Genomic DNA, 54,562 nt, shown 5'->3' with positions numbered 1-54,562 from the left:
CGTGTACGTCAAGGACTGCTCCGGCGACGAGAGCATTCACCCCCCGGAGCGGCTGCCGGGGGACTTCCCCGACGTGACGTCCCTAGTGTTCGCCGGCCCCGTGGAGCGGCCCATGCTGTTGCTCTGTATGCCGGAGACGGTGTCACGCGCATGGGACGTCTGGTCCCGGAAATGGCTGGACGGGCCGGGGATTCCCACGCGGGGGTACGACGTGCACGCCGTCCGTACCGCGATGGACCCGGAGGGTCTGGTGATGGCGTTGCAGGGGGAGGACCGTTGCGATCTGATCCGGCTGCCGCACACGTTCTTCGGCGCCGGGACACGGGGAGAGTGAATGGAACACGATCTGGTGGTTTTCGTCCCGGGGTTTCTGGGCACCCGGCTGTGCCGGGACGGCCGGGACCTCTGGGCGCGATGCGGTGAGCAGCTGATCGGCTCGGCGGCCGCGGCACTCACCGAGGTGTCCCTCCCGCCGGGGCTGGGAGACGCGCCGCCCGAGGGCCCCTTCCGGCTGGACGCCGACGCGCTGCTGCAGGTCCCGGACTCAGTGCCCGGGCTGCTGTCCTGCATGGGCTATCCCGATATCCGTGCCGCCCTCGGCGACCCGCTCGACGCGCAGTTCGTGCCGTTCGGTTACGACTGGCGGCTCTCCCATCGGCTGGTGGCCCGGCAGCTGAACGCGCGGGTGGCGCGCGAGCTCGACCGGTGGCATGCGGAGGTAGACGCGTACTATCCGGACCGGGCCGATGATCCGCGCGTCATTCTGGTCTGCCATGCGACGGGCGGTCTGATCGGGCGGCACTATCTGGAGTGCGAGGACGGCCGGGAAACCGCCCGGACCCTGGTCACCCTCGGCACCCCGCAGCAGGGGCTGGTCCAAGCCGCCCGGCTGCTGGCCGGTCATGCGATTCCCGGCGACGCGGGCCCCGGCGCGGACGTGGCCGCCCGGCTGAACGAGGCGCTGCGCGACTGGGCATTCAACCTGCCGGCGGTCGTCGAGATGCTGCCGTGGTACCCCGCCGTGCGGGTCGAGGGAAAGAGCCGCGAGCGGCGGATCACCGACAACCGCTACCCGATTCCCGGGCTGCCGGGCGACGCCGTCCGCGAGGCGCTGGCCTTCCGAGAGGAGTTCCGCTCGGCGTGCGACGAGAACCGGCGCGTCGGCCCCCTCCCGTACACCGTGCACTGCCTCGGCAGCGTCGACTTCCCGAGCCCCGAGGCGCTCGTGCTCTCCTCCGACGGGTCGCGGATCACCGACAGCCTGTCGGGGCCCGGCGACGGGACGGTGCCACGCCGGTCGGCCATAGCGGACTGGACCGGTACGGACCCCATGCTGTGGACCGGGTTCCGTAACGCGGACCTGGCGAGCGGTCCCGCGCTCCGGGACGTGATGATCGCGATCCGCGCGGGACGCCCGCCCGGCGGCACGCTCGCCGGTGAGGAGGGCATCGCCTTGCACTTGCCCCGGGACCCGGTCGCTGCCGACCGTCCGTTCGTGATCGAGCTGCTGGGACACGACCTGCCGCGGCGCAATCTGCGGACGTTCATGTGGCGTTCGGGCCGTCCCAACAAACAACCCGTCGTCTTCTGGCAGTACGGGCCCGACCGCTACAGGGCGGAACTGGAAGCCACCCCCGGGCGCTGGGTGGTCGAGGCGCTGGTCGACCGGCCGAAGGGGCGTGACCGGAGGGACGTGACGGTCGTGGCGGTATGAGACGGGAGCTGGGATGACCGGAACCGACGCCCCCACGTGGCCGCAGTGCGGAAACCTCGACACCGGGGAACGCTGCCGGGGGCGCAGAGTGGGCTCGTACACGGCCTGCCTCGCGCATCTGGACAACGCCGAACGTGCCGCCCATCTGGCCTCGCTGACCCCCGGCGCCGATCTCGACCACCGGGGCACACCCTTCACCCAGAGTCTGCTCGACGAGCTCCTCGCACCGCTCAGGGATCCGGGGAGCGGGCGGGCGCGGGTGGGGGAGGCATCGTTCGACGAGGTGCGGTTCACCGGAGACGCGGAGCTCGAGGGGATCGACTTCGGCGGCTTCTGCTCCTTCGGGTCGGCCGTGTTCGGCGGGGGTGTGTACGTCCGTGAGGTGCATGCCGGGGGCGATTTCCGCCTCGGTGCTGCGCAGGTTGCGGAAGATGTGTGGCTCGATGACACCGAAGTGGGCGGTGATGCCTGGTTCTACGAGGCGCGGATCAAGGGCACGTTGCGGTTCTGTGTCCGCGAGGTCGGCCGCGGTGCGATGTTCAAGGGCATGACGTGCGGGGATGCCTACTTCTCGGGTGTCCGGGTGTGTGGCGTCGCCTCCTTCGAGGGGGCGGTCATCGACGGGGAAGCCGCCTTCGACGGTGCGGTCTTCGAGGATGGTGCCAACTTCGAGAAGGTCCGGATCGCCGGCCGGGCCTGTTTCGACGGTACGCATTTTCACCGCAGCAGAGCCTGCTTCAACGGGGTGGACATCGGCGGGGACATGCCGTTCACCGAGGCTCACTTCGCGGCGGAAGCCACGTTCGACGGGGCAGCGATCCACGGTGACCTGTCGTTCTCCGGGGCCCGGCTGGAGGCTGGCATGGGTTTCCAGCGGGCGGTGTTCCGGCGTACCGCCCGGATCGGCCCGCTGGTCTGCCCGGGGACGGTGGACTTCTCCGACGCCGTGTTCGAGGCCGCGGTGACACTGGAGGCCGCCGCGCGGGATGTGCGCTGCCAGCGGACACGGTGGGCGTCCACCGCCGCGCTGCGGCTGCGGTACGCCGAGGTGGATCTGAGCGACGCCGTGCTGGAGTTCCCGGTGACCGTCGTCGGGCGACTTCGGCCGTTCGTCTCGCCGGAGGGCGGGGTGATCGCCGAACCGGGTCTCACCGATGCCCGGGTGCGTGTCACCTCGGTCAAGGGCGTGGACGCCGCGTACCTGGTGCTGGCCGACATCGACCTAACCGGCTGTCTCTTCGTGGAAACGGTCCACCTGGACCAGCTGCGGCTCGAAGGTCGCTGCGTCCTGTCGCCACCGCCCGACGGGCTGCGCTGGATACGTCGCCGGACCCTCGCCGAGGAACACCACTGGCGGGCGACCCGGTACGGCGGCCATTGGACGCCCGCGCCACCGGGCGTCGAGACGCATGAACCCGCCGTGCTCGCGCCGGTCTATCGGCAGCTCCGCAAGGCGCTTGAGGACAGCCGGAACGAGCCGGGCGCGGCCGACTTCTACTACGGCGAGATGGAGATGCGCCGCCACGCCGCGGCGTCCCGCGGTGAGCGGACGCTGCTGCGCCTGTACTGGGCACTCTCCGGATACGGCCTGCGCGCCGTGCGTGCCCTGGCCTGGCTGGTCCTGGCGATGACGGCCACCGTGCTCGCGATGATGCTGTGGGGGCTGCCGCAGGCCGACCCGGAGCCGGTCAGTGCGGGGACCACCGACGGCCGCCGAATAACCCTGACGACCAGGAAGCCAGAACCCGTCAACCCGGAAGGGCCGTACACAAGGCGTCTGTCGACCGCGCGGTTCGAGAAGTCCGTGAGGGTGGTGACCAACTCGGTGATCTTCCGGGCCTCCGGACAGGACCTGACCACCACCGGGACGTACGTCGAGATGACTGCCCGCCTCGTCGAGCCGGCCCTGCTCGGGCTTGCCATCCTCGCCGTGCGCAGCCGCGTGAAGCGATGACGTGCCCCGGCCCCCGCCGGGCCGCTGCGCTACGACAAGTCCTCACCTTTGCTGCCCACAGGAGAGGAGCACAACACCATGCTGGTGTGGCTCGGGCTCGGGCCGGCCGCGGAATTCGCCTCTGATCGGTTCGCGCAACCCGAGGCCATCGCGAGGCTGCTGCCCCCTGGCTACTCAGACAAGGCAGGATCGCCGCTGGCGGGGCGGGGAAGCGCACCAGCTGGTGGCAGCTGGTCTCAGTTCTGGTCTCATTCACCCTCGTCCGGGGCCGTCCAAGTCACAGCTGGGCCAGTTTTCCGGTGCAGGTCAGAACACCCCCGCACCACCCCGAACCCCCGGACGAACATTTGGAAAGCGTGTTGGGGGCAACCCCTCACGAGTTCGAATCTCGTATCCTCCGCAGCCGCCTGAACAGGTGAAACAGAGCGTCGGACCACTGCTAGCGGTCCGACGCTCTGGCATGCCCTGGTCTCAGTTTTGGTCTCATTCATTTCCGACATTCAAAACATTTCACCATGTAGCGAACGCGCCCTCTGTCAATAATCAGCGGTCACGTAACGACGTGCGCCCCGGCCCCGGCCCGAGGTGCCCCGAAGCGGCTCTCCTTGTGCCATCAGGCCAGCGGGTAGCCCAGGGCCAGGGCGGCCTTGCGGAACGCCGGCAGACGGTCGGGGGAGACCGCGAGGTGGCGCTCGCCGATTCGGGTACACAGCACGCGCAGGCGGCGGTCGCTGATGACGAGGGCTGCCAGTGCCTCGTCCGCGCACTCGATGAGATGGGCCTGCCCGGTATCGCGCAGTCGGCCGGTGCGGCGGCCGGTGTCGTCGAACAGGGTGGTGACGGTCTGGGGCACGGGGTGCGAGGCGGCCTGGTTCAGGTAGCCACGGAGCTCGTCGAGGGTGTGCCCGCGGTCGAGGGCGTGCAGAAGTGAAGCGGTGGTGAGCGTCCAGACCCGGTCGGTTTTCCGGTCGGAGAAGGCGTCCAGGAGGAGTGCGTCGGCGGAGGGCAGCCCGTCGAGGGCGACGATGTCGAAGTTCGCCAGGACGGTGACCCTGCCCGTCGGGACGGCCAAGGCAGGGACCTGGGCGGGGGCGTAGTCGTCCGTGAGGCCGACGGCGTGGGCGCCCAGGGGATTGAGACGGAGTGCGGACAGGCCGTCGTAGCGGCTGAGCTGGTCGAGATAGTCGCCACCCCAGTTGTCCCGGTAGTCATCGCGGGCGCCCACCGGGGGGACGTACTCGATGTCGATGAGGCCGAGCGTGGCCGCGTACTCGAAGAGCACTGCCAGGGTGTACCGGCCCTGGAGGAGGGACCAGCCATGGTGGCCGTCGTAACCGAGGCTGCCGTATTGCGGATCCTCCAGGTACAACTTCCACAGGGCGCGTTCACTGCGGTGGACGACCGGATCCAAACCGGCCGCGCGCATGTCCGTGAACAGGCCGTCGATGGGCATCCACTCACCCGGGGTGAGGCCGGCCAGCGCCTGGCCGGCAAGCTTGCGGCGCGGTTTGGCGGCGGTCAGGACGTTCGCCGAGCGCTGGCCCTTGATCTCCTCGATGCGGGAGAACTCGTCCAGGAGGCTGTTGTTCAGCCAGCGTTGCCACAGCTGAGGAATGGTCAGGTGCGGCGGCCGGGTCAGCGCGGCCCGTCCGCGCGCGGTCGGCACCAGCCGACCGCCGGTGAGCTGGGCGAGGCCGCCTGCCTGGAGCAGCATCGGCCAGGCGAAGGCGGCGATGGTCTCGTGCGGATAGAAGTCGCCGCCGTCCAGGACGTCGGCGACCGCCGAGACGGTGGCGGCGCTGGGGCGGCGGGTCTTTTCGCTGCACCGCAGCTTCTCCGTCATACACAGGCGCAGCACCGCCAGCAGGTTGGCCTGCGCCTCGTGCTCAGTGTGCCGGACCCGTGGAGTGCCGGTGGGCTCCTGTTGCTGTTCGACCGGTATCACTGCTTGTGTTCCCCGCTCCGTGCCGCTCGCGACCTGTGCCTACGGATGGGCAACGTAGTCGTAGTTGCCCGGACCGCAGGTGCGCTCAGAAGCCGTATTCCTATCGATCATGGATGCGGTTCTGATCGAACATCGGGCTTGGCCGGGTGATCTCCGGTCGCGGAGCGCATGAAGACAGGGCCTCCGGTGCAGCACGAGGGGTGTTGAGTCCAACCCGTGTGCCCCGGAGGCCCTGATGTCGCAGTTGTACGCGGTTACGTCCCTGGAGTTCAACTCGGCGCGCTCGGCGTGCGATTGCCTCGCTCACCGGTTCGGGAACGCGGCCGATCAGCCGGAGAGGGCCCCGGTCTACAACTCGGATATGACGGACGCCCAGTGGGCGGTGGTCCGTGATGAGATGCCGACACCGGGCTGGCTGGAGGGGAGGGGCGGCCGGCCGGAGGGCTACTGCCACCGGCAGATGATCGACGCGGTCTTCTACGTCACCGACAACGGCACGAAGTGGCGATCCCTGCCGGTGGACTTCCCGCCCTGGGACCGGGTCTACGCCTTCTCCCGCAGGTGGCGGAAGAACGATCTGCCCAAGGAACTGCACGACCGGCTGCGCGACAAGATCCGCCTCGCCGAGGGCCGGGATGTGGAGCCGACCGCGGGGATCATCGACTCGCAGTCGGTGAAGGCGGCCGCCTCGGTGCCCGCCGCGTCACGCGGATACGACGGCGGGAAGAAGATCAACGGCCGGAAGCGGCACGTCATCACCGACTGTCTCGGCATGATCCTGATGGTCATGGTGACCGCCGCGAACGTCACCGACCGCCAGGCCGCCCGGATCATGCTGCCCGGGCTGCGGGAGAGGTTCCGCGAGCTCACCTTGGTGTGGGCCGACGGCGGATACACCGGCCGCCTCGTGGACTGGGCGAAGGAGAAACTGCAGCTCACCCTGCAGATCGTCAAGCGCAGTGACGACATGAAGGGCTTTGTGGTGCTGCCGCGCCGGTGGGTGGTGGAGAGGACATTGGGATGGCTGATGTGCTCGCGTCGCCTGGTCCGGGACTTCGAGACCCTGCCCGAAAGCAGCGAGGCGTTCATCTACTGGTCGCAGACCATGCTCATGAGCCGCCGCCTGGCCCGCACCACCCGCACCACTGTGCCTGTCAGTTCGCCGGTGACGACGCTCGCGGCTTGAACTTGCCATCCGGAGTCCGCTCCACCCAATCCCTCTCGGCCAGCCGCTTCGCTCTCGAACGCACCCCTTCGATCTTCGCCGCTGTCAACTCCAGCCCCAGCCGGGCCGTCATCTCCTTCGCCTGCATGCCCTCCACGCCGAGCCCGGGCTCGGCCTCCAACAGCTCCACGATCTTCCGGTACTCCGACGACAGCGACTGAACCGTCATGCCCTCCCGCCGGTCCGGCACTCTCGACCGGGCGACCGGGGCCTTGCCCACCGCCGGCGGCGGCGGCCGCTGACCAGGCACGTCCGGCGCCGGCACGTCTCTCACCTCCTCAGGAACGGCCAGGGCCTCGGACAGTTCTTCCCGCGCGATGACCCGGCGCTCCAGCACCATTTCGGCTTCACCGAGAGCGGCCAGGATCCGGTCCGCCTCCGCCTGAAGCTCCTCCACGGCCACCCGGGCCACCCGCTCCCGTTCCTCCAGCAAGCCCCTCACCGATGACACCGACCGCCTCCACACCGCCCTCGACGAACAGAACGGTCCAAGCCTCCCTCGGCAACACCGAAACCATGCCTGACCAGCGGAAAGTCAGCGATCACATCCGGAAAGACAACAGCTTCTCAAGATTCTGGACCACCTTGCGTGGGTTGTCGTAGGGGCCGGAGAAGTAGAACGGCTTGCCGTTCCGGCCGAAGCCGATGCCGGGCCGGTCGCCGGGCGGGGCACCCAGGTGCACTGCCGCATCCGCGAAGCCGCCCGCGGGCTCGAAGCCCAGACCGCGGGCGTATGCGACCGCATCGTGCACGATCGTCTGCGCCTGCTCCACGCCGATCGGCAGCGGCCGGTGATCGAAGGCCGAGTAGTACACCGGTACGTAAGTAGGCCAAGGCGGCACGACTGCTGCGGACCGCGGGCGGGCGCCTGCTACCGGTGAAGAAGAACGCCAAGCTGCTGGACCACCCCGACGAACTGCGTGGCGCGCTGTTCCTCGCGCTACCGCACATCGGCCCGGCCGTGACGGTCTCCGGCTGGTTGGAATCCCTGCTCTCGCACGAGTACGACCGGGGTCTGCGGGCGCTGCTGCAACGGCTGTACGCGACCACTGCCCCGGTGCCACTCAGTGACCTGTACGAGGCGGTGTGGCAGGCGGTCAGCCCGCTGTACGTGCTCGACGACCTGTCCCCCGACCAACTGGGGCATCTGCGCACCTCCAACGACCACGACATCCAACGGGTCCTGAAGGCCCTCGCCTCCCTGGAAGCTGTCCATCTCACCGATGACGGCGCCGAGTTGACGGCGGACGGATGCACCGAGACGGCCCGGACGCTTGGCGAGCCCGAGCCCGGCGACGCGGTGTCGCGGATCCGCGTCGAGCTCGCCGACGTGGACGAACCCCAGGTTTGGCGGCAGCTACTGGTGCCCGCCTCGATCCGCCTGGACCGGCTTCACTCCGTGATCCAAGAGGCGATGGGCTGGCAGAACTGCCACATGCACGCGTTCACCATCGACGGCGTCCGGTACGGCCGCCCCGACAGCGAACCCGGATTCCGCGACGAGCGCACCGCCACACTGGCTGCCCTGCTCAAACCGGGCGCCCGCTTCGTGTACACGTACGACTTCGGGGACTCCTGGGAGCACCTCATCACCGTGGAGCAGTTCCAGACAGCCTCAGCCGGGCTTCACCATCCGCACTGCATGGACGGTGCCGGGGCGTGCCCGCCAGAGGACTGCGGCGGCGCCCCCGGCTACAGCGATCTCAAACTGATCCTCGCCGACCCGGCGCATGAGGAACACCACGCCATGCTGGAGTGGCTCGGACTTCGGTCCGCCACGGAATTCGCCCCTGACCGTTTCGCACCGGACGAGGCCAACGCGCGGCTGCGGCACCTCACGGGAGTGTGAAAGATGAGCCGTCCGGCCACGCCATTATTCGCGGCACGCACTGGTAAGGGGGTCAATACCAGGAGTATGGTCTCTTGTATGGTGACGACCAAGAAGGTGACGGTGACGATCCCCGAGGATCTCCTCGACGAAATCCGCGCAGAGGCGGCGGAACGGGGCCTGTCGGCGTACGTCGCCGAGGCGCTGCGCTTCAAGCGCGACCGGGACCGGCTGCGGGAACTGGCCGACTGGCTGCAGGAGGAACATGGCCCCCTCACCGAGGAGGAGCGCGCGGCAGCGTTCGAGGAGTTGGAGGATCTCGACGCCGAGCACGAGCGCCGCCGCGCCGCCGGAAAGCACGACGCCGGAGAGGCCGCGTGAAGAAGCGGGCCGCTGAGCAGAGGCAGCGGCCCCTGCGCGTCTTCGTACTCGACTGCGAAGCCCTGTCCCTGGCCGTGCGCGGCGACCGGAAGATGATCGCCTGGCTCGACCTCGCGGCCCGGGACGAAGCCGAGGTGGTGACGTCTCCGATGACGCTGGTCGAGGCGTACGACGGCAGAACCACAGAGCAGCGCTGGGACTGGGTGCTCTCCCGACTCAAGGTCGCCGACATCGGAAAGGACGAGGCCCGCCAGGCCCGCCGACTCCTGACCGACGCCAAGCTGCACGGCCACAAATACGCCATCGACGCGGTGCTCGCCGCCATCGCGCGACAGCAGAAGGGGCAGGTCACCATCTTCACCTCGGACGTGAACGACCTGGAGAAGCTGGTCCCGGACACGATCGTCGTCAGGAAGGTGTAACCGGACCCGCTCTGGTCTCAGTTCTGGTCTCATTCACCCCCATCCAGCGCCGTCCGGAAACCCCACCATCACCCGCTCCACCGCAGGTCAGAACATCCCCGGCCTACCCCGAACCCCCAGACGAACATTTGGAAAGCGTGTTGGGGGCAACCCCTCACGAGTTCGAATCTCGTATCCTCCGCAGCCGCCTGAACGGGCACAACGAAGAGCCGAGCCACAATTGTGGCTCGGCTCTTCGTTGTGCGTCAGTTGCAGTTTTGGTTGCGCTTATAGGCGACATTCGGGACATCCCGACAAAAGGCAGACGCACGCCTCCGCGACTCCCGGCGAGCAGTCGGCAACAACCTGCACTGCGGAGGGCCTACGGAACCTGGCGGTAGACGTCGCGGCGGTTGCCGACGGCCAGGACCCACACGACCAACTGACCGTCCTCAACGGTGTAGACGACGCGGCAGTCGCCAACCCTGAGACGCCAGCGGGCGCTGTGTCCTTGGAGGGCCTTGATGTCGAACGCCGTGGCGTCCCCCGCGTCCATCGCCTTCTGGAGTTCGGCCATGCGGTACAGGATGCGCAGGGCGTCCGGGCGCGGGATCTTGAGCATGTCCCGCTGGGCATGCGGCGTGAAGCGTGTGACGTACCCCATCGGGTCAGTCCTGATCGGCGCGCAGCAAGGCGGCCATCTCTTCGAGCGAGACCGACCCCGCCACACCCTCGGACTCGGCTTCGTCGGCCAGCCGGTTGAGCCATGCCTCCTCGGCGTTCTCCGCGATCTCACGCAGGCGCTGGTACTCCTGGATGTCGATCACGACGGCTTCCTGCTTGCCGCGCCGAGTGATGATCGTCGGGGTTTCCTCCCGCCGGGCGCGATCGATGACATCCGCGAGGTGGCTGCGAACATCGGCCATGGACTCCACTACCGGATCACTCATGTCATGAATGTAGCAGATGTACATGAAGAGCCGGATCGTACGCGTGCTGCTGGGGCCAGGTCAGTGGCGGCGTGGCGCAGACGGGTGACGGTACCGCCACTCGGCGACGTCGCGTTTGTGCTTGCGTGGGCGGTGAAGGTCGCCACCAGAGTCGGGTCGTTGAAGGCGGTGATCCGGGCGATGCGGTACCCACGCAGGGTCAGGACCTGGATGCCGTAGGGCTCGTACCGGCCGTCGCCCGTGTGGTGGTGAACGATGACAGCAGGCTGGCCGTTGGCACGGGTGGGCGTCATCCGCCACAGGTCCGGACGCAGGACGCGGGCGGACAGGAAGCCCAGGACGGCGTGGCGGCCGGTGAACCAGGTCGGGGTCGGCGGCATCTCCATTTCGACGTCGGCGCGGAGCAGGTGCACCAGTGCGTCGGGGTCGGCGCGGGTGAAGGCGTCGACGTAGTCGTCAATGAGGCGGCGCCGGATCTGCTCGTCCGGCTCCGCCAGGTCGTCCGCGACCGGTCCAGCGTCGGCCAAGCGGGCGCGGGCGCGGCGGAGCGCGCTGTCCACGGCCGCGATCGTCGTGTCGAGCATCTCCGCCGCCTCGGCCGTGCGGAACCCGAGCACGTCGCGCAGGGTCAGCACGGCGCGCTGGCGGGCGGACAAGTACTGCAGTGCGGCGATGAATGCGAGACGCACTCCCGTCCGCGCGGCCACGACCGCCGCCGGGTCGTCGGCGCCGAACCGGGCGTCCGGCGCCGGCTGGAGCCACTCCACCGTCGACTCACGGGGAGCCACCGTCACCTGGTGGTCGTCCGAGGGCGCGCCCAGTCCCGACGGCAGGGGCCTGCGCTTGCGCGTCTCGAGTGCCGTCAGGCAGGCCATGGTGGCGATCCGGTACAGCCACCGCCGTACCGAGGAACGGCCCTCGAAGCCGTCGAACCCACGCCACGCCCGCAGGTAGGTCTCCTGCACCAGGTCTTCGGCGTCGTGGATCGAGCCGAGGATCCGGTAGCAGTACGCGAGCAGTTCGGGCCGGAACGGCTCGGTCAGGGCGGTGAAGTCGGCGTCCGACGGCATCGTCGATCCTCCTCGGAGTGCGGCGGGGCCACTGTAGGCGGCGGTGGGCGGCGTGGCCGGGTGGCGGCTCAGCCGATCGGACTCAGACCCTCGCCGCCGAGCCGGTACTCCGGACCGCTGTCCGGGTTCCCGGCGAGCTCCACGACGGCCTTGCCGACCTGCTCCAGGGTGAGGATCGGCTGCCGCTCCTCGATGAAGGTCTCCCGATCGACGCCCACCCGCGCGGCATAGCCCGTGACCCCGACATCGCCCACGCCGCCGACCGGGGTCATGTTCGGCAGCACCGTGACGAACCGGATCCCCAATCCGGCCCGGCCCGACTCCTCGGCGCCGTACTGGCGCAGGTACCGGACGGCGGCCTTGGCGCTGGCGTACCCGCCGCTGAGCGGGGAGCCGCCCAGAGCGGCCCCGCTGGACATCGACAGGACCAGGCTGCCCGGCGCCAAAGGCTCCCGCAGCGCCGCCCCGGTCCAGGTGAACACGTGTCGGGTGTCTACCTCCCAGTTGCGGCTGAAGGTCTCCCAGTCCTGCTCCTGCACGGGCGCCATGTGCGGCGTGGCCCCGGCGTTGAGAACGAGCAGGCCCGGGCGGTGCGTGCGGGTCACCTCCGCGGCGAGCGCTTCGTCAGTGGCGTCGGCGGCGACGGGCGTGAAGCCCTCGCCGAGGTCGTCGCGTACGGCGCGCAGCTCCTGCCCGTCGCGGGCGATACCGATGACGTGGGTACCCCGGGCGACGAGCGCGGCGGCGATCGCGCGCCCGAAGCCGCGGCTGGCGCCGGTGACGACGGCGGTCTGAACGAGATCTGACATCGGAGACTCCACAGTGCTGGTCGGGTGCGGTACCAATCCAGACCAGCGACGGGCGAGAAACCCGTCGCCTTCGCGGAAAGATCTTTTGGTAGATCGCGGCCGGACCGTGCCACCGCCCGGATCGGGCCGCTGCGGCGTACCCGACCTCGCGCAGGCCGCGGACGCATGCGCGGTCGGCCCCAGACCAGCTCCAACGACAACCCAGCACAGCGGGCTCGCCCGTACGCGCCCTGTCCGGGCACCCCAGTTGGGCCGCCACCAACCTCCAGGGGAACGACGCCAACTTCTCGCAGCCACCTGTTACCAACAGCGCCTGGAACACGGTCGGTCAACACACAGATGCGCCGCCTTCGAGTGTGCCAAAGCACACCGGTGAGCGAGTTGCGCACCTAACCGGCCAAGGGTGTAAGGCCCTGCGGATCACCGCGTCGAGTCGACAAAAGCGCAGCTCAGATGAGGATTGCGACGCTAACCCCCACGTCGCTCATTCTCAGCGCGCTGTCGGGAACCCCCGCAGTCCCTAGAAGGGGTGGAGTCCAGGCGCTCCGCCCGTGCGTGCCGACGGCACGCCCTACTTGTAAGGACGCTTGATGACCTTGAACATGCTCGTGCTCGCCATGGTGGTCGTCGTTGTGACGCTGCTCCTGGCCTTGGCGCTCGGCGCGCTGGTGCGCAGGGGATGACCTCTGCTCGCACATCGGACAGCGGGTGTTCGCGTGGTGCCCGGGGCTCAAACCCCGTCCGGCTGGCACTGCGGGCACCACACCGTGCCGCGGCCGGCCATACGGGACCGGTGCAGGGGGCTGCCGCAGCGCGGGCAGGTCGGGACGGGGTCGTCGCGGTGGCCGGTGAGCCAGGAGTCGCGCGGCGGGACGCAGCCGGCGGTGACCGCGAATCGCAGGGTGCGCCGCATCTGGGAGTACAGGCGACGGCGTTCGGCATCGGTGAGATCGCTCGCCCGGCCGGCAGGGCTCAGCCTCGCGCGCCACAGGATCTCGTCGGCCAGCAGATTGCCGAGCCCGGCCAGGACGGACTGGTCGATGAGAACGGTCTTCACGCGGCCGCGGCGTGACGAGAGCGCGGCCTCGAACTGCTCACGGTCCACCGCCATCGCGTCCGGGCCCTGGCGGACCAGCATCCGTGCGACGTCGGAGTCGTCGTCGGCCAGCCAGAGACCCTGAAGCTTGCGCTGGTCGCGGTAGCGGAGCTGACGGCCGCCGCCCACGGTGAACAAGACGCGGTCGTGGGCCTCGGCCGCATCGTCGGGACGGCCGCAGACCAGTCGACCGGTCATGCCGAAGTGCAGCATGAGGGTGGGGCCGTCGCCAGTGCGGGCGAGCAGCCACTTCCCGTGCCGCGCCGGCTCGGTGAATCGTCGGCCTTCCAGCGCGTCGCGCAGCCGCCGCACGCTCACCCCGTGCAATACGCCTGCGTCGCGCACGTCGACACGTTGGATGACCCTGCCCTTCGCGCAGGACTCGAGCACTTTCCGGAATCCCTCGACGTCCGGCAGCTCAGGCATGGTCGAAACCTTCGGCACCCTCGGCCTCGCCTTCCTCGGGCACGGCGGGAGCGCACACGTTCATCACAGCCTCCTCGATGCGATGCCTTGCCCTTCGCTGATCTCATTCCTTCCCGCCGACGCCGTCCGGTTTCACCACCACGAGATCCGCCCCGGGTGAGCACTCCCCGTCCCGCCTCGAATCTTTGCCGCGAACAACGGCCCCGACGGGTTCTCCGATCGCCGCCTTCGTATCCAGAGCTCGCTCATGATCTTCGTAGGGCGTCCACCCCACCCTGGGCGCTGTCTGATCTGCGAGGTGTCGGACGGCAGCAGCACCTCGCCGCGCCTGCGACGGGCGGCGGACATGGACGAAGGCGGGCGGGGACTGTTCCTCGTGGCGCAGTTCGCACAACGGTGGGGAACGCGGTACACGCCAGGCGGCAAGGTCATCTGGGCGGAGCAGCCCCTTCGCGACGGCACATTCGCCGCCACGGACTACGCACCGGTCGACGTTCTCCTCGAGCAGTTCGACGAGGCCGCCCTGTGAGCCCGTAGGGGGTGGAAACTCGCGAAACGGCGGGGGAGGCTGTTCCCATGCGGTCGCTCCTCCGCTCAGCTCCTCCGTCTGGGGCGGGCGGTCACCGCCGGGCCCTGCTCGGGTTCGAACAGTGCGTGCCCTTCGCGGTCGTGCTCCTGGGGCTGGGTATCGAACTCTCGCCCGCGCACTTCCTGTACACCGGGCCCTTCCTCACCGCGATGCCCCCGCTGGCCGCGTTGCGCGCGCGGCCGGTGTCCCGGGACGCGCGTCCCGGGACACCGCGACAGCCCTACGGCCTCAGCCCCGCCGCGGCTCCCGTACCACCGCCACCTCGCCGGGACCTACCGTCACCGAGCCCGGCACCGGCTTGCCCGTGAGGAGTTCCACGGCGCCCTCGGCGACGGTCACCTCCGCACCCCGGCCCGCGTGGTCGATCACGAACAGGTAGTCCGCGGACGGCCCCCGGCGCCGGACCACCTCGACGCCCTCCGGTGCCGTGCGGACCGGCTCCACGCCCGCCTCCGTGCGGATGCGGGTCAGGAGGGACGCGAGGGTGGTGGGGTCCGGCTGCGTGGCCAGGTACCAGGCGGTGCCCTCGCCGTGGGCGTGACGCGTCACCGCCGGGACGTCCTTCAGCGGACCCTGCGCGTACGACGCCACCGCCTCGGCGCCCTCCAGGCGCAGGCGCTCCGACCACAGCAGGGCCGAGCCGCCCTCGTTCAGGGCCGGCGACTCGTCCGGCAGCAGCGGGAAGAGCTCGTCCGACCTGACCCCGAGCGCCTCGCGGAACGCTCCGGGGTAACCGCCCAGCCGTACATGGCAGTTCTCGTCCACCGCCCCGCTGTGGAAGCCGACCGCCAGGGTGCCGCCGCGCTCCGCGAAGCCGGTGAGGTTGCCCGCGCCCTGGTCGTCGACGAGGTACAGGCTGGGCACCAGGACCAGGCGGTACGACGACAGATCCGCGTCCGGGCGGACGAAGTCCACCGCGACGCCCTCGCGCCACAGCGGCTCGTACCAGGAACGGACCAGGTCCAGGAAGCGCAGTTCGGCGCTCGGCTGGGAGGGGAGTTCCAGGGCCCAGCGGGCGTTCCAGTCCCAGACGACGGCCACCTCGGCCGTGCCGGTGCTGCCGCGCACCTCGGCGAGCGCCTTCAGGTCCGCGCCCAGCCGGACCACGTCCTGCCAGATCCGGCTGTCCGTGCCCGCGTGCGGCAGCATCGCCGAGTGCCACTGCTCGGCGCCCGCCTTCGACGCCCGCCACTGGAAGTACGCGATGCCGTCCGCGCCGTGCGCCACATGCGCGAGGGCGTTGCGGCGCAGCTGCCCCGGACCCTTGGCGCGGTTGACCGGCTGCCAGTTCACCGCGCCCGTGGAGTGTTCCATCAGGAACCACGGGCCACCCGCCAGCGAGCGCATCAGGTCGCCGCTCAGCGCGATGTCGATCTCCGACTCGGGGTCCGTCGCCTGGAGGTAGTGGTCGTTCGCCACCACGTCCAGCTCCGGAGCCCAGCGCCAGTAGTCCAGCGCGTCGAAGCTGAAGTTCACCATGAAGTTGGTGGTGGCGGGGATCGACGGGGCCGCCGCGCGCAGGACGTCCCGTTCCGCCCTGTACAGCGACAGCAGCTCGTCCGAGCAGAAGCGACGCCAGTCCAGCCGGTGGGCCGGGTTGGGAACGGCGCCCGTCGCCCGCGGGGGCAGGATCTCGTCCCAGTCGCCGTACCACTGGCTCCAGAAGGCGGTGCCCCAGGCGTGGTTGAGCGCCGCGAGGTCGTCGCCGTAGCGCGCGCGCAGCCAGCGCCGGAACGCCTCCGCGCTCGTGTCGCAGTAGCACTCCGCGTTGTGGCAGCCGTACTCGTTGTGGACGTGCCACATCGCCACCGCCGGGTGGTCCGCGTACCGCTCGGCCAGCGCCCCCGCGATGCGCAGGGCGGCCGTGCGGTACGCGGGGCTGCTCGGGCAGAAGGTCTGACGGCTGCCGTAGGAGAGGGTGCGGCCGTCGCGGTCCACCGGCAGGGCCTCCGGATGGGCGCGGAAGAACCAGGCCGGCGGGGCGGCCGTGGGGGTCGCAAGATCGGCGGCGATGCCGTTCTCGTGGAGCAGGTCGAGGATGCGGTCCATCCGCGAGAAGTCGAACTCACCCTCGGACGGCTCCAGGAAGGCCCAGGAGAAGATGCCGACGGAGACCATCGTCACCCCGGCCTCGCGCATCAGGCGCATGTCCTCGGCCCAGACCTCCTCGGGCCACTGCTCCGGGTTGTAGTCGCCGCCGTACGCGATGCCGGGGACGGACAGGATGCGGGTCACTGGGCGCCTTTCGAGGAGAGCAGTCGGCGGGTGGTGGCCACACCCCATGCATCGAGCGAGAGCAGCCGGTCGCTGGAGGCCATGAGGCCGCCGGTGGCCTCGACGTGCGCCGCCCAGCGCTCGCGGGTCTCCACGGCGGGGCGGGCCATCAGGCAGTCGGGGTCGTTGACCCAGAGGCGGCCGTGCTGCCACTGGCGTCCGGCGCCGGTGAACTCGGCGGGGTCCTGGCCGGGCTGGCTGTAGTCGTCCGCCTCGGGGCGGCGGTGCGGCGCGGTGTCGGGACTGACCCGCAACGCGTCGAACAGCCCGATGGACGGGAGGATCGGCGCGCCGCACCCCAGCAGGTAGGCGTCCGCGCCGATGGCGTCGCGGACGATGCCGATGCCCGCACGGTACGCCGTGAGCGGGTCGGCCCCGGAGTGGCGTACGCCGTCGAGGGCGCCCGCGTAGAGGAAGTCGACCTTGAAGTAGTCGTAGCCCTCGGCGCGGAGCGTGGTGAACACGTGCGCCAGGTACGCCGCCGCCTCCGGGTGAGTGGTGTCCAGGACGTACGGGTCGTGGCCCCAGTTGCGGCCCGCGTGGAGCGGCGCGCCCAGGTCGTCCCGTACGAGCCAGTCGGGATGGATGGTGGCGAGGTCGCTGTCCGGGGCCACCAGGAACGGTGCCGTTCAGATACCCGCTCGGCGGCCACGGGCGCGGATAGCGTCGGCGATCCCCGCGCGGGAGCGGAAGCGACCGGAGAGGGTGAGCCAGTCGCCGAGCGCGCTCTGGTAGCCGTCGTCGATCTGGACGACGTCGATGGGCAGGTCGAGGGTGTCCATCGCACGGAGGTTCTCGTGGATGTCGTCCTCGGTGACCTCGGTGAAGTACTCGTACCAGGAGCACCAGACGGTGGGGGCGGCGCGCGGAGGCGTGACCCCCAGTCCCTCGGCCCATCGGGCGAGGGTGGACTGGACGTCGGCTCCGGTCAGCTCACGCACCGGCCCGTCGCAGCTGACCTCGGCCCGCCCGTCCCGTACCTCCAGCCGGATGGACGGGACGGAGCGGTAGGGATCGGTCGCCGCCCACAGCCGGACGGGCGAACCGTCACCCGGGTCGAGCGCCAGCAGACCCTCCCCCTGGAAGGTGTCGGCGGGCACCGTGCGGCCGGGTCGGTAGCAGACGGTCGCCCAGTTGTCGTTCGTGGGGCGGTGGGGCTTCTCACCGAGGGCGTAGGCGCCGCTGGGGCTCCAGGACTGCCAGCCCTCCTCGTGGACCCGTGCGCCGGAGACGTCCACGGGGAGGGAGGCGAGTGGCGTGAAGGGGTGGGGCACAGTGGTTCCCTTTCACAACGTGCGGGTCAGCCCTTGTTGGCGCCCAGGGTCAGACCGCTCACGAACTGGCGCTGCAGCGCGAAGTACACGATCAGCGTCGGGATCGCGGTGAGCAGGGCACCGGCGGCGACCAGGTTGGGGTCGGTGAAGTACTGGCCGGAGAGGTTGTTCAGGGCCGAGGTGATCGGCATGTTCTCGCCGGTCGAGATCAGGACGATGGCCCAGAAGAAGTCGTTGTAGATCCAGATGGACAGCAGGGTCGCCAGGGCCGCCATCGCGGGCTTGCACAGCGGCAGCACGATCTGCCAGTACATACGCCACACCGACGCGCCGTCGACCAGCGCGGCCTCGGTCAGCTCGTGCGGCAGCATGCGCATGTAGTTGCTCAGCACGAAGGCGCAGAAGCCGGACTGGAACGCCACGTGGATGAGCACCAGGCCGAGCGCGGAGTCGTACAGCTTGCCGCTGGCCGTGATGCCGGGCAGGTTCACCAGCAGGTACATGCGGTACAGCGGGGTGATGATGACCTGCTGCGGCAGCAGGTTGCCGGCCGTGAAGACCAGCAGCAGGAAGAGGTTGAGCCTGAAGTCGAAGCGGCTGACGTAGAAGGCGACCATCGACGACAGCAGCAGCGTCAGCAGCACGGCGGGGACCGCGATCAGCAGCGTGTTGCCGAAGTAGTGCATCATGTCGGACTGCTTGAACGCGTTCGTGAAGTTGTCGAAGTTCAGCTTGTCGGGCCAGGAGACATAGCCCTTGTTGCTGGTCTCCGAGTACGGGCGCAGGGCCGCCAACACCGCCCACAGCAGCGGGGCGAGCCAGGCCAGCGAGGTGACGACGAGGAACACGTGCAGCAGGACCCGGGCCGGGCGGACCGGGGTGCGCTGCCGGCCGAGCGCGGCGGTGGGGGTGCTCATGCGCGCCGCTCCTTCCGGAAGGTCGCGATCAGGTACGGGATGATGACCGCGAGGGAGATGACCAGCAGGACGACGGCGATCGCCGACCCGTATCCGATCCGGCTGGACTCGCCGATGATGTTGTTGGTGATCAGGATCGACAGGAGCTCGGTGCCCTGGGCGCCCTTGTTGAAGACGAACACCAGGTCGAAGGCGCGCAGGGCCTCGATGATGGTGACGACCAGGACAACGGTGTTGGTGGGCCGCAGCGTCGGGAAGATGACGTTCTTGAACGTCTGCCACTCGTTCGCGCCGTCCAGTGCGGAGGCCTCGCGCAGAGAGGGGTCGACGCCCTTCAGACCCGCCAGGTAAAGGATCATCATGTACCCGGTGTGCCGCCAGGAGGCGGCGACCAGGACGGCCCACAGGTTCAGGTGCGGGTCGCCGATCCAGTCGATGTAGTGGCCGGGCTTGTTCGCCCCGATGAGGCTGTTGATCAGACCGGTGTCGGGGTTGTAGACGAGCTGCCAGACGAACCCGGTGACCGCCAGCGACACCACGACCGGCAGGAAGAACGCGGTCTGGTAGACCCGGCTGAAGCGGATCTTTTTGTCCAGTTGGACGGCCAGGAACAGGCCCATCGGCGTCGGGATCAGGATGAGCACGACGAACCAGATGATGTTGTGCTCGACGGCGGGCCAGAACTGCGGGTTGTTGGTGAACAACTCCTTGAAGTTGTCCAGGCCCACCCACTTGATCGAGTCGAAGCCGATGCCGTCCCAGGTGGTGAAGGCCAGGGCGATCGAGGCGAGGGCGGTGAGCCAGACGAGGGCCACGTGCAGAACCGTGGGCACGCCCGCCATGAAGGCGAGCGTGATGCGGTCACGGCGGGTCAGCAGGCGCTTGTGGCCCTGCGGGACCCGCTTCTCAGGCGCGGGGCCCGGGGGCGGCACGGCGGCCGCCTCCGGGCTCTTCGAGGTCGTGTCGGTGGTCATGCGGAAGCGAAGATCGTCTTCTTCTGACGCTCGATCGAGGACAGCAGGCTGTCGACGCCCTTGGGGTTCTGGAGGAACTTCTGCAGCCCGGGCTGCATCACCGTGGAGGTGAAGTCCGGCCGCGAGTCGCGGTCCATGAACTGGGTGAGGCTCTTGGCCTCACTGATCATCGTGTACGCCTTCTTCTGCAGCGCGGTGTACGAGGAGGTGTCGGCCTTGCTGGAGGCGGCCACCACGCTGGAGTCGGCCTTGAGGTAGATCTGCTCGGCCTCCGGCGTGCCCAGGTACTCCATCAGCTTCACGACACCGTCGTGGTTCTTCGGGGACTTGCTGACCATGAAGCCGTCGGTGGGCGCCTCGACGGTGTCCTGCCCGTACGCGGAGTTGATCTCCGGGAAGGCGAAGAAGTCCAGGTCCTCCACATCGGCCTTGTTGGTGAACTGCTGCCCCACGAAGGAGCCGAGGAGGTACATGCCGGCCTTCTTCGACACCAGGGTCTGGGCGGCGTCCTGCCAGGTGCGGCCCATGAAGCCGTCCTGGTGGTAGGGGAGGAGCTCGGCCCAGTGGTCGAAGACGGCCTTGACCTTGGCGTCGGTCCACGACTCCTTGCCCGCCATCAGGGACTTGTGGAAGTCGTAGCCGTTGAGGCGGAAGTTGATCTGGTCGAAGGTGCCCATCGCCGGCCAGGCGTCCTTGTCGCCGAAGGCGATCGGGACCAGGCCGTCCTTCTTCATCTGCTTGCACAGGGCGACCAACTGGTCCCAGGTGGTCGGAATCTCATAGCCGTGCTGCTTGAAGACGCTCTTGCGGTAGAAGAGCGCCCACGGGTACGTGTACAGCGGCACGAAGTAGTACTTGCCGTCATCGCTCTTGCTGAGCTGCTTCATCGCGTCCGGGAAGTTGTCCCCGATCTTCGCCCACACGTCGTCGATCGGCGAGGCGAGATGCTTGGCCGCGAAGAACTGCATGCGGTAGCCGGCGAACCAGGTGAACACGTCGTCCGGCGTGCCCTGCAGGTAGGAGTTGATCTGCTCCTGGAAGGTGTTGTGGTCCTTGGTGTTCACGTCGACCTTGATGCCGGACTTCTTCGTGAAGGCCGCGTAGATCTCGGCGAACGCCTTCTTCGGCACCGCGTCGGAGGAGTTGGAGCCGAGGGAGACGGTCTTCGGGTCGGAGGACGAGCCGCTGCCGCCGCAGGCGGACAGCAGGGGTATGCCCGCGCCCGCGAGGAGGGCGGCGCCGCCGACGCCGCGCAGCAGGGAACGGCGGCTCTGGCCGGGGGCGGAGAGACCGGAGGGCGAGTGATGCATGACGGCTCCTGAGGGCAGGGTCAGTCGGTAACGGATGGCTCTGAGGACCGGGGTCAGAATCCACCAGAAACCAACTCGACCGAACATCGTGGGCGTCATAAGACCCTCATGTCCGGTCATGCGTCAAGAGCCGTCGCGGCCGTTTTTGAAACGTAATCGACACTCACTTGATCAACATCGCTAACAATCAGGCAGGCGGCAGAGGTGCCCGCAACAAGATGGATACGGCACCTGTATCGGCTAAGCCGCTGGTCACCCGCGAGTGTGCGTGGTCATGAGGTCGCCCGGGATCGGGTGAGAACGGTCGGCGGGAGGCTCGGCGGGCGTCGGATCCCGCGGAAGCCACCGTTTCCCGCAATGCTGAAGAGCTCCTGAAGCACAGGGTTTCTGTCCCACGTGGGCCGCTGACCCACTGTCACGTGCCGCCCGCCCCGGCCGACATGGGGAACGCCGGTGCCGCCACGCCCACCGGGCTAGCCGATCCGCACGGTCCTCGACACGGTGACCTGGTCGATGTCGCTCGTGCGGACCGTCGCCTTCATCGTCCAGGTGCCCGCCAGCGGGAGGTTCAGCGCGTCCGCGTACCAGTAGCCGCCCCGGTCCCGGACCTTCGCGTCCAGGGGGCCGATGTTCCGGTCCTTGAGGGTAAAGGTCAGACGCAGCTCGGGGACCGTCGCGATACCGCCGTCCGGACCGTAGATCACCGCCTGGACCTGGTTCTCGCCCACCCGGCCCGGCGTCAGTTCGATCTGCACCTTGCCGTGCCCGCCGGGCGTCCCCACGTCGAAGGGGACCACGGTGGTGGAGGCGAGGGGCTGTTCGGCGGAGGCTTGCGACGCCGCCGCCTCCGTCGCGGCCCGGCCGGGCTGGGTGCCCGTGAGCAGCGTCGTGATCACGAGCACCACCACCCCGATCGTGATCTCCGCCAGCACCGAGCGACGCAGGGCCCTGCGGTCCGGCGCCCGGTCGTCCGCGGCTCCCTGTCCCGGCCCGGCATCCAAGCGGCCGGTCTGCGGGTCCCGGGCCGTTGGTACGGCGCCCGTGTCGGCGTCCATGCGCCCGTCCGCAGTGCCGCCGTCCCGCCGAACGGCCTGCGCCCGAACAGTCGCCGCCGCCACCGGTTCCCGCACCCGCCCCGGCAGCGTCACCTCCGCTGCCGGCACCGCGAGCCGCTGCGTCCATCGACGCGAGTACGCCGCCGCCGCGAGCAGCAGCACGACCGCGACCAGTTTGGCGGTCAGCAGCCTGCCGTAGGTCGTGGAGGTGAGCGCGTCGAGGGAGCCGAGGCCGCGCCATGACTGGTAGACGCCGGTGGCGGCCAGAACGGCGACCGCCACGAGGGCCAGGCGCGAGAAGCGGGCGACCGCGGCGGCCGGAAGCTCCTCGGGCGTCCGGTACAGCGCGGTGAGCAGCGCCGCGAGACCGCCCAGCCATACCGCCATGGCCAGCAGGTGCAGCACCGCCGAGGTCATCGCCAGCGGGACCTGGATGCCCGCCGAGGCGTGCTCGGACACCGCCCAGGTGAGGGCCAGCGCGAGCGACAGCAGACTCACGACGGCCAACCACAGCCCGGCACCGACGACGGGGCCGGCACCGGTCCGCGATCCGTCGGCGGCCCGGTCGTCGCCGCCCGTCCGTCCCCCGCCCCGCGCGGACGTCGGCGCCGCCCACCCCGCGACCGCCGCGGCGCCGCCCAGCACGACCACCCGCGCCAGCAGCGCAAGCCCGGGGCGGCTCGTCGCCGTCTCGCGCAGGACCGGGAGATCGAAAGCCGTCACCGGGCCGCTGCCGCGCTCGTACGGGCCCCGGAGCAGCAGCAGCGCGAGCGTGGACGCCAGCAAGGTCCACCAGCCGCCCACGAGCAGACCGCGGGCCGGCATCACACCGGTCGCCATCGCGAACACGGTGACACCGAGCAGCAGGGCCAGGCCCCCGTAGGCGACATAGCGGGCGATGTCGTAGAGCGCCGCAGAGGCGGCGTCCTGGGGCCCGTCCGACGGCAGGACCACGGTCGTCGCGGAGGGCTTGCCGACGGAGAAGGTGAGGGCACCGGACGCCGGGTGGCTGTCCGCCGACACCACGCGCCACGCCACGATGTACGTGCCCTGGGCGAGGTCGGGGAGCGTGACGCGCGCGGTGTCCGCCCGGCCGTCCGCGTGCTCCTGCTCGCCGGTGTGGACCCGCCGGTTGCCCGGGTCGAACACGCGGATGGAGTCGTCCAGCAGGCCGACCGACTCGGAGAAGGTGAGGGTGACGGCCTTCGGCGGCGTCTTCAGCACGCTGCCGTCCGCCGGGTCTGTGCCCTTCAGGACGGCGTGCGCGGACGCGGAACCGGCGCCCGCGAAGAGGACCAAGGCAACGGCGAGCAGGAGCAACGCGAGGTACCGCAGCCGCCCCCCACGAGTGATCGCCCCCGAACTCCCCCCGCCCACGCGTCCTGCGCCCACGTCACGTCTCCCGTATCGGCCCGTCCTGACTCTCGGTTACCTACGGACGCGGCGGGCGCCGCGCTCAGCGTGGCCGCAACACCGTCGACCCGTGTACGAGAGTCACGCCATCATGACCGGGAGCCGCGTCACCACGTGGGCCGGGCCGACACCCCGCCGTCCACCACCAGGTCGTGGCCGGTGATCCAGGAGGCGAGCGGCGAAGCCAGGAACACGCACGCGTCCCCGATGTCCTCCGGGCTTCCCAACCGGCCGGTGGGCACCGCCTGTCGCCATCGGCGCACCCCCTCCGGCCAGTCCTCCGCCAAACCTTCGCGCTCGATCAGGCCGGGCGAGACGGTGTTGACGCGGATGCCGTCCGGGCCGTATTCGAGGGCCGCGGACCTCGCGTGCATGACGACGGCCGCCTTGGACGCGCTGTAGTGGGCGTGCAACGGGGCGGGATGCGTGGCCTCGATGGAGGCGATGTGGGTGACGGTGCCGCCACCCGCCCCGCGCATGACCTCCGCCGCCGCCTGCGTGCAGGCGAACACGCTCGACAGGTTGGCGTCGACCACGGCCCGCCAGTCGGCGGCAGTCATCCCCGCCAGCTCCTGCGTCGGTTGCACCCCCGCGTTGTTGACCAGCGCCGTCAGCCGGCCGTCGCCCCACTCGGTGGCCTCGCGCACCAGGCGCCGGCACTCGTCCTCCACCGTGAGGTCGGCCTGGAGTACGACGGACCGGGCACCCGTGTCCCGCATGCGCGCGGCCACGTCGTGCGCCGCTCGAACCGACGTACGACAGTGGAGGGCGACCGCCGCGCCCTCCTCGGCGAACCGCAGCGCGATCCCTCGCCCGATGCCCCCGCCCGCCCCGGTCACCAGGGCCACCTGTCCCGCCAGCAGCCCGCTCACCGGCACAGCCCCGCGATCCGCGCCGCTTCGGCCGGATAGCGCGCGGTCAGTTCGGCCGCGTCGCCGTGCTCGTAACCCTCGTAGGTGAAGCCCGGCGCCATGGTGCACCCGAACAGCGTCCACGCCCCGCCCTCGGCGACCCGTCCGCCCATCCAGCTGCCGCCCGGCACGGTGAGCTGGACGTGCTGGCCCCCGAAGACGTCCGGTCCCAGTACGGCCGTACGGGCGCTCCCGTCGGGGGCGAGCAGCAGCAGCTCCAGCGGATCGCCGAGGTAGAAGTGCCAGACCTCGTCCGCCGGGAGGCGGTGCAGCGCCGAGTAGTCGTCCGGTTCGGCGGTCAGCAGGGCGACGATCGCCGTGCCCGCCGGACGCCCGTCGGGCAGCTCGGGGCCTGCCCAGGTCCGCCGGAACCGGCCGCCCTCGCGCGGGATCGGTTCCAGGCCGTAGTGCGCGACGAGGTCGTCAGGGGTCACGGCACGCAGGCTAGTTGCCGCGGGCGGCCTCACGGGTGAGGAACGCCAGTCGGGCGCGCTTCTCGGGAAGGTACACGTCGGGCAGGTCGACCTCGGGCAGGACGACGGCCGGGCCGGCCACGAAACCCTGGCGCAGGAACCGGGCGACGGCCTTCTCGTTGCGCTCGTCGGGGTCGACGACGATCCGCCGCCGGTCCAGGCCGGTCAGCACGAACGACGTGAAGGGGGTCAGCAGGGCCGCGGTCCAGCCGGGGCGCGGCCCCCCGGAGCCGGCGGGCCCGAGGAGGAGGTGGATGCCGATGTCACCGGGCTCGTCGGCCGCGGTCCCGGCCGGCCGTTCCGGCGCGGCCGAAGGCTCGTCCGACCCGTCCCCGCCGCCCGAGAGCCCCCCACCGAGCCCTTCCGGACCGCCGATCACGACCGGGCCTCTCGGCGTCTCGATCACCTCCACCTCGGCCGGATCACCCCCGGCGACCTCGACCGTCTCCACCAGCCGGGTGACGGCGCGCCACCGCCCGTCCGGGTCCAGGGCCTCGACGCCGCCGTCCGCCGTACGCCGCAGTCGCTCGGTTCGAGGGCACCCTCGACGGTCTTCCCTTCCGCACCGACCCCGCCCGGCACGACCTGCGCCCCGTGCCCCGCCGGGACTCCGCCGCCCGTCTGGTCGCCGAGGTGAGGTCGGCCCTGCCCGCCCTGCTGACGGCCACCCCGGACCCGTACGTCTGGATCGCCTGCGACACCACGACGACACGGACGCTGAGCGCGTACGTGCGCAAGGAGCTGGGCCTCCCGAGACAGCGGCTGAACGCTCTGGGGCACTGGCGCGCAGCCTGAGCCCGCACGCGGGATCATCGAGGCATGGACGTCACCCTTCATCTCGCCCAGGATCCCGAGGCCGACGCGCTCCTCGGGCGCAGTCCGCTCGCCGCGCTGATCGGGATGCTGCTGGACCAGCAGGTTCCGATGGAGTGGGCGTTCAAGGGGCCGTGGACCATCGCGCAGCGCCTCGGCACGGACGACCTCGACGCGCACGAGATCGCGGCGTACGACCCGGAGGCCTTCGCCGAACTGCTGTCCGAGAAGCCCGCGGTGCACCGCTACCCGGGTTCCATGGCCAAGCGCATCCAGCAGCTGTGCCAGTACCTCGTCGAGCACTACGACGGCGATCCCGAGGCCGTCCGGAAGGACGTCGACAGCGGGCAGGAGCTGCTGAAGCGACTCGAGGAGCTGCCCGGGTTCGGCAAACAGAAGGCACAGATCTTCCTCGCCCTGCTCGGCAAGCAGCTGGGCGTGCGGCCGAAGGGCTGGCGGGAGGCCGCGGGGCCGTACGGCGAGGAGAAGTCGTTCCGATCCGTCGCCGACATCACCGGGCCCGCGTCACTGGCGAAGGTCCGTGCGCACAAGCAGGAGATGAAAGCGGTGGCAAAGGCCGCCAAGGCCGCGGGCAGGTAGGCGTCAGCCGGTTGGACCGTCCGGGGTGGTGGGACGTCCGAGCCCGGTCCAAGCATGGACCATGACCGACGCACCGAGCGGCTCCCCCCAGGGACCCGAGTACGACGACCGCCGCGTCCACGCCATGCGTGACGCGCACGCGCCGACACCGCCGACGGCGGGCATCGAGCCACCCTTCGAGGGGTTCGTGCACCTCCTCTCCCGCACCGCCTGGCAGGTCGTCCTGGTCACGGGCGTCGCGTCCCTGATCCTGGGGATCCTGGTCCTCGTCTGGCCGGGACCCTCCCTGCTCGCCGCCGGGGTCCTCTTCGGCGTCTATCTCATCGTCAGCGGCGTACTCCAGCTGGCGTCCGCCTTCGGCACGCACGCGGCCACCTCGCTGCGCGTGCTGGCCTTCATCAGCGGCGCCCTGTCGATCCTTCTGGGCCTGTTCTGCTTCCGCGGCCCCCTGGAGTCGATCCTGCTGCTCGCGCTGTGGATCGGCATCGGCTGGCTGATCCGCGGAATCACCCAGACCATGGCCGCCGCCCACGACCCGGCGGTGCCCGCGCGCGGCTGGCAGATCTTCCTCGGTGTCGTCACCTTCATCGCCGGGATCGTGCTGATCGTCTCGCCGTTCAAGTCGATCGCCGTACTCACCCTGGTCGCCGGCTGGTGGCTGCTCGTGGTCGGCGTCGTCGAGATCGTCACGGCGCTCCGGATCCGCGGCCGTGCGCAGCAGATTCCTCGTACTGTCTGACCGCCGTCAACGCGACGCCCCACACATACGCCGAGCGAGCGGTTTAGCGGCCGACACGATGAACGATGCTCGTCAGGCGGGGAGATGACCTCCTGTGAGCCTCACCCTGCATGCCCCGCGCACCGCCCGCCGGTACGCCTGGCTGCGGGTGCTCGTCGTGCTCGTCGCGCTGCTCGCGACCGGCGCGCACACCGGGGCGGTGGCGGCACACTCCGGCGCGGTGTCCGCGGATCAGGCGTGCGACGCGGAGTACGACGCACTCGCCCCGGCGCCCGGGCCCGCGAGTCCTCAGGCACACCGCACCGTCGCGTCGCCGCGGCCGGGTCCGCAGCCCGGCGCCAGGCCCTCCGGCCCCGTCGACTTCCCTATCGCCCCCGCACAGGCGCCGTACTCCCCCGCGCTGTACGCCCTGCGCACGGTAGTCCTGCGCTGCTGACAGGTCCGGTTCCCCCGAAACCGCCAGCACTGCCAGCAATGCGAGGACACCGTCATGCTCATCGACCCGTACGCGGTCCTGCACGCCCTGCTGCGTGCCGAGGCCGCGCGCAGCACGAAGCCGCGACCGAAACCCGAACCGGAGTCCGACGCCGGGGAAGAACCCCGGCCGTCGGCCCCGCCCGAAAGGGACGCCGAGTAGCACGCACAGCGGCCGCCCCGGGGCCGGGCGGCCGCTCCTCCCGTTCGTCCCCTGCCGCCGCCAGACCGACATGACGCAGCGAAGGCCGATCAGGGCCGGGGCTCACGACCGTGGCACGTGTGGAGGGTCCGTGACGGACGCGACCGCACCACCGCCCCCGGCCGGAGCCTGCGACAGCCCATCCGGGCCGCAACTCACCACCATGCCACCCACAGAAGAGCCCACAGCGGACGCGCACCCGACCGCACCGCCCGCAGCCCGACTCCACGACAGACCATCCGGGCCACGACTCACCACCATGGCGCCCACGGAGGAGACCGTGGCGGACGCGGCCGGACCTGGTGGGCGCGCCGCCCGGCCGCGGTGGGCGGAAAGGCATGGAACTCCGCCGGAGAGCCCGGTGTCCGGATCCGATCGACCCCGACCGCGCCGGGAGCGCACCTGGTCGTTCCCGGGAGCACGGGCGCGCATCGCAGCGCCCCGGGCGTCATGCTCCCGGGCACGCTCCCGGCTGCGGCTGATCTCCACGCCGCTCCCGTTTTGCCCCTGTTTACCGTGCCTTTTCCTGTGCCGCACTCCGTCGCCATGGCTGCGCCCGGAACGTCTTGACCGGTAGGCTTTCCGTGTGATCTTCAAGCGCATCGGAAACGGCCGGCCGTACCCCGACCACGGCCGGGAAAGCACCCGGCAGTGGGCGGACGTCGCGCCGCGCCCGGTCCGCCTCGATCAGCTCGTGACGACCAAGCAGCAACTCGACCTGGAGACTCTCCTCGCCGAGGACTCGACGTTCTACGGCGACCTCTTCGCGCACGTCGTGAAGTGGCAGGGCGACCTGTACCTGGAGGACGGCCTGCACCGCGCGGTCCGCGCGGCACTGCAGCAGCGCCAGGTCCTGCACGCGCGAGTGCTCGAACTCGACTGAACCCCGGGCTTCCCCGCCCCTTTCGGCGCGCCGCTCCACCTTTTGTGACGCCCGTTCACCTCCGTGCGTCCGGTCGCTGCAGGGGCCTTTGACCCTTTCGGGTTGGACTGGGGGGCGCCCAATGATCATCTAGTAGGCATTGCCGTTCCGGCGCACTACGCTGCGCCTCATGAGCATGCTGACTCCCCCCGGCATGGGCGGCCAGTACCGGATCACGGGAGACAAGTACCCGCGGATGCGCCGACCCCGGCGCCGCGGCAGGCTCGCGTTCGCCGTCGTCGCGTCCGTGGCCGCCATCGGGCTGATCGGCTGGGGGACCCTGCAGCTCATCGATGTGTTCAGCGGCCGCGGCGGCAAGACGTCGGCGTCCGGCGCGAAGGCGGACTGCACGACCAAGGCGAGCGCGTCGCCCGCGGCAAACGCCAAGGCGCTGCCCGAGCCCGGCCAGATCACGGTGAACGTCCTCAACGCCACGCCCCGCAGCGGCCTCGCCAAACAGACCGCGGACGAACTGAAGAAGCGCGGCTTCCACATCGGCGATGTGGGCAACGCGACCGAGGAGTTCGACAAGAAGGTCAAGGGCGTCGGGATACTGCTCGGCCCCAAGGCCGCCCTCGACACCACGTTGCCCGTCCTCGGCACGCAGGTCCAGGGCGTCGAGCGCCGTACGGACACGTCCCGCACCGGCGCGGCGGTCGACCTGATCCTGGGCGACGGGTTCAAGTCGCTGTCGAGCAAGACGGACGCGGACAAGGCCATGGCGGCGCTGACCGGTCCGGCATCGTCGTCGACGGAGAAGAACGCCAAGAAGGGCTGCTGAGGGCGCCGCCCGTACGGGACCCGGAAACCGCGGGAGCGGGTGCGTCCCGTACCGGGAGCGCGCCCGCCACCCGAACGCCGCTTACTCGGCCGCCCCGTAGAGCCGGTCCCCCGCGTCGCCCAGTCCCGGCACGATGTAGCCGTGCTCGTTGAGGCGCTCGTCGACCGCGGCCGTCACCACCGTGACCGGCGTACCCGCCAGTTCGCGCTCCATGACCTCGACGCCCTCCGGAGCGGCGAGCAGCACCACGGCCGTCACGTCGTCCGCGCCACGCTTGATCAGCTCCTGGATCGCCGCGACGAGCGTGCCGCCGGTCGCGAGCATCGGGTCCAGGACGTACACCTGGCGCCCCGAGAGGTCCTCCGGCATGCGCGAGGCGTACGTGGAGGCCTGGAGCGTCTCCTCGTTGCGGATCATGCCGAGAAAGCCCACCTCGGCGGTCGGCAGCAGCCGGACCATGCCGTCGAGCATGCCGAGGCCGGCCCGCAGGATCGGCACGACCAGCGGGCGCGGATGGGAGAGCTTGACGCCGGTGGTCGCTGAGACCGGGGTCTCGATGTCGACCTGCTCGGTGCGCACGTCCCGCGTGGCCTCGTAGGCGAGCAGGGTGACGAGTTCGTCGGCGAGCCGACGGAAGGTCGCGGAGTCGGTGCGCCGGTCGCGCAGCGTGGTGAGCTTGTGGGCGACCAGAGGGTGGTCGACGACGTGGAGACGCATGTTCATAACAGTAACCGGGCTCTCCGGCCCCGCCGCGCCGCCGTACGGCTGCGCACAGCCGCCCGCTCGCCGAGCCGCCCACGTCGGATCCCTCCGCCTTCGCCCACCTCGGATCCCTCTGCCGCCCTGGCATCGAACCCCCCATCAGAGGGAAAGTGGGAGGGACACAACCGGGGTGGTGTGTCTATGTCCGACCGGGAGTCCCACGAGGAACCCGAAGCGCGGGAGACGGACGCCGAGCGCATGCGGCGCCGGGCCCGGTTCCTGCGCGAACTCGCCGAGGCGCGCGAGCTGCGCGACCGCGTCCGGCCCCGCCGCGCCAAGGCCGCCCGCCTGCGTCACGCCATGCGCATGCGCACCTTCCGCTGGTAGTGACGCGGCCGCCTTGGGGGTGGCCGTGCCACCACACGGCCCCGGGCCGCGTACGATCCGCAGGTGGCGGCAATGAGTGCGCTGGTGAGTGGCCTGCTTCGAGTGGACTGCTTTGATCGGAGTATCCGCGATCAAAACGGCCAGACACAGGGAGCCGAAGACGTCCCCTGAACGCCTTGTTTCTGCCACGATTCCGAGTGGGCGGGGCTCGGACTAGCCTTCCCCGCCCGCAACCTCCGCCGGGGGAACCCCCAACCGGCACGCCTATGACCAGTGGGAGAGTCACGGTGTACTTCGCCGCACTGCTCGCGCGCACCGAAGACGGGTGGGAAGCGAGCGACACAGAGCTCGACGATGTGGAGACCCTGTCGGATCTGACCGACCTGGCCCGCGACGCCTCGGTCGACGAGGACACGGTGCTCGTACTCATCGAGCAGGAGGACGCGTGGTTCGGCGTCGTCCGCGTGGACGGCGAGGACGATCCTCGTATCTACGTTTCGGACGCCTCCGCCGCCGCCCGCAGCTCGTACGGCGAGATCCTGCTCACCGACGAACTCCTCGGAAGGGAGCCCGGCGACGACGGCGCCGACCTGGACTCCCTCGACCTCGACGGCACCGAGGACGGTGAGCCCGAGGACGCCGACGACGAGGACGGGGCGACGGCGGACACCGCCGTGCCGCACGGCCCCGTGGGAGACAGCGAGATCCTCGACGACCTCGGTGTCGGCGAGAAGGAGCTGCGCGCGCTGGACGCCGAGGACGCGCTGAGCTCGATCGCCGACGCCCTGGGCGCCTCGGAGGTTCTGGAGACCGTCCGCTAGGAGCACCGAGTGACCGAGGACGGGACGCCGGCCCCCGATCCGGTGCGCGATCGGTGGCGGGCAGCGATGCGGCTCGCCCTGGACGAGGCCGGGCGGGCCGCCGAGGCCGGTGACGTCCCGGTCGGGGCCGTCGTGCTGTCCGTGGACGGCTCGGTGCTCGCCACCGGGCACAACGAACGCGAGGCGACGGGCGATCCGTCGGCCCACGCGGAGATCCTCGCGCTGCGCCGGGCCGCGATAGCCCTCGGCGAGTGGCGGCTGCCCGGCTGCACGCTCGTCGTCACGCTGGAGCCCTGCACGATGTGCGCGGGCGCGGCACAGCAGTCCCGGGTGGACCGGCTGGTCTACGGCGCGCGCGACGAGAAGGCAGGCGCGGTCGGATCGCTGTGGGACCTGGTGCGCGACCGGCGCCTCAACCACCGCCCCGAGGTCGTCGACGGCGTGCTCGCGGACGAGTGCGCCCGGCTTCTCACGGACTTCTTCAGAAGCCGCTGAGTCCCGCTCCCGGCGGCCCCGGGAAACGGATTTCAGACCACGCCCCACCTTGGGGTAAGGTCTCCCTCGGTAGCGTGTCCGAGCGGCCGAAGGAGCTCGCCTCGAAAGCGAGTGTGGCGCAAGTCACCGAGGGTTCAAATCCCTCCGCTACCGCCGGAGAAGGGCCCCGTCGTCAGGCGGGGCCCTTCGTGCGTTCTTCCGGCTCCTCGTTCCTGAGGGCCGTGGGGGGACGGGCGACGTGAGGACTTGGTGCATACGTGATCTTTTGCGAGCCCCGAACACCTGGCCGCGTTAGACTCACGCCGGCGAACGGGCCCCGCGGGGCGGAGGAGACGGGGGAGGCCGCGGTGGCGGTACAGGGAAAGAAGATCGCGCTGTACGCGGTCGTGGTCTTCGCGCTCTACGTGATCATCACCGACCCGGCCAGAGCCGCCGACTACGTCCAGATAGGGTTCGAGGGCATTTCGAATGCCGCCAAGGCCATCGGCCACTTCATGACGTGGATCGCCAACGGGGCCAAGTGAGACTTCCCGTGGCCGGGCGGCCACCGTCGTCGCCACCCTGGGAGCACCCGTGATCCGGCACCTGGTCCTCTTCAAGCTCAACGAGGGCGTCCAGCGCGACGACCCGCGCGTCGTGGAGGGTGTGCGCGCCTTCGAGGCCCTCGGCGACCTGATCGAGGAGCTGCGCTTCTGGGAGTGCGCCTGGAATATCAGCGACCGGCCCATCGCCTACGACTTCGCGATCAACTCGGCGGTGGACGACACGGACGCGTTGCGGCGGTACATCGGGCACCCCGCACACCAGGCGGGCGTCGCGCTGTGGCGCGAGTTCGCCACTTGGGTGATCGCCGACTACGAAATCTGAGCGACACCGAGCACGGATTCCGGGCGACACCACCCGCGAAGCCCCCCACCGGAAACGGTGGGGGGCTTTCCTGCGTAATGTGCCCCAACTCTCCCTCAACACGGAGTTATGCGGTGCTTGCACACAGTGTCCATTTCTTGTGATGCTATGACCGCTTTTGACGGTGAATTGACGGATGCGTGGATGGACGAAGAGGTGGCGTTGACCGTGTCGGCCAGTACCGCGCCGCCCCAGGACGAGGCTCCGGCCCCCGCCCCCGGCCGGCCCCACGAATCCGCCACGCCCCACGCGCCTCCTCAGGAAGCCCCTCCTTCCGCGACCCCTCAGAAGCGCCGCGGCGCCGACACCCGGGCTCTCACCCAGATGCTCTTCGCCGAGCTCAAGGAGCTGGAGCCGGGCACTCCGGAGCACCATCGCGTGCGCGGGGCGCTCATCGAGGCGAACCTCCCGCTCGTGCGCTACGCCGCGGCGCGCTTCCGTTCCCGCAACGAGCCCATGGAAGACGTGGTCCAGGTCGGCACCATCGGTCTGATCAACGCCATCGACCGCTTCGACCCCGACCGGGGCGTGCAGTTCCCGACCTTCGCGATGCCGACCGTCGTCGGCGAGATCAAGCGCTACTTCCGCGACAACGTCCGCACGGTCCACGTACCGCGCCGGCTGCACGAGCTGTGGGTCCAGGTCAACAGCGCGACCGAGGACCTGACGACGGCGTACGGACGATCCCCCACCACCGCCGAGATCGCCGAACGGCTGCGCATCACGGAAGAGGAGGTGACGAGCTGTATCGAGGCGGGCCGCTCGTACCACGCGACCTCCCTGGAGGCCGCCCAGGAGGGCGACGGGCTGCCGGGCCTGCTCGACCGGCTCGGCTACGAGGACCCCGCGCTCGACGGGGTCGAGCACCGCGACCTCGTACGGCATCTGCTCGTCCAGCTGCCCGAGCGGGAGCAGCGGATCCTGCTGCTGCGCTACTACAGCAATCTCACCCAGTCGCAGATCAGCGCCGAACTGGGAGTCTCCCAGATGCATGTGTCAAGGCTCCTCGCCAGAAGTTTCGCGCGCCTCAGATCCGCAAACAGGATCGATGCATAGCTCACGAGAGCGAACCGCCCGCAAGGGCTCTTCCCGACAGTTCTGTGCTGAAAGAACCTCAGAACCCTCCCAACCAGGGCGCATTCACGTCTCGCATGTCGACATGTCACTACAGCGTGTTGCCGACATGTGACATTCTTCCGGGAGCGCGTTTGCCGCAGCCTCGCGGCCGGTATTCAGGTGGAGGCTGCGTTCCTCCGACGGGAGCGTCCGCCGCGACCGTCCCGCGACCCAAAGGGGGTGGCATGTCCGCAGACCAGGGCAGCTCGAAGGTGCTCACGCTCATGCAGAGCGACTCCGCGCCCGACGTGCTTCAGGACCTTCAGGCCCCTCAGGACCTCCCGAGTGCCGAGGCCCTTCCGGCTCCCGAGGCCCAGGACCTTCCGTCCTCGGGAGCCATCGACACCCGCACCCTGTCCCGCTCCCTGTTCCTGCGTCTCGCCGCACTCGACGAGAACAGCCCGGAGCGCGCCTACGTCCGGGACACGCTCATCGAGCTGAATCTCCCGCTCGTGCGGTACGCGGCCGCCCGCTTCCGCAGCCGCAACGAACCGATGGAGGACATCGTCCAGGTCGGCACGATCGGGCTGATCAAGGCGATCGACCGCTTCGACTGCGAACGGGGCGTGGAGTTCCCGACGTTCGCGATGCCGACGGTCGTGGGCGAGATCAAGCGGTTCTTCCGGGACACGTCGTGGTCGGTGCGCGTACCGCGCCGCCTTCAGGAGCTGCGCCTGGCCCTCACCAAGGCCAGCGACGAGCTGTCGCAGAAGCTGGACCGCTCGCCCACGGTCACCGAACTCGCCTCCGTGCTGGGCGTGTCCGAGGAGGACGTGGTCGACGGCCTCGCGGTGGGCAACGCCTACACGGCGTCCTCCCTCGACTCCCCGGCCCCCGAGGACGACGGCGGCGAAGGCTCCCTCGCGGACCGCCTGGGCTACGAGGACTCGGCCCTGGAGGGTGTGGAGTACCGCGAGTCCCTCAAGCCGCTGCTGGCCAAGCTTCCGCCCCGCGAGCGGCGGATCATCATGCTGCGGTTCTTCGCGAACATGACGCAGTCGCAGATCGGCGAGGAGGTCGGCATCTCGCAGATGCACGTCTCCCGGCTGCTGACCCGCACGCTGGCGCAGCTGCGGGAGGGCCTCATCTCGGACTGACTCGCGGCAGCGTCCCAAGGGGCGTCCGACAGCTCACGGTTCGCCTGAGGGTTCCTTATTGACGGAGCGTCAGCCACACTGGCGCGATGCTTCGAGCAACGTGGTTGCGGGGCCGTCGAGGGGCCGTGATCGGCGCCTCGACGGCCGTGGTGTGTCTGGGCGGAGTTCTGGCCGCGGGAGCGGGGACGGCTATGTCGCGGTCGGACCGGCGGGCGGCACCCCTGCGGCATCCGGCACCGCGGTGGCGCCGACCGGTGATGTGAGGCTGGTACCGCTGGAGGGATCCGCCGGCCCAAGGAGCGGGGCGAAACGCAGCACGACCGCCGCGGCCGACCACTCCCTTGCACCCGACCCGAGTTCAGTCGATACGGCCGAACCGGGCGGTGCGGCGGGCACCACCGGACCCACGGCCCACTCCACCAAGTCCGCTGCCGGAGACACGAGTTCGCCGTCGCCGACGGCGACCACCCCCCGTGCGACAGCCGCCGGTCCGGCCGCGCTGAGCGTGGGCGAACCCGTACGGGAGGCCACGGACCAGCGATGGTGCGAGAAGGTGGCCCTCTCCTTCCACAACACCGGCGTCAGCGCGGTGCGTTCGGGCACGGTGACCTTTGGCACGCACATCATCGGAGCGCTCCGGATCGACTGGGCGACGATCGAGTCCACGGACGCGCTGCCCGCACCGATCGCTGCCGGGGCGTCGGTGAAGAAGACCTGGACGGTGTGCGTCGACGCGTGGCGCGTGCCGCTGGGCATGCACATCGAGACGCGGGACGTGTCCGTCCAGTGGAAGTAGAGTCTGGCCCTCGTCGTCCTACTTCAGCGCCAGCCAGGCGACCGCGGCGACGATCACCACGGCGGCGACGACGCCGATGATCAAGCCCACGCGGGGGCCCGTGGATGTCTCCGGCTGCTGCCGGCCGCCCTGCGGCGCCTCGTCGACGAAGGCACGGAACATCTGGGTGCTGCCCGCGGGGTCGTAGTTGCCCTGGGGGCCCTGGGTGTTAGCCATGGCCCAGGACACTAGCGAATACGCGGGAACTGCCCAAGTGAGGGTTCTGTAAGCAGCTGGGGCCCGCACCGGGCGGGCCACCCGCACCCTCCCCACCTGCGCATTTACATTTGCAATACTTGCCTTTGCCAACTTTTTAGCCCAGGGGGTGGCATTTCGTTTGCCTGCAGCAACCAATCGCCCATATGGTTGCCCTAAGCAACGAATCTGAGAGGTGCGATGGCCGGGCGAGCGCAGTACGAAGAGCTGGCGCGCCAACTCAGCGCCGTCGGTGCCGTGAAAAGGGACCTCGGACGGATCCTGCCGCCCGACTGCCCGGGCGCCTCCGCCGCCGTGCTCACGCTGCTGGGCCGCCATGGCGACATGCGGATGAGCAAGCTCGCGGAACTCCTCGCCGTCGACATGTCGGTCACCAGCCGCCATGTCGCGCACGTCGCGGACCGCGGCTGGATCGAGCGCTCCCCCGACCCGACGGACAAGCGCTCCCGCATCCTGCGCCTGACGGACCCCGGCCGGGCCCAGCTCGACGAACTGTCCCGGCGCAGCACCGAACTACTGGCCGAGCGGCTGAGCGACTGGACCGACGACGACGTCGGCCGGCTCATCCAGCTCCTGTCGCGGCTGCGGGAGAGCTTCGGCGACTGCCGCACCGCGCCACGGCTCGCACAGCTCGCACCCGCGGCGGAATCCGTTGCTGACCCGACCACCCGTACACCCGTTTGAGAAACGTAAGAAAAGGAAGCCCATGGCAACGACCACACCAGCCGGTGTGCGGGCTCACGCCAAGCACGTGGGAGGCTCCCCGGACGGCGCTCCGATGACGCACCGGCAGATCATGGAGGCCCTCTCCGGGCTGCTGCTCGGCATGTTCGTGGCGATCCTGTCGTCCACGATCGTCTCCAATGCACTGCCGCACATCATCGGTGACCTCGGCGGCGGCCAGTCGGCCTACACCTGGGTCGTCACCGCCTCGCTGCTGGCCATGACCGCGACCACCCCCCTGTGGGGCAAGCTCGCGGACCTGTACAGCAAGAAGGCGCTCGTCCAGATAGCCCTCGTCATCTACGTCCTGGGCTCGATGGCCGCCGGTCTGTCGCAGAACCCCGGCATGCTCATCGCCTGCCGCGTCGTCCAGGGCATCGGCGTCGGTGGTCTGTCCGCGCTGGCGCAGATCGTCATGGCCGCGATGATCTCCCCGCGTGAGCGCGGCCGTTACTCCGGCTACCTCGGCGCCACCTTCGCCGTCGCCACCGTCGCCGGCCCGCTGCTCGGCGGTGTCATCACGGACACCTCGTGGCTCGGTTGGCGCTGGTGCTTCTACGTCGGCGTTCCCTTCGCGGTCATCGCGCTGATCGTGCTGCAGAAGACCCTGCACCTGCCCGTCGTGAAGCGGGACGTGAAGGTCGACTGGGCCGGCGCGTTCTTCATCTCCGCCGCGGTCTGCCTGCTCCTCGTCTGGGTGACCTTCGCCGGCGACAAGTACGACTGGCTGTCGTGGCAGACCTACACGATGGTGGCGGGCGCGGTCGTGCTCGGCGCGATCTTCGTCCTCGTCGAGTCCAGGGCCGCCGAGCCGATCATCCCGCTGCGCCTGTTCCGCAACCGCACCATCACCCTGTCGTCGCTCGCCTCGCTCTTCGTCGGTGTCGCGATGTTCACCGGCACGGTCTTCTTCGCCCAGTACTTCCAGCTGGCCCGCGACAAGTCCCCGACGATGTCCGGTGTGCTGACGATCCCGATGATCGCCGGCCTGTTCGTCTCCTCCACGGTCTCCGGCCAGGTCATCACCAAGACCGGCAAGTGGAAGGCCTGGCTGGTCAGCGGTGGCGTGCTCGTCACCGCCGGCCTGGGTCTGCTGGGCACCATCCGCTACGACACGGCGTACTGGAAGATCGCCATCTTCATGGCGCTGCTGGGTCTCGGCATCGGCATGATGATGCAGAACCTGGTGCTGTCCACACAGAACCAGGTGGCGCCCAGCGACCTCGGTTCGGCCAGCTCCACGGTCACCTTCTTCCGGTCCCTCGGCGGTGCCGTCGGCGTCTCCGCGCTCGGCGCGATCATGGCGCACCGGATCACCGACTACTTCAAGGACGGACTCGCCGACCTCAGCCCCAAGTACGCCAGGCTGGCCGCCCGTGCGGGTTCCGACGGCGCCATCCCGGACCTCGCCAAGCTGCCCCGGCCGCTGCGCACCCTCATGGAGAGCTCGTACGGCCACGCCATCGCGGACGTCTTCCTGATCGCCGCGTGCATGGCGTTCCTCGCCTTCGTGGTCACGCTGTTCATCAAGGAGGTCCCGTTGAAGACCAAGGGCGCTCTCGCGCAGGCCGCGACGTCCGAGTCGGAGTCGGAGCAGGCGCCGGCGGCCGCCGCCGAGACCTCCGCCCCCGCGGAGGAGAGGGTCCCGAGCTGGGCGGTGGCGAGCACCGAGGCGGCCCCCGACGGCACGCAGAGGCTGGCCGCCGTGGCCACGGTGGCCCCGCCGGCCTCCGCCGGTGAGGGCGGCGGTGTCCCGGTCCGCGGCTTCGTCCGCGGCGCCGAGAGCGCGCCGGTCCCGCAGGCCGCCGTCACGCTGATCTCCCTCGGGGGACGCCAGCTGGGCCGGTCGGTCGCACACGCCGACGGTGCCTACGCGGTGGACGCGCCGGGCGCGGGCAGCTACGTCCTGATCGCCTCCGCCGACGGCTACCAGCCGCAGGCCTCGACGATCCTCGTGCACGAGGAACCGGTGTCGTACGACATCCTGCTCACCGGCACCAGCGGCCTGACCGGTGTCGTCCGGGCCGTCGAGACCGGACTCCCGGTCAAGGACGCGATGGTGATCGTCACGGACGTCCGCGGCGATCTGCTGGCCACCGCCGCCACCGGCGAGCAGGGCGAGTTCTCGTTCGCCGAACTGGTGCCGGGCGCCGTGACCGTCGCGGTGAACGCCGTCGGCCACCGGCCTCGGGCCCTGCCCGTCGAGATCGGCGCCACCGGGGTCACCCGGCTGGACGTCGACCTCGACTCCGGTGCCCAGGTCCAGGGCATCGTACGGGCCCCGCACGGGCCCCTCGCGGACGCCCGCGTGACGCTGGTGGACGCGGCCGGCAACGTGGTCGGCACGGCCACCACCGGCACGGACGGGGCGTACGCCTTCACCGACCTGAACAGCGGCGAGTACACCGTGATCGCGACGGGCTACCCGCCGGCGGCGACGGCGGTGACGGTGAGCGGCCGCGGCGTCGACGACCACGACATCGAACTGGCCCACCCGGGCGAGTAGTCGGACCCCGGCTCGTGGGGGCGCGCTCTGAGCGGAGGTGCGCCCCTGCGGGCCGGATTTTTTTGAGCCTTCTACGGGGATATTCAAGGATTTAGAGGGAGACCACACGATGGGACTGACCGCACGGATCCGTACGCGGGACGGTTGGGCCGTGTCGCACGCGGTCGTCACCGTGACCGACATGACGGGTACGCAGATGCTGCGCGCCGAGGCCGACGGCGACGGGGTCGTCCGGGATGCGACCGCGCTGGCCCCCGGCGCGTACACCGTGATCGTGACCGCGATCGGGTACGCGCCCGCCGCCTCCAGCGCGATCGTCACGGCGAGCGGACGGGCCGAGATCGGGAGCGTGACGCTGGCTCGGCAGGGCGGAAGCGAACTGCCCCCGCCGGGGCCGTGGAGCATCGACCCGGCGCACTCCTCCGTGGGCGCGGTCGCCCAGCACCTGGGGATCTCCAGCGTGCACGGCCGATTCACGGACTTCGCCGGGCGCATCGAGATCGCCCCGGACGACGTGGCGAAGTCCCGCGTCGAGGCCGTCATCCGCGCCGCGTCCATCGACACCGGCAACGGCATGCGCGACAACCACCTGCGGTCGGCCGACTTCCTGGACGTCGAGAAGTACCCCGAGATCACCTATCGCTCGACCGGCCTGACGGCCGCGGGCGCCGACCGCTGGACGGTCCACGGGGAACTGGGCATGCGCGGGGTGGTACGCCCGGTCGACCTGGACCTCGCCTACCTCGGCACCGGTCCCGACCCGTGGGGCGGCACCCGCGCGGCCTTCCGCGCCACGACGGATCTGCGCCGCGAGGACTTCGCGATGAACTACAACCAGGTCGTCCAGGCAGGCATCGCCGCGATCGGCACCACGCTGAAGGTGGAGCTGGACATCCAGGCGGTGCAGGGGGAGTCGCTGCCGCAGGCGTAGGCACAGCGGGGTCACCCTGATCCGGCGCGTCAGCCCCTAGGCTGCCCTCATGGCACCGAACATCGCGACGAACACCGCCGTAACGCTGGACGAGCTGCTGGACTTCGTACGACCCCGTCACCACGCGATCCTGCTGACGCGGCGCGTCGACGGGAGCCCCCAGGGGTCGCCGCTGGCCTGCGGGGTCGACGACTCGGGGCGGATCGTGGTCTCCACGTACCCGGAACGCGCCAAGACCCGCAACGCCAAGCGGGACGAGCGGGTCAGCCTGATCGTGCTCAGCGACGACTGGAACGGGCCGTGGGTCCAGATCGACGGCACGGCCGAGGTCATCGACCCGCCGGACTCCGTCGAACCGCTCGTCGAGTACTACCGCAACATCGCGGGCGAGCACCCGGACTGGAACGAGTACCGGGAGGCCATGGTCAAGCAGGGCAAGTCGATCATCCGGGTCACCCCGGTTCGCTGGGGTCCGGTGGCGACGGGCGGCTTCCCGGCGCGCCTGGTTCCCTCGGAGGGCTGACCGCCGCGGCCCGCCCGGCGGGCCGTCCCCTGGCGACCATCGTCTCGATCCCCGCGATCAGCGTCTCCAGCGCGAACGTGAAGTCCCGGTCGCGCATCTCCTCCACCGTGTCACCGCCGCGGGCCTCCATGAGGTCCGCGGACCGGTGCACGACCTCGCTCAGATCGGAGCTCTGCGTCACCGCGCTCATGGCGTGGCGGAAGTACTCGTCCTGGCTCATCCCGGCCGCCGCGCAGCGCTCGATGAAGTGGCCCTCGACCGTGCCGAACCCGTACACGAACTGGAAGACCGCCGAGATGGCGCCCATCCGGCCGTGCACCGGCAGCCCGGTCAGCCCGATGACCCGCTGTACGGCGAGCGCGAAGGCGGCGGAGTGCGGACCGATGTTGAGGAACCGTCCGGCCAGTGGCGACACCCAGGGGTGACGCACCAGCAGGGCACGGAACTCCGTGGCGAGCGCCCGCAGCTGGTCGCGCCAGTCCTCGTCGGAGTCGGCGACCGGCAGCCGCATCTCGCCGTGGACCGCGTCGAGCGCCAGCTCCAGCAGGTCGTCCTTGGTGTCCACGTACCAGTAGACCGACATCGCGGTGACATTGAGCTCGGCGGCCAGGCGGCGCATGGAGAACCTGGGCAGTCCCTCCGCGTCCAGCAGCCGTACGGTCGCCTCGGTGATCCGGTCGCGGTCCAGGCCGGACGGTTGCTGCCCGCCACCACGCGACCCGCCGCCTCGGGGTGCCTTGTCCTCCAGCCAGACGCTGGCACGCGCCGGACGCCCCGTCCGCTGGGCTGCGTTCACCATGGCGCACCTTCCTCGACACTTGAACCGCTGATCACGATGCTAGGCGCGGGGAACTGCGCGGGCGACCACGAACGGCCCGCACCCGCCCGACCACATCCCCCATCGAGCTGCCGGGCGACCACCGTCGGCACCAGGGAGCAGGCGTTGATCGTCCACTGGATGTCCGAGGTCGCCGCGCCCTTGCTTACGGCTTCTCACGGCTTCTCACGGCTTCTCACGGCGCACAACGAAGCGCGGTGGCCCGGGCACGAGTGCCCGGGCCACCGCTTCGAAGTGAACCGTCAGCCGCTCGTCTTCTGTGTGAGGTCGTAGAAGGTGGCCGAACCGACCGTCACCTTCTTGTAGTTCTTCTCGACCCACGAGCTGATCTGGGAGGAGACGTTGGAGCCGCCGGTGCTGTTGCCACCGCCGCCGAAGCCTCCGCCGGCGATGAAATAGTGGATCTTGCCCTCCGTCACGTACTTCTGGAACTGGGCCAGCGTCGGGTACGGGTCGCTGCCGTTGAAGCCGCCGATCGCCATCACCGGGTCACCGGTGGCGAGCTGGTAGCTCGCGGCGTTCTGGGAACGGATGGACGCGGCGATCCAGGTGTACTTCCCGGCGTCCTTCTCCAGCAGCTTCTTGGCTTCGGAACTGACGTTCGCGCCGTTGAGCAGGCCGCCGATGCCGCCGCCGGCCATGCCGCCCTCGCCCGTCCGGCCGCCGCCGGGGAAGGCGCCCTGCTGGTGGCCCTGCTGGTTCTGGCCCTGGCCGGTTCCGTTCTGCTGGTTCTGGCCGGTCCGGCCGTTCTGGCCGGGCATGCCGCCGCCTGGGAAGCCACCGGCGCTCCCGCCCGGGAAGCCCTGCTGACCGTTCTGGCCCTGGGTGTTGCCATTGCCGTTCTGCTGTTTCTGGCCCGGCATACCGCCGCCGAAGCCGCCGCGCATACCGCCGCCGAAGCCGCCGCGCATACCGCCGCCGCGACCGCCCATCATGCTCGCGCCCGCCGGACCGGCCGTGACGATCGAGCCGGTGTGTCCCTGGTTCACGGTGGTGAGGGTGTACGCGGTCGGACCCGCGATCGAGACCACGAAGCTCAGGACCACGGCCGCGAGGGCGAGCTGCCGCCCCAGCCGGGCCGCGAAGATGAGGCCGAGGGCGCCCACCAGACCGCCGACGAGGACGAGCCACTTCAGCCAGGGCAGGTAGTCCGGCGTCCGGTTGAGGAGCACGTAGCCCCAGGCCGCGGTCGCCGTGACGGTGACCGCGAGGGTGAGCGACGCCCACGTCTTCGAGCGCTCCTCCCACAGGACCGTGACGCCCATGCCGACGAGGGCGGCGATGTAGGGGGCAAGGGCCACCGTGTAGTACTGGTGGAAGATGCCGGCCATGTAGCTGAAGACGAGCGTGGTCATCAGCAGCGATCCGCCCCAGGCGAGGAAAGAGCCACGGACGAGGTCCGTCCGCTGCGCCATGGGGGTGCCCTCGCTCGAGCGAAGTCGAGAGTGGGGGAGCGTGAGCACCAGGCCCGCGACGAACAGGATCAGGGCGGCAGGAAGCAGCCAGGAGATCTGGGAGCCGATCTCGGAGTCGAACATCCGGTCCCAGCCGGTCGAGCCCCACTGGCCGCCGTTGCCGCCGCCCATGCCGCCGACACTGCCGGTCTCGTCGCCGTTGATACGGCCGAGGCCGTTGTAGCCGAAGGTCAGCTCCAGGAAGGAGTTGTTCTGCGAGCCGCCGATGTACGGACGGGAGGACGCGGGCCACAGCTCGACGATCGCGACCCACCAGCCGCCCGAGACCACGAGGGCCACGGTGGCGAGCCCCAGCTGCACGAGTCGCTTCTTCAGCTTCACGGGCGCGCAGACGCCGTAGACGATCGCCAGCGGGGGCAGGATCAGGCACGCCTGCAGGGTCTTCGTGAGGAAGGCGAAGCCGACCGCGACACCCGCCCACACCAGCCACTTGGTGCGGCCGTCCTCCAGGGCACGGACGACGAAGTAGACCGTGAGCGCCATCAGCAGCGCGAGCAGCGCGTCCGGGTTGTTGAACCGGAACATGAGCGCCGCGACCGGGGTGAGCGCGAGCACGACGCCCGCGATCAGGCCGGCCGCGGGGCTGAACCGGCGCCGGACGGCCGCGTACACCACGGCGACGGTGAGGACGCCCATGACGACCTCGGGGACGAGGATCGCCCACGAGTTGAGGCCGAAGATCCGCACCGACAGGACCATCGGCCACAGCGCAGCCGGGGGCTTGTCGACCGTGATCGCGTTGCCCGCGTCCAGCGAGCCGAAGAAGAACGCCTTCCAGGACTTGCTGCCCGCCTGGACCGCCGCCGAGTAGAAGGAGTTGGCGTAGCCGGAGGCGCTCAGGTTGTACAGGTACAGCAGCCCGGTGGCGAGCAGCAGGCCGAGGAACGCGGGGCGCACCCAGCGGGGGTCCTCGGGCCGGCCGCGCCAGACTCTGCGCGCGAACGGCTGCTTGGGCTCACCGGCCCCGGGGGCGGGAGCCGGCCCGGCCACCGGCTCCTCCACGGCTGTCGACCGGGGCGGCGTCGGCGGCCCCCAGGAGGACGGTCCGGCACCCCCCTGGTAACTCGTGCGGTCGTAGTCAGTGGTCATCGTGAATTCCTCGGATCGGTGTCCTGCGGACGCACCGGCTGCAGCGGCATGGTGGCGTGCCTCCAGGAGATGCGGTCCGCGTCAGCACCGGCGCGGAACTGGGTCGTGTCGTACGTCCGGGGCGCCGTCGGGCGCTGGGGCAGCGGCTGGCGCTGCTCGTACGACGGGTACTGCTCGTAGGACGGGTACTGCTGGCCGTACTGGGGCGTCGCCGTGGAGTAGGAGGGCGAGAACGGGCCGTGGGCGACGACGGGCGACGGGGGTGTCTGGGAGTCGTCGCGCCGGTCCGGGAACACCCAGGCCCTGAAGAGCAGGAACCGCAGCACCGTCGCCGCGAGGTTGGCGGCGATCAGCACCGCCAGTTCCGTGGAGTGCGAGGGGTCGCTGGTCGCCGCGTTCAGGGCGGCGAGGGAACCGCTGGTGAGGACGAGGCCGATGCCGAAGACGACAAGGCCCTGCGCCTGGTGCCGGACGGCGCCGCCGCGGCCGCGCACCCCGAAGGTGAGCCGGCGGTTGGCCGCCGTGTTGGCGACGGCCGAGACCAGCAGGGCGAGCGCGTTGGCGATCTGCGAGTCCGAGAACTGCCGGAAGACGCTGTAGAGCACCAGATAGAAGAGGGTGGACAGGCCGCCGACCACGCAGAAGCCGACGAGCTGGCGGGCCAGGCCCTTGGGTACGTTCTGCAGGTCGCGGTCGCGCGGATCGTCGCCGAAGGGACGCGCGATCCGGTCGAGCGGCAGCGACCCGGTGGCCAGCGCCTTTCCGATGCGCCACACGCCCTTGAGGTCGTCGGTGGCGGTCTTCACGATGTGCACCGTGGAGTCGGGGTCGTCGACCCAGTCGACCGGCACCTCGTGAATGCGCAGGCCCGCGCGCTCGGCGAGGACCAGCATCTCCGTGTCGAAGAACCAGCCGGTGTCCTCGACCAGCGGCAGCAGCGCCTGGGCCACGTCACGACGGATCGCCTTGAAACCGCACTGCGCGTCCGAGAAACGGGCCTGCAGGGAACCCCGCAGGATGAGGTTGTAGGCACGGCTGATGAACTCGCGCTTGGGACCGCGTACCACCCGGGAGGTACGGGCCAGCCGGGAACCGATCGCCAGGTCGGAGTGACCCGAGATCAGTGGCGCCACCAGCGGAAGCAGCGCGTTGAGGTCGGTCGACAGGTCCACGTCCATGTAGGCGAGGATCGGAGCGTCCGAGGCGGACCAGACGGTCCGCAGCGCACGGCCGCGGCCCTTCTGCTCCAGCCGGAAGGACTTCACCTCCGCGATCTCCGCCTCCAGCCGCGCGGCCACCTGGGGGGTGGTGTCCGTGGACGCGTTGTCCGCGACCGTGATGCGGAACGCGTAAGGGAACGTGCGCTTGAGGTGCTCGTGCAGTCTCAGCACACATGGCTGGAGGTCCTTCTCCTCGTTGTAGACGGGGATCACTACGTCCAGGACAGGCGTACCGGCGTCGCCGGCCGGGAGGTGCTCCCGCGCCGGCAGGGTGCCGGGAGAAGAGTCGGTTCGCATGGCACCGACTCTCCTCAAGCGCCCTGTCGCGCCCATGTGGTGGCACTGTGCTGTGCCTGTGAGTGCGGTTGCCAGTTCGTTTCGGGGGCGGGCGTGGGCACGTACGGGGTGAGCGCCGGCAGATGCACGGTGAACACCGTCCGTCCCGGAACGCTGTCGACGGTCACGGCACCGCCGTGCGCGGTCGCGACGGCCTGCACGATGGCGAGGCCCAGGCCGGTCGAGCCGGTGGACCGGGAACGCGCCGAGTCGCCACGCGCGAACCGCTCGAAGACGTGCGGCAGCAGGTCCGGCGGAATGCCCTGACCGTCGTCCTGGACGTCCACGCACAGCCACGGTCCGCGTCTTTGCACGCGCGCGGTGACAGTCGTACCGGGTGGGGTGTGGGTGCGGGCGTTGGCCAGCAGATTGACGAGCACCTGCTGCAGCCGTGCGGCGTCGGCGGACACGAGGGCGGGCTCGTCGGGAAGTTCGAGCCTCCAGTTGTGATCGCGTCCGGCCGCGCGCGCGTCGCTGATGGTGTCCACGACGAGCGGTACGAGGTCGGTCTGCTCGAACTGGAGCGGCCGACCCGCGTCGAGCCGGGCGAGCAGCAGCAGGTCCTCGACGAGCAGGGTCATACGGCCGGCCTCGGACTCGATCCGCTGCAGGGCGTGCCGGGTGTCGGGCCCGGTCTCCTCGCGTCCCCGCCTGGTCAGCTCGGCGTACCCGCGGATGGAGGCGAGCGGCGTGCGCAGCTCGTGACTGGCGTCCGCGACGAACTGCCTGACGCGCATCTCGCTCTGCTGCCGTGCGTGCAGGGCGCCGTGGACATGGTCGAGCATCCGGTTGAGGGCGCCCCCCACCTGCCCTACCTCGGTGTGCGGATCGGTCTCGGACTCCGGCACCCGCTCGTTGAGGGTCACCTCGCCGGTGTGGAGCGGCAGTTCGGAGACCCGGGTGGCGGTGGCGGCGACCTTGCGCAGGGGCCGCAGGGCCAGCCCGACGAGCACGGAACCGGCGATGCCGGCGGCGACGAGACCGGCGGCGGTGACACTGACCTCGACGATGATGAGGGTGTCGATGGTGTTGGTGACCTCCGCGGTCGGCAGGGCGACGTAGTACCCGCCGTTGCCGTCCTGGGCGGCGGTGTACTCGACCCGGTACTCCCCGAGGCCCGGGATGTCCACGGTGCTCACGCCGGTCTTCGACGCGTCGGCGAGGCCCGCCTTCTGTGTGTCGCTGAGCGTGCCGGAACCCATGCCGTTCACGCCGACCGTGTCCTTGGCCTTGTACTTGGCGACGACCCCATCGGTGATCCTGCCGCTGCTGTCCACGTAGGCGGCGACGGTCTTGACCTGCGTCGGGCCCTTGGTGACGAAGGTGCTGAGTTTGACACTCGGCTTATCGGTGAGCGTCTGGTCGCGGCCCGGGCCCGGGCCGAGCGTGTTGCCGCCCGGATTCCTCGGGCCCGACACACGCATGGCGCTCTCGTGCAGCTTGCCGTCGAGCTGCCGGTACAGATGCTGGCCCAGCGCGATGGTCGTCACGGTGCCGATCACGGCACACACCACGGCGATCAGCGTGACCGCCGAGACGACGAGCCGCGTCCGCAGCGTGCGCGGCTGTCGTCCTCGCTTCTGCGTACGCGGCCGTCGTCGCCTGCTCATGACGCCGCGGGCTTGATCAGGTAACCGGCGCCGCGCCGCGTGTGGATCATCGGCTCGCGACCCGCGTCGATCTTCCGCCGCAGGTACGAGATGTAGAGCTCGACCACGTTGGCCTGTCCGCCGAAGTCGTACGACCACACACGGTCGAGGATCTGCGCCTTGCTGAGCACGCGCCGCGGGTTGCGCATCAGGAAGCGGAGCAGTTCGAACTCGGTGGCGGTGAGGTGGATGTTCTCGCCTGCCCGCGACACCTCGTGGCTGTCCTCGTCCAGGGTGAGGTCACCCACGACGAGCACCGAGTCGGAACGGCGGTCGGCGGCACCGGACCGCCGGATCAGCCCGCGCAGCCGGGCCACGACCTCTTCGAGGCTGAACGGCTTGGTGACGTAGTCGTCGCCACCGGCGGTCAGACCCGCGATCCGGTCCTCGACGGCGTCCTTGGCCGTCAGGAAGAGGACGGGCACATCCGGCAGTTCGCGCCGCAGCCGCCCCAGGACGGACAGGCCGTCCATGTCCGGGAGCATCATGTCCAGGACGACGGCGTCGGGCCGGAAGTCGCGTGCGGTCTGGATCGCGCCCTGTCCGTCACCCGCACTGCGGATCTGCCAGCCTTCGTAGCGGAGGGCCATGGAGAGCAGTTCGGTGATAGAGAGCTCGTCGTCCACCACCAGCACTCGGACGGGGCTCCCGTCCGGCCTCAGCAGTTCGGTGCGCCCCTGGGGCGAGGTCGTGGTCATGGTGGACACCTTGTCGGGGTCCTCTTAGAGCACGCTTTCACCAATCTGTGATTTCCCTGAGAAACTCACAGGCGCCTCTCAGGGAACTCCTTGGAAGATCGCGAAGTGGCCTGGTTTCCGGGATCCGTGGGCTCGCAGCGGGGCGGAGATGAGACGCGGATGAGCCGGCGTTCTCATGACCCGGCTGTGTGCGGCCTGAGGCGACGCAGCCTCATCGAGGATCTCACCGGGGGGCCGGGCTCAGTCCCGTGCCCGATGAAACGTATGGCTGCGCTCGACCCTGGCGACGTGCAGCGTGTACGTCTCGTACCAGTGTGCGCGCCCGTGCTTCTGGGCCGCGCGGTGCTCCAGATCGCTCCGCCACTCCTCGATGGCGGCCAGGTCCCGGAAGTACCCGACGGTGATCGAGAGCCCGCCCGGGGTACGGGCATGGTCCATCCCGAGGTAGCCGGGGACCTCCTTGACCAGTTCCTCCATCCGCTCGGAGGTTTCCCCGTATCCGTTGTCACCCTCGGTCCGCACGGAGGTGAACACGACGGCGTAGTACGGGGGTTCGTGCGCAGCGACAGGGGCAATGGAGTAATCGCTCATGTCGCCACGATCGAGGCCGACGCCACCGCCCGTCCACTCCCTTTCCGAACGGGATCCCGAAGAAATCCGGTCCTTGACCATCGCGCACCGCGCGGAGGCCACGGTCCCGGGGCTGTCAGAACAGCCCGTCCTGCATCCTGACCTCCCCCGACTCCCTTACCGGAACCGTCACTTCGTCCCGCTCGGTGGCCGTCAGCTCCCACCCCGTCATCAAGCGCGCGTCCAGTACGAGAACCCCGCACCCGGTCGCCAGATGCAGGTCGGGCCCGGCGGCGGCCAGCACATCCCCGGTGACCGCCCCGCCGGCGACCAGCTCGCTCACCACGCCGTCCGCACGGGGGAGCCCGTCGAGGCCGAACACGTCGCTGTGGTCGACGGCCCGGAACGGTGCCCGCTCCAGCGACTCCGGCCAGCCGTCGAGCGCCACCGCCCGCGCGTGCAGCTCCGCCAGCTCGGCGACCCGCTCCCCGGCCGGCGGCAGCGCGGCCCGCACCGCCCGCTTGTCGGCGTACGGAATCCGGTCCGGCACCCGGAGTGCGGCCCGCAGCAGCTCCTCCGTGCGCCGTGCCGCCATCAGCGGGCCGCGCCCCAGCCAGCTGAAGGAGACGGCGCCCTGCTCGAGGAGCCGTGCGGAGCCACGCTCGACCGCGGTGATCCCGACCTTGACCATGCCGGGCCCGAACCACGCGAGATACACCCGGTAAGGCCGCGGATCATCGGCGACGGTATCCGCGGCGACGGAGTGCGCCCGGTCGAGGCGCGCGCACTCCTCGCACCGCGCACCGGTACTGCGCCCCGACACCTCGGCCCGCGCCGGGCACCCGTGGCCGCGGGCGCCCACACACGTCCGCACACCCCCGGCCACGACCGCGAAGGCCACCCGCTTCCCCCGCTCAAGACCACTGCGCCGCCCGCCTTCCCACCCCAGCACGGGCCCGTCGTCACCCCACCGCAGCCCCGTACATCTCCACGCCCGAGTCATCGCTTTCGAGAGTAGGGGCCATCACTGACAGTCATAGTGATACGCGGTCCCCGGTGGCCGTGACGCTGCGCCGCCGGAGCAAAAGCCGCCTGGCCCCGTGTACTTCGCTGCTGTACGGCTCGGGTGGTCGACAAGCGTTCCCTCCGGTCCGTCGATCAGGACGCTTACGGCGGCCGACGACTCAGCCCCCGGTGTTCCCCGTGGTTCCGCGCACCATCTGGCACGACCTCTTCGGCTCCCCAACGGCTTTCGGAAGCGCATGTGGCCTAGTCACCCTGAGCGGGCGCATGCGACTCTTCGTCCTCCTCCATGAACCGGATGCCCTCATGAGTCAGTGAGACGGTGGCGGGGGTGTTGTGCGATGTCCAGTCGACGGCGATCAGACCCTCGCCGACCAGATACGCGCAGGCCGCGGCGAGGTCCTCGTCGGGCAGATGCAGCTCGTCGCGGAGTGCCGCTCCGCTGACCTCAGGGCGATTGCGTTCGACGGCCCCGTACAGAGATTGGAGTACCGCTCTGCGATAGGTCTTGCGTTCACGGAGTGTCGTCATGGCTGTTGCTCTCGGGCTCGTGGCCGACGATGCGGGCGCTTATGGGGCGGGGCTCTTTGTGGCTTTCACCGTCTGGTCACACCTCGTCTCCGGGCGCGTGCTCCTCGAAGGACGATTCACTCGACGCCAGCCAGGATTGTGCAGGCTGTGCGGCGTGCGTGGTGTCGATGGTGAGATGGAGACGGGTCGCCCCCTCGTGGCCGGCGGGATAGCTGCGCTGCTCGGTCGAGGAGAAACAACGACGCAACACTTCTGCCACGCGACGGGCGACCTCCGGCGTCGCCGCGACGATGCGGACCTCGGCGTGGCCCGCGGAGGGCAATGGTTCGTGATCCATGGCGTACCTCCTGCAGGCGGCGTCGAGGACGCAGGACCGGTCGCCGCTGGGAAGGTCCGGGGCCCGGATGTCCGCCGCGCCTCCACGTACGCCCCTTCCTGAAGCGTATGCCCGCGCCTGTCGCCTCTGCCCCCCGAACCGGGCACCCGGGTCATGGTGCCCCGGAGGCGAAGGTCAGCCGCACCACTCGCCCTGAAGGGCCGCACCGTTCGCCCTGAAGCAACGTGCGTCATCCGTGGTGTCTCCGCCCCACGTCGGTCGCCCGCCCGCCGCGGGCCTCTCAAATGATTCCGGGCCCTCCTTCTGACCCCCAGGCGTCGGCCTCGACGAGAGCCAGCATCTGCGGGGCTGTCAGGGGGATCGCGGGATCGACGGCAGCGGTCAGCAGCCAGGTGGCCGCCCCGACAGGCTGGGCGGGTGGGATGACCAGCAGCTGCCGGCGATCCATGGCGCCGCTGTCGAGAGTGATGGCATGCGCCTCGATATCGACGTCTGTCAGAACCACTTCGATCGCGTGGCCGGGCGTCATGACGGTGCACGGGGCGTCGGGCCAGGCGGCGGCGTCCACGGTGACACGCGTGACGATGCCGAAGCCCGGGTTCAGCGAGCCGATCAGCGCGGGCAGCTCCAGTTCCAGCGCGTCACAGCGCGGCCACCAAGCTCCGTCCAGTGGGCCGTGACCGAGTCCCGGCGTGAGGGCCAGCCGAGGCAAAGGCATCCGGTATGTGCGTGCTCCGCCCGATGACGCGCTTTCCGTAAAAATCTCGGTGACGTCCATCTCGCGATCCCGTCCCGGGCGGCATTCGAATGCCCGTTTTCATCGTTGGCCGCGAACGGCACCGCCGTGGTCGCGTTGCGCGAAAAAATCTCGGCAGAGTCAGCGTACTCCCGGCCGTGAAGAAGGGCGAGAGTCGAAATTTTCGCCGCGCTGGCGCAGGCTGCAAAAATGACAAGAAAAACCTGGATCAACGCTCGTCGAGACGTCGGCCCAGGCCATGAGGAAGCCGCCGTTGACGGCGCGCCGTGACGCCGTCAGGCGGGCTGGATGTTCTCCGCCTGAGGGCCCTTCTGGCCCCGCGTTACGTCGAAGCTGACCCGCTGGCCCTCCTGCAGTTCGCGGAATCCCTCGGCTGCGATCTTCGAGTAGTGCGCGAAGACGTCGGCGCCGCCGCCGTCCTGCTGGATGAACCCGAAGCCCTTTTCCGCGCTGAACCACTTGACCGTACCGGTGGCCATTCCGTTTCTCCTTACGTGGGTCGCTGAGGGACCACTCACGTGGAATCCTGGTTGCCGAAATGACCCATCCGGAGCGCACCGGATAAAATGACAATGCGCCTGAAGGTCACATCCCGTCAGACGCACATTGAGTTTCATGGGTACTAAACTGCAACTGCGCCAAAGCTAGCACGAATCCTTGTATTGTGCGCGTTCAGCGAGAAAGTATTGAAAACCGTCACGGCAGCGAGTCACCGTGGGTTCAAATCCCATACCCACTACGGGCAGAGCCGGGATGCGCCGCGTCGCTGCCGGATCTGTCTTTGACCTGTGCGCACTCGGCAGGGGTGCATACGTACATCCATCACATCGGCCTGACGTCCAGACCGCATCCGTGCGACCTAGCTCCGCGGCGCCACCCCGCCGTGGGAGCGCACCGCGATCCCGAGCAGTTCCTCCGCCGCACCGGCCGGGCGGTGGCCCCTGGCCCACACCGCGTGCAGCCGCCGGTGCAGGTCCACGCCCGTCACCGGCACCTCCACGACGCGCCTGTCGGCGAGGTCCGCCTGCATGGTCACCGCGCTGAGCACCGCGGGCCCGGCGCCCTCGGCCACCGCGCTGCGTACCGCCGCGTTCGCGTCCAGCACCATCAGCGGCCGCGCCGGCTCGACGCCTGTCGCGGCCAGCACCCGTTCGAGCGTCTCTCGCGTACCCGATCCCGGCTCGCGGACGATCAGCCGGGTTCGGGCCAGTTCGGCCGAGACCGCCACCGGGGGCGGCACCCGCGTCTGGGCCGGGCGCATCGCGGACTCGTTCTACATCGACCTCGGCCTGCTGGCGATCGTCAACGGCGCGGTGGCGAAGGGGACCGCAGTGGACCTGTCGTCCTGGCACCCGCAGGACGCGCAGAACAGCTTCACCGGGACCTCCGTCGAGACGATCGTGCTCGAAGTCCCGCATGAGCACCCGCAGTTGCGTCCCGGGGCGCGTACCGGCGTGTGGTGCGCGACCAAGCTGGCCACCGACGCCGGCGGATGGCGGCAGATCAACCGCGCCGGGCACCCGATGATGTGGCCGATCTTCTGGCCCGGCGACACCGACTTCTCCAACCCGGCCAACACCCGGCACCCGTCCGAGGACCTGGCCGCCGCCGGCGAGCCCATCGCCGCGCAGATCGCCGCCGTCGTCCGAGCCACCGGTACCTCGGCCGCCCCCGACGGCTACGTGCACCGCCGTGGCGCTGCACCTGAACATCGGCGATACGGCCGACTTTCCTGCCTTCCACGAGGCCGTGGCCGGCGCCCTGCGTGAGACCTTCCAGCGGGACTCCTTCGACCATTTGGTCAATAACGCGGGTTTCGCAGGGATGGCGTTGATCGAGGAGACCACTGAGCAGGAATTCGACAAGCTCACCGACGGCCTGTTCAAGGGCCCGTTCTTCCTCACCCAGACCCTGCTGCCGCTGCTGGCCGACGGCGGTGCCATCGTTAACCTGACCAGCAACTCGACTCTGCCCCAGGTGACCGCGCCTGGCTACTCCGTCTACGCGGCCCTCAAGGGCGCCATGGTGGTCCTCACCCGGTACATGGCCAAGGAGTTCAGCGCCCGCGGCATTCGCGTCAACTCCGTCGCCCCCGGCGCCACCCGCACCCGCTTCGCCGACGACGCTTTCGCAAGGAACCCTGAGATCATTCCGGACCTGGCGAAGACGTTCGCGCTCGGGCGAGTCGGCGAACCCGACGACATTGGCATGGTCATCGCCATGCTGGTCTCCGAGGAGGGGCGCTGGATCACCGGCCAGGACATTGAAGTCTCAGGCGGCCAGAACCTCTGACCAAGCACCCGCGATGACCCCGGCGAGCGCGGCCCTCCCCCACGCCGAAGCCACTGCTGCGCCCGGTGGCACCTCGCTCGGGCCACCGGGCTGCGCTGCGCGCCACACGCTGCCTCAGTACGCCGCACATCCCTTGCCTGATCCTGCTGCGACAGAGCAGGATGAGACTGGTCCGTGCAAGACTGAAGGCATGCCTTTGGCCGAGATGCGCGAGCTGGTGAACCGGCATGCACGCCCCGATCTGACCACAGCGATCGACGGCATTCAGGCATGCAGATTCGACCAGCGCAGCGCACCTGCCGCGGGCATGTCCGGCACCGTGCTGGCGGTCATCGCCCAGGGCGGCAAGCGTCTCGCCCTGGGCGAGCGCCTGTACGAGTACCGACCCGGTCAGTACCTCGTCACCTCGGTCGATCTCCCCGTCACCGGCCACGTTATCGACACCGGGCAGCCCACCCTCGGCTTCGGTATGACCCTCAACCCCGCCGACATCGCTCAGCTGCTCCTGGACGCCGACCCCCGTGACCTGCCTGCCCCGGCACTCACCGCACCCGTCGGCATCGCGGTCAGCCAAGCCCCCTCGGAAATGCTGGATGCCATCGTCCGGCTGCTACGGTTGCTGGACCGGCCCGGTGACCGCAAGATCCTCGCCCCGCTGGTCAAACGGGAGATCCTCTGGCACCTGCTGCGCGGCGAGCAGGGCCCCGCCATCCGTCAGCTCGGCCTGGCAGACAGCGGATTGGCCCACATCAACCGGGCGGTCCAGCAGATCCGAGAGCACTACGCGGAGTCGTTGCGAGTCGAAGACCTCGCACAGATAGCGGGCATGAGCGTGTCCGCGTTCCACCGCAACTTCCACGCCGTGACTGGAATGAGAGGGCTTCTCGAAACCGAGTGTGGAGCTGGGGGTTCCGTACGGGTGTGCTGTTCAGGTGATTGTGGCCGCGCCGGGGCATGAAGGCAGGGCCT

The 54,562-nt window shown here is 70.0% G+C and carries 58 protein-coding genes, 1 tRNA gene and 3 pseudogenes (1 of these 62 cut by a window edge); 31 read left to right on the top strand and 31 right to left on the bottom strand.

From position 1 onward, the window contains the following. The 3 genes in view from ACZ3TS_RS32185 to ACZ3TS_RS32175 are tightly spaced (at most 13 nt apart) and all read left to right on the top strand, a layout consistent with a single transcriptional unit that may run on beyond the window. A protein-coding gene (locus ACZ3TS_RS32185) for a peptidase C14 caspase catalytic subunit p20 (RefSeq protein WP_467624876.1) crosses the window boundary here: on the top strand, window positions 1–334 show its end. 4,172 nt of this gene lie to the left of the window's left edge; the window shows 334 of its 4,506 coding nt (coding positions 4,173–4,506); its start codon lies beyond the left edge, outside the window; its stop codon occupies window positions 332–334. Continuing rightward, window positions 335–1,714 carry an esterase/lipase family protein gene (locus tag ACZ3TS_RS32180; protein ID WP_467624874.1) on the top strand — a complete coding sequence of 460 codons (1,380 nt, stop codon included), beginning with the start codon at window positions 335–337 and terminating at the stop codon, window positions 1,712–1,714. A 13-nt stretch (window positions 1,715–1,727) separates the two neighbouring features. After that, on the top strand, window positions 1,728–3,668 hold the full coding sequence (locus ACZ3TS_RS32175; protein ID WP_467624873.1) for a pentapeptide repeat-containing protein: 1,941 nt from the start codon (window positions 1,728–1,730) through the stop codon (window positions 3,666–3,668). A 613-nt stretch (window positions 3,669–4,281) separates the two neighbouring features. Here the strand turns inward: ACZ3TS_RS32175 and ACZ3TS_RS32170 are convergent. After that, the gene (locus tag ACZ3TS_RS32170; protein WP_467624871.1) at window positions 4,282–5,613 is read right to left on the bottom strand and encodes a helicase-associated domain-containing protein; all 1,332 of its coding nucleotides are present in this window, start codon (window positions 5,611–5,613) and stop codon (window positions 4,282–4,284) included. A gap of 361 nt (window positions 5,614–5,974) precedes the next feature. On the opposite strand from ACZ3TS_RS32170, the gene ACZ3TS_RS32165 reads away from it, so the two are divergent. Beyond that, complete coding sequence (locus ACZ3TS_RS32165) at window positions 5,975–6,799, top strand: IS5 family transposase (protein WP_467624868.1); 825 nt, start codon at window positions 5,975–5,977, stop codon at window positions 6,797–6,799. Here the strand turns inward: ACZ3TS_RS32165 and ACZ3TS_RS32160 are convergent. Both ACZ3TS_RS32160 and ACZ3TS_RS32155 read right to left on the bottom strand, forming a co-directional pair. Beyond that, window positions 6,768–7,241 carry a hypothetical protein gene (locus tag ACZ3TS_RS32160; protein ID WP_467624867.1) on the bottom strand — a complete coding sequence of 158 codons (474 nt, stop codon included), beginning with the start codon at window positions 7,239–7,241 and terminating at the stop codon, window positions 6,768–6,770. The two genes, ACZ3TS_RS32165 and ACZ3TS_RS32160, sit on opposite strands and share 32 nt — an antisense overlap. Before the next feature lie 139 nt (window positions 7,242–7,380). After that, the gene (locus tag ACZ3TS_RS32155) at window positions 7,381–7,653 is read right to left on the bottom strand and encodes a hypothetical protein (RefSeq protein ID WP_467624865.1); all 273 of its coding nucleotides are present in this window, start codon (window positions 7,651–7,653) and stop codon (window positions 7,381–7,383) included. Window positions 7,654–7,715: 62 nt separating this feature from the next. Here ACZ3TS_RS32155 and ACZ3TS_RS32150 point away from each other — a divergent pair, with 62 nt between their 5' ends. The 3 genes from ACZ3TS_RS32150 to ACZ3TS_RS32140 all read left to right on the top strand — a co-directional run bounded on the left by ACZ3TS_RS32150 (window position 7,716) and on the right by ACZ3TS_RS32140 (window position 9,469). Next, complete coding sequence (locus ACZ3TS_RS32150; protein ID WP_467624864.1) at window positions 7,716–8,687, top strand: plasmid pRiA4b ORF-3 family protein; 972 nt, start codon at window positions 7,716–7,718, stop codon at window positions 8,685–8,687. An 81-nt stretch (window positions 8,688–8,768) separates the two neighbouring features. Then, window positions 8,769–9,047, top strand: coding sequence for a ribbon-helix-helix domain-containing protein (locus ACZ3TS_RS32145; RefSeq protein ID WP_467624891.1), 279 nt, complete (start codon window positions 8,769–8,771; stop codon window positions 9,045–9,047). After that, entirely contained in the window at window positions 9,044–9,469 is a 426-nt protein-coding gene (locus ACZ3TS_RS32140) for a PIN domain-containing protein (RefSeq protein ID WP_467624862.1), read from the top strand. Before ACZ3TS_RS32145 ends, ACZ3TS_RS32140 begins: the two co-directional genes overlap by 4 nt. A 361-nt stretch (window positions 9,470–9,830) precedes the next feature. Here ACZ3TS_RS32140 and ACZ3TS_RS32135 read toward each other — a convergent pair whose 3' ends face one another. From ACZ3TS_RS32135 to ACZ3TS_RS32115, 5 genes are all read right to left on the bottom strand, one after another. Continuing rightward, complete coding sequence (locus ACZ3TS_RS32135; RefSeq protein WP_467624860.1) at window positions 9,831–10,112, bottom strand: type II toxin-antitoxin system RelE family toxin; 282 nt, start codon at window positions 10,110–10,112, stop codon at window positions 9,831–9,833. 4 nt (window positions 10,113–10,116) lie between these two features. Next, complete coding sequence (locus ACZ3TS_RS32130; protein WP_467624858.1) at window positions 10,117–10,398, bottom strand: type II toxin-antitoxin system Phd/YefM family antitoxin; 282 nt, start codon at window positions 10,396–10,398, stop codon at window positions 10,117–10,119. Beyond that, window positions 10,395–11,468, bottom strand: a complete 1,074-nt coding sequence (locus ACZ3TS_RS32125) for an RNA polymerase subunit sigma-70 (RefSeq protein ID WP_467624856.1) — start codon at window positions 11,466–11,468, stop codon at window positions 10,395–10,397. The genes ACZ3TS_RS32130 and ACZ3TS_RS32125 overlap by 4 nt, the downstream gene beginning before the upstream one ends. Before the next feature lie 68 nt (window positions 11,469–11,536). After that, entirely contained in the window at window positions 11,537–12,277 is a 741-nt protein-coding gene (locus ACZ3TS_RS32120) for an SDR family oxidoreductase (protein WP_467624854.1), read from the bottom strand. Window positions 12,278–13,007: 730 nt separating this feature from the next. Further along, window positions 13,008–13,799 (bottom strand): Fpg/Nei family DNA glycosylase, encoded by a 792-nt coding sequence (locus tag ACZ3TS_RS32115; RefSeq protein ID WP_467624852.1) that lies wholly within the window; start codon window positions 13,797–13,799, stop codon window positions 13,008–13,010. Window positions 13,800–14,076: 277 nt separating this feature from the next. Here ACZ3TS_RS32115 and ACZ3TS_RS32110 point away from each other — a divergent pair. Then, window positions 14,077–14,328: pseudogene (locus ACZ3TS_RS32110) on the top strand (ATP-binding protein); the annotation flags it as partial. A gap of 288 nt (window positions 14,329–14,616) precedes the next feature. On the opposite strand, the gene ACZ3TS_RS32105 reads toward ACZ3TS_RS32110, so the two are convergent. The 9 genes and pseudogenes from ACZ3TS_RS32105 to ACZ3TS_RS32065 form a co-directional block, all read right to left on the bottom strand. Then, the gene (locus tag ACZ3TS_RS32105) at window positions 14,617–16,623 is read right to left on the bottom strand and encodes a beta-galactosidase (protein ID WP_467624850.1); all 2,007 of its coding nucleotides are present in this window, start codon (window positions 16,621–16,623) and stop codon (window positions 14,617–14,619) included. Beyond that, window positions 16,620–17,936 (bottom strand): annotated as a pseudogene (locus ACZ3TS_RS32100) (glycoside hydrolase family 36 protein). Before ACZ3TS_RS32100 ends, ACZ3TS_RS32105 begins: the two are co-directional and overlap by 4 nt. A gap of 26 nt (window positions 17,937–17,962) precedes the next feature. Further along, window positions 17,963–18,853, bottom strand: a complete 891-nt coding sequence (locus ACZ3TS_RS32095) for a carbohydrate ABC transporter permease (RefSeq protein ID WP_467624847.1) — start codon at window positions 18,851–18,853, stop codon at window positions 17,963–17,965. Beyond that, on the bottom strand, window positions 18,850–19,827 hold the full coding sequence (locus ACZ3TS_RS32090; protein ID WP_467624845.1) for a carbohydrate ABC transporter permease: 978 nt from the start codon (window positions 19,825–19,827) through the stop codon (window positions 18,850–18,852). The genes ACZ3TS_RS32095 and ACZ3TS_RS32090 overlap by 4 nt, the downstream gene beginning before the upstream one ends. After that, the gene (locus ACZ3TS_RS32085; protein ID WP_467624843.1) at window positions 19,824–21,137 is read right to left on the bottom strand and encodes an ABC transporter substrate-binding protein; all 1,314 of its coding nucleotides are present in this window, start codon (window positions 21,135–21,137) and stop codon (window positions 19,824–19,826) included. The genes ACZ3TS_RS32090 and ACZ3TS_RS32085 overlap by 4 nt, the downstream gene beginning before the upstream one ends. Window positions 21,138–21,610: 473 nt before the next feature. Continuing rightward, on the bottom strand, window positions 21,611–23,584 hold the full coding sequence (locus tag ACZ3TS_RS32080; RefSeq protein ID WP_467624841.1) for a copper resistance CopC/CopD family protein: 1,974 nt from the start codon (window positions 23,582–23,584) through the stop codon (window positions 21,611–21,613). 128 nt (window positions 23,585–23,712) lie between these two features. Next, a complete protein-coding gene (locus ACZ3TS_RS32075) occupies window positions 23,713–24,483 on the bottom strand; it encodes an SDR family NAD(P)-dependent oxidoreductase (protein ID WP_467624839.1) in 771 nt (256 codons plus the stop codon). Beyond that, entirely contained in the window at window positions 24,474–24,950 is a 477-nt protein-coding gene (locus ACZ3TS_RS32070; RefSeq protein ID WP_467624838.1) for a cupin domain-containing protein, read from the bottom strand. The genes ACZ3TS_RS32075 and ACZ3TS_RS32070 overlap by 10 nt, the downstream gene beginning before the upstream one ends. 10 nt (window positions 24,951–24,960) lie before the next feature. Then, the gene (locus tag ACZ3TS_RS32065) at window positions 24,961–25,440 is read right to left on the bottom strand and encodes a GNAT family N-acetyltransferase (protein ID WP_467624836.1); all 480 of its coding nucleotides are present in this window, start codon (window positions 25,438–25,440) and stop codon (window positions 24,961–24,963) included. A 74-nt stretch (window positions 25,441–25,514) separates the two neighbouring features. On the opposite strand from ACZ3TS_RS32065, the pseudogene ACZ3TS_RS32060 reads away from it, so the two are divergent. The 7 genes and pseudogenes from ACZ3TS_RS32060 to ACZ3TS_RS32030 form a co-directional block, all read left to right on the top strand. Beyond that, window positions 25,515–25,784, top strand: a pseudogene (locus ACZ3TS_RS32060) (SIP domain-containing protein); the annotation flags it as partial. A 24-nt stretch (window positions 25,785–25,808) separates the two neighbouring features. Beyond that, a complete protein-coding gene (locus ACZ3TS_RS32055; RefSeq protein ID WP_467624834.1) occupies window positions 25,809–26,402 on the top strand; it encodes an HhH-GPD-type base excision DNA repair protein in 594 nt (197 codons plus the stop codon). Window positions 26,403–26,463: 61 nt separating this feature from the next. Continuing rightward, complete coding sequence (locus ACZ3TS_RS32050; RefSeq protein WP_467624833.1) at window positions 26,464–27,141, top strand: HdeD family acid-resistance protein; 678 nt, start codon at window positions 26,464–26,466, stop codon at window positions 27,139–27,141. Window positions 27,142–27,235: 94 nt separating this feature from the next. Further along, complete coding sequence (locus ACZ3TS_RS32045) at window positions 27,236–27,577, top strand: hypothetical protein (RefSeq protein WP_467624832.1); 342 nt, start codon at window positions 27,236–27,238, stop codon at window positions 27,575–27,577. A gap of 54 nt (window positions 27,578–27,631) precedes the next feature. After that, a complete protein-coding gene (locus ACZ3TS_RS32040; RefSeq protein WP_467624830.1) occupies window positions 27,632–27,778 on the top strand; it encodes a hypothetical protein in 147 nt (48 codons plus the stop codon). A gap of 625 nt (window positions 27,779–28,403) precedes the next feature. Then, window positions 28,404–28,700: a type II toxin-antitoxin system VapB family antitoxin gene (locus ACZ3TS_RS32035; protein ID WP_004943146.1), complete on the top strand. Its 297-nt coding sequence runs from the start codon at window positions 28,404–28,406 to the stop codon at window positions 28,698–28,700. Between the two features lie 169 nt (window positions 28,701–28,869). Then, complete coding sequence (locus ACZ3TS_RS32030) at window positions 28,870–29,520, top strand: LytR C-terminal domain-containing protein (protein ID WP_467624829.1); 651 nt, start codon at window positions 28,870–28,872, stop codon at window positions 29,518–29,520. A gap of 81 nt (window positions 29,521–29,601) precedes the next feature. Here the strand turns inward: ACZ3TS_RS32030 and upp are convergent, their stop codons facing one another. Continuing rightward, window positions 29,602–30,237, bottom strand: a complete 636-nt coding sequence (gene upp, locus ACZ3TS_RS32025) for a uracil phosphoribosyltransferase (protein WP_467624827.1) — start codon at window positions 30,235–30,237, stop codon at window positions 29,602–29,604. Window positions 30,238–30,423: 186 nt separating this feature from the next. On the opposite strand from upp, the gene ACZ3TS_RS32020 reads away from it, so the two are divergent. The 9 genes from ACZ3TS_RS32020 (at window position 30,424) to ACZ3TS_RS31980 (ending at window position 35,840) form a co-directional block, all read left to right on the top strand. After that, complete coding sequence (locus tag ACZ3TS_RS32020) at window positions 30,424–30,609, top strand: hypothetical protein (protein ID WP_467624826.1); 186 nt, start codon at window positions 30,424–30,426, stop codon at window positions 30,607–30,609. A gap of 287 nt (window positions 30,610–30,896) precedes the next feature. Beyond that, complete coding sequence (locus ACZ3TS_RS32015) at window positions 30,897–31,430, top strand: tRNA adenosine deaminase-associated protein (protein ID WP_467624889.1); 534 nt, start codon at window positions 30,897–30,899, stop codon at window positions 31,428–31,430. Between the two features lie 66 nt (window positions 31,431–31,496). Next, window positions 31,497–31,925: a tRNA adenosine(34) deaminase TadA gene (tadA, locus tag ACZ3TS_RS32010; protein ID WP_467624887.1), complete on the top strand. Its 429-nt coding sequence runs from the start codon at window positions 31,497–31,499 to the stop codon at window positions 31,923–31,925. Window positions 31,926–31,993: 68 nt separating this feature from the next. Then, window positions 31,994–32,078 (top strand) — tRNA-Ser (locus tag ACZ3TS_RS32005). 194 nt (window positions 32,079–32,272) lie between these two features. After that, window positions 32,273–32,449: a hypothetical protein gene (locus ACZ3TS_RS32000; protein ID WP_467624824.1), complete on the top strand. Its 177-nt coding sequence runs from the start codon at window positions 32,273–32,275 to the stop codon at window positions 32,447–32,449. Window positions 32,450–32,498: 49 nt separating this feature from the next. Next, a complete protein-coding gene (locus tag ACZ3TS_RS31995; RefSeq protein ID WP_467624822.1) occupies window positions 32,499–32,792 on the top strand; it encodes a Dabb family protein in 294 nt (97 codons plus the stop codon). Between the two features lie 183 nt (window positions 32,793–32,975). Next, window positions 32,976–33,887 carry a SigB/SigF/SigG family RNA polymerase sigma factor gene (locus ACZ3TS_RS31990; RefSeq protein WP_467624819.1) on the top strand — a complete coding sequence of 304 codons (912 nt, stop codon included), beginning with the start codon at window positions 32,976–32,978 and terminating at the stop codon, window positions 33,885–33,887. Between the two features lie 245 nt (window positions 33,888–34,132). Beyond that, complete coding sequence (locus tag ACZ3TS_RS31985) at window positions 34,133–35,044, top strand: RNA polymerase sigma factor SigF (RefSeq protein WP_467624818.1); 912 nt, start codon at window positions 34,133–34,135, stop codon at window positions 35,042–35,044. A gap of 259 nt (window positions 35,045–35,303) precedes the next feature. Then, window positions 35,304–35,840 (top strand): hypothetical protein, encoded by a 537-nt coding sequence (locus ACZ3TS_RS31980; protein WP_467624815.1) that lies wholly within the window; start codon window positions 35,304–35,306, stop codon window positions 35,838–35,840. 18 nt (window positions 35,841–35,858) lie between these two features. Here the strand turns inward: ACZ3TS_RS31980 and ACZ3TS_RS31975 are convergent, their stop codons facing one another. Then, complete coding sequence (locus ACZ3TS_RS31975; RefSeq protein WP_467624814.1) at window positions 35,859–36,056, bottom strand: hypothetical protein; 198 nt, start codon at window positions 36,054–36,056, stop codon at window positions 35,859–35,861. A 219-nt stretch (window positions 36,057–36,275) separates the two neighbouring features. Between ACZ3TS_RS31975 and ACZ3TS_RS31970 the strand changes: the two genes are divergently transcribed. The 4 genes from ACZ3TS_RS31970 to ACZ3TS_RS31955 all read left to right on the top strand — a co-directional run bounded on the left by ACZ3TS_RS31970 (window position 36,276) and on the right by ACZ3TS_RS31955 (window position 40,778). Further along, window positions 36,276–36,779: a MarR family winged helix-turn-helix transcriptional regulator gene (locus tag ACZ3TS_RS31970; protein ID WP_467624812.1), complete on the top strand. Its 504-nt coding sequence runs from the start codon at window positions 36,276–36,278 to the stop codon at window positions 36,777–36,779. Window positions 36,780–36,873: 94 nt separating this feature from the next. Next, window positions 36,874–39,324 (top strand): MFS transporter, encoded by a 2,451-nt coding sequence (locus ACZ3TS_RS31965; RefSeq protein WP_467624885.1) that lies wholly within the window; start codon window positions 36,874–36,876, stop codon window positions 39,322–39,324. Window positions 39,325–39,433: 109 nt separating this feature from the next. Then, window positions 39,434–40,255: a YceI family protein gene (locus ACZ3TS_RS31960; protein WP_467624809.1), complete on the top strand. Its 822-nt coding sequence runs from the start codon at window positions 39,434–39,436 to the stop codon at window positions 40,253–40,255. Window positions 40,256–40,304: 49 nt separating this feature from the next. Then, the gene (locus ACZ3TS_RS31955; RefSeq protein ID WP_467624807.1) at window positions 40,305–40,778 is read left to right on the top strand and encodes a PPOX class F420-dependent oxidoreductase; all 474 of its coding nucleotides are present in this window, start codon (window positions 40,305–40,307) and stop codon (window positions 40,776–40,778) included. Here ACZ3TS_RS31955 and ACZ3TS_RS31950 read toward each other — a convergent pair. The 12 genes from ACZ3TS_RS31950 to ACZ3TS_RS31895 all read right to left on the bottom strand — a co-directional run bounded on the left by ACZ3TS_RS31950 (window position 40,708) and on the right by ACZ3TS_RS31895 (window position 52,562). Further along, window positions 40,708–41,577: a TetR/AcrR family transcriptional regulator gene (locus ACZ3TS_RS31950; RefSeq protein ID WP_467624805.1), complete on the bottom strand. Its 870-nt coding sequence runs from the start codon at window positions 41,575–41,577 to the stop codon at window positions 40,708–40,710. The two genes, ACZ3TS_RS31955 and ACZ3TS_RS31950, sit on opposite strands and share 71 nt — an antisense overlap. Window positions 41,578–41,858: 281 nt before the next feature. Beyond that, window positions 41,859–44,180, bottom strand: coding sequence for a glycosyltransferase family 39 protein (locus ACZ3TS_RS31945; RefSeq protein ID WP_467624802.1), 2,322 nt, complete (start codon window positions 44,178–44,180; stop codon window positions 41,859–41,861). Further along, entirely contained in the window at window positions 44,177–45,697 is a 1,521-nt protein-coding gene (locus ACZ3TS_RS31940; protein WP_467624800.1) for a bifunctional glycosyltransferase family 2/GtrA family protein, read from the bottom strand. Before ACZ3TS_RS31940 ends, ACZ3TS_RS31945 begins: the two co-directional genes overlap by 4 nt. A gap of 14 nt (window positions 45,698–45,711) precedes the next feature. Further along, complete coding sequence (locus ACZ3TS_RS31935; RefSeq protein WP_467624796.1) at window positions 45,712–47,346, bottom strand: ATP-binding protein; 1,635 nt, start codon at window positions 47,344–47,346, stop codon at window positions 45,712–45,714. Then, the gene (locus tag ACZ3TS_RS31930) at window positions 47,343–48,083 is read right to left on the bottom strand and encodes a response regulator transcription factor (protein WP_467624794.1); all 741 of its coding nucleotides are present in this window, start codon (window positions 48,081–48,083) and stop codon (window positions 47,343–47,345) included. Before ACZ3TS_RS31930 ends, ACZ3TS_RS31935 begins: the two co-directional genes overlap by 4 nt. 240 nt (window positions 48,084–48,323) lie before the next feature. Next, window positions 48,324–48,674: an antibiotic biosynthesis monooxygenase family protein gene (locus ACZ3TS_RS31925; protein WP_467624791.1), complete on the bottom strand. Its 351-nt coding sequence runs from the start codon at window positions 48,672–48,674 to the stop codon at window positions 48,324–48,326. Between the two features lie 115 nt (window positions 48,675–48,789). Continuing rightward, window positions 48,790–49,656, bottom strand: coding sequence for a DUF2797 domain-containing protein (locus tag ACZ3TS_RS31920; RefSeq protein ID WP_467624789.1), 867 nt, complete (start codon window positions 49,654–49,656; stop codon window positions 48,790–48,792). Window positions 49,657–49,922: 266 nt separating this feature from the next. Further along, window positions 49,923–50,207, bottom strand: coding sequence for a hypothetical protein (locus ACZ3TS_RS31915; protein WP_467624787.1), 285 nt, complete (start codon window positions 50,205–50,207; stop codon window positions 49,923–49,925). A gap of 76 nt (window positions 50,208–50,283) precedes the next feature. Next, the gene (locus ACZ3TS_RS31910; protein WP_467624784.1) at window positions 50,284–50,544 is read right to left on the bottom strand and encodes a hypothetical protein; all 261 of its coding nucleotides are present in this window, start codon (window positions 50,542–50,544) and stop codon (window positions 50,284–50,286) included. A 280-nt stretch (window positions 50,545–50,824) separates the two neighbouring features. Then, window positions 50,825–51,322: a DUF5994 family protein gene (locus ACZ3TS_RS31905; protein ID WP_467624782.1), complete on the bottom strand. Its 498-nt coding sequence runs from the start codon at window positions 51,320–51,322 to the stop codon at window positions 50,825–50,827. Window positions 51,323–51,576: 254 nt separating this feature from the next. Then, a complete protein-coding gene (locus ACZ3TS_RS31900; RefSeq protein ID WP_467624780.1) occupies window positions 51,577–51,780 on the bottom strand; it encodes a cold-shock protein in 204 nt (67 codons plus the stop codon). A 380-nt stretch (window positions 51,781–52,160) separates the two neighbouring features. Next, entirely contained in the window at window positions 52,161–52,562 is a 402-nt protein-coding gene (locus ACZ3TS_RS31895) for a LysR substrate-binding domain-containing protein (protein WP_467624884.1), read from the bottom strand. On the opposite strand from ACZ3TS_RS31895, the gene ACZ3TS_RS31890 reads away from it, so the two are divergent. From ACZ3TS_RS31890 to ACZ3TS_RS31880, 3 genes are all read left to right on the top strand, one after another. Next, the gene (locus ACZ3TS_RS31890) at window positions 52,492–53,070 is read left to right on the top strand and encodes a DUF4331 family protein (protein WP_467624882.1); all 579 of its coding nucleotides are present in this window, start codon (window positions 52,492–52,494) and stop codon (window positions 53,068–53,070) included. The two genes, ACZ3TS_RS31895 and ACZ3TS_RS31890, sit on opposite strands and share 71 nt — an antisense overlap. Continuing rightward, the gene (locus tag ACZ3TS_RS31885; protein ID WP_467624778.1) at window positions 52,994–53,593 is read left to right on the top strand and encodes an SDR family NAD(P)-dependent oxidoreductase; all 600 of its coding nucleotides are present in this window, start codon (window positions 52,994–52,996) and stop codon (window positions 53,591–53,593) included. The genes ACZ3TS_RS31890 and ACZ3TS_RS31885 overlap by 77 nt, the downstream gene beginning before the upstream one ends. Window positions 53,594–53,783: 190 nt before the next feature. Further along, a complete protein-coding gene (locus tag ACZ3TS_RS31880; protein WP_467624776.1) occupies window positions 53,784–54,551 on the top strand; it encodes an AraC family transcriptional regulator in 768 nt (255 codons plus the stop codon). The last annotated feature ends 11 nt before the right edge of the window (window positions 54,552–54,562 follow it).

This window comes from Streptomyces sp. NPDC022910 (assembly GCF_055561075.1).
The sequence above is the reverse complement of the archived record's forward strand: the minus strand, read 5'-3'. Positions and strand labels throughout refer to the sequence as shown.

What these genes read in the sequence shown, in the direction of transcription:
- ACZ3TS_RS32030 (WP_467624829.1), top strand. Translation starts at nt 28,870, where the DNA reads ATGAGCATGCTGACTCCCCCCGGCATGGGCGGCCAGTACCGGATCACG.
- ACZ3TS_RS31950 (WP_467624805.1), bottom strand. Translation starts at nt 41,577, where the DNA reads ATGGTGAACGCAGCCCAGCGGACGGGGCGTCCGGCGCGTGCCAGCGTC.
- ACZ3TS_RS31940 (WP_467624800.1), bottom strand. Translation starts at nt 45,697, where the DNA reads ATGCGAACCGACTCTTCTCCCGGCACCCTGCCGGCGCGGGAGCACCTC.
- ACZ3TS_RS32125 (WP_467624856.1), bottom strand. Translation starts at nt 11,468, where the DNA reads ATGCCGTCGGACGCCGACTTCACCGCCCTGACCGAGCCGTTCCGGCCC.
- ACZ3TS_RS31960 (WP_467624809.1), top strand. Translation starts at nt 39,434, where the DNA reads ATGGGACTGACCGCACGGATCCGTACGCGGGACGGTTGGGCCGTGTCG.
- ACZ3TS_RS32040 (WP_467624830.1), top strand. Translation starts at nt 27,632, where the DNA reads ATGCTCATCGACCCGTACGCGGTCCTGCACGCCCTGCTGCGTGCCGAG.
- ACZ3TS_RS31990 (WP_467624819.1), top strand. Translation starts at nt 32,976, where the DNA reads ATGGACGAAGAGGTGGCGTTGACCGTGTCGGCCAGTACCGCGCCGCCC.
- ACZ3TS_RS31905 (WP_467624782.1), bottom strand. Translation starts at nt 51,322, where the DNA reads ATGGACGTCACCGAGATTTTTACGGAAAGCGCGTCATCGGGCGGAGCA.
- ACZ3TS_RS31975 (WP_467624814.1), bottom strand. Translation starts at nt 36,056, where the DNA reads ATGGCTAACACCCAGGGCCCCCAGGGCAACTACGACCCCGCGGGCAGC.
- ACZ3TS_RS31880 (WP_467624776.1), top strand. Translation starts at nt 53,784, where the DNA reads ATGCCTTTGGCCGAGATGCGCGAGCTGGTGAACCGGCATGCACGCCCC.
- ACZ3TS_RS32130 (WP_467624858.1), bottom strand. Translation starts at nt 10,398, where the DNA reads ATGAGTGATCCGGTAGTGGAGTCCATGGCCGATGTTCGCAGCCACCTC.
- ACZ3TS_RS31930 (WP_467624794.1), bottom strand. Translation starts at nt 48,083, where the DNA reads ATGACCACGACCTCGCCCCAGGGGCGCACCGAACTGCTGAGGCCGGAC.
- ACZ3TS_RS31935 (WP_467624796.1), bottom strand. Translation starts at nt 47,346, where the DNA reads ATGAGCAGGCGACGACGGCCGCGTACGCAGAAGCGAGGACGACAGCCG.
- ACZ3TS_RS32175 (WP_467624873.1), top strand. Translation starts at nt 1,728, where the DNA reads ATGACCGGAACCGACGCCCCCACGTGGCCGCAGTGCGGAAACCTCGAC.
- ACZ3TS_RS31955 (WP_467624807.1), top strand. Translation starts at nt 40,305, where the DNA reads ATGGCACCGAACATCGCGACGAACACCGCCGTAACGCTGGACGAGCTG.
- ACZ3TS_RS31895 (WP_467624884.1), bottom strand. Translation starts at nt 52,562, where the DNA reads ATGCGCCCGGCCCAGACGCGGGTGCCGCCCCCGGTGGCGGTCTCGGCC.
- upp (WP_467624827.1), bottom strand. Translation starts at nt 30,237, where the DNA reads ATGCGTCTCCACGTCGTCGACCACCCTCTGGTCGCCCACAAGCTCACC.
- ACZ3TS_RS32095 (WP_467624847.1), bottom strand. Translation starts at nt 18,853, where the DNA reads ATGAGCACCCCCACCGCCGCGCTCGGCCGGCAGCGCACCCCGGTCCGC.
- ACZ3TS_RS31965 (WP_467624885.1), top strand. Translation starts at nt 36,874, where the DNA reads ATGACGCACCGGCAGATCATGGAGGCCCTCTCCGGGCTGCTGCTCGGC.
- ACZ3TS_RS31945 (WP_467624802.1), bottom strand. Translation starts at nt 44,180, where the DNA reads ATGACCACTGACTACGACCGCACGAGTTACCAGGGGGGTGCCGGACCG.
- ACZ3TS_RS32020 (WP_467624826.1), top strand. Translation starts at nt 30,424, where the DNA reads ATGTCCGACCGGGAGTCCCACGAGGAACCCGAAGCGCGGGAGACGGAC.
- ACZ3TS_RS31910 (WP_467624784.1), bottom strand. Translation starts at nt 50,544, where the DNA reads ATGGATCACGAACCATTGCCCTCCGCGGGCCACGCCGAGGTCCGCATC.
- ACZ3TS_RS32055 (WP_467624834.1), top strand. Translation starts at nt 25,809, where the DNA reads ATGGACGTCACCCTTCATCTCGCCCAGGATCCCGAGGCCGACGCGCTC.
- ACZ3TS_RS31915 (WP_467624787.1), bottom strand. Translation starts at nt 50,207, where the DNA reads ATGACGACACTCCGTGAACGCAAGACCTATCGCAGAGCGGTACTCCAA.
- ACZ3TS_RS31985 (WP_467624818.1), top strand. Translation starts at nt 34,133, where the DNA reads ATGTCCGCAGACCAGGGCAGCTCGAAGGTGCTCACGCTCATGCAGAGC.
- ACZ3TS_RS31970 (WP_467624812.1), top strand. Translation starts at nt 36,276, where the DNA reads ATGGCCGGGCGAGCGCAGTACGAAGAGCTGGCGCGCCAACTCAGCGCC.
- ACZ3TS_RS31925 (WP_467624791.1), bottom strand. Translation starts at nt 48,674, where the DNA reads ATGAGCGATTACTCCATTGCCCCTGTCGCTGCGCACGAACCCCCGTAC.
- ACZ3TS_RS31900 (WP_467624780.1), bottom strand. Translation starts at nt 51,780, where the DNA reads ATGGCCACCGGTACGGTCAAGTGGTTCAGCGCGGAAAAGGGCTTCGGG.
- ACZ3TS_RS32050 (WP_467624833.1), top strand. Translation starts at nt 26,464, where the DNA reads ATGACCGACGCACCGAGCGGCTCCCCCCAGGGACCCGAGTACGACGAC.
- ACZ3TS_RS32180 (WP_467624874.1), top strand. Translation starts at nt 335, where the DNA reads ATGGAACACGATCTGGTGGTTTTCGTCCCGGGGTTTCTGGGCACCCGG.
- ACZ3TS_RS32135 (WP_467624860.1), bottom strand. Translation starts at nt 10,112, where the DNA reads ATGGGGTACGTCACACGCTTCACGCCGCATGCCCAGCGGGACATGCTC.
- ACZ3TS_RS32120 (WP_467624854.1), bottom strand. Translation starts at nt 12,277, where the DNA reads ATGTCAGATCTCGTTCAGACCGCCGTCGTCACCGGCGCCAGCCGCGGC.
- ACZ3TS_RS31920 (WP_467624789.1), bottom strand. Translation starts at nt 49,656, where the DNA reads ATGACTCGGGCGTGGAGATGTACGGGGCTGCGGTGGGGTGACGACGGG.
- ACZ3TS_RS32090 (WP_467624845.1), bottom strand. Translation starts at nt 19,827, where the DNA reads ATGACCACCGACACGACCTCGAAGAGCCCGGAGGCGGCCGCCGTGCCG.
- tadA (WP_467624887.1), top strand. Translation starts at nt 31,497, where the DNA reads ATGCGGCTCGCCCTGGACGAGGCCGGGCGGGCCGCCGAGGCCGGTGAC.
- ACZ3TS_RS32165 (WP_467624868.1), top strand. Translation starts at nt 5,975, where the DNA reads ATGACGGACGCCCAGTGGGCGGTGGTCCGTGATGAGATGCCGACACCG.
- ACZ3TS_RS32085 (WP_467624843.1), bottom strand. Translation starts at nt 21,137, where the DNA reads ATGCATCACTCGCCCTCCGGTCTCTCCGCCCCCGGCCAGAGCCGCCGT.
- ACZ3TS_RS32115 (WP_467624852.1), bottom strand. Translation starts at nt 13,799, where the DNA reads ATGCCTGAGCTGCCGGACGTCGAGGGATTCCGGAAAGTGCTCGAGTCC.